This is a genomic window from Streptomyces sp. NPDC048191, from assembly GCF_040652655.1.
Lineage (GTDB): Bacteria > Actinomycetota > Actinomycetes > Streptomycetales > Streptomycetaceae > Streptomyces.
The window spans coordinates 1-54,826 of sequence record NZ_JBEZMO010000023.1; the positions used below are offsets into that span (position 1 = coordinate 1).

Annotated in this window: 55 protein-coding genes, 1 tRNA gene and 1 riboswitch (1 of these 57 cut by a window edge); of the genes, 23 read left to right on the forward strand and 33 right to left on the reverse strand. The window is 71.8% G+C overall.

Going from position 1 to position 54,826, the window contains the following annotated elements:
* Positions 1 to 63: 63 nt before the first annotated feature.
* From AB0D93_RS29840 to AB0D93_RS29850, 3 genes are read right to left on the reverse strand one after another with little or no spacing between them, the layout of a single operon-like run.
* Positions 64 to 1,068, reverse strand: a complete 1,005-nt coding sequence (locus tag AB0D93_RS29840) for a Gfo/Idh/MocA family oxidoreductase (protein WP_362125738.1) — start codon at positions 1,066 to 1,068, stop codon at positions 64 to 66.
* Between the two features lie 44 nt (positions 1,069 to 1,112).
* Positions 1,113 to 1,889: an SDR family oxidoreductase gene (locus AB0D93_RS29845; protein ID WP_362125741.1), complete on the reverse strand. Its 777-nt coding sequence runs from the start codon at positions 1,887 to 1,889 to the stop codon at positions 1,113 to 1,115.
* Positions 1,890 to 1,909: 20 nt separating this feature from the next.
* The gene (locus tag AB0D93_RS29850) at positions 1,910 to 3,076 is read right to left on the reverse strand and encodes a phytanoyl-CoA dioxygenase family protein (protein WP_362125744.1); all 1,167 of its coding nucleotides are present in this window, start codon (positions 3,074 to 3,076) and stop codon (positions 1,910 to 1,912) included.
* Positions 3,077 to 3,224: 148 nt separating this feature from the next.
* Between AB0D93_RS29850 and AB0D93_RS29855 the strand changes: the two genes are divergently transcribed.
* Together AB0D93_RS29855 and AB0D93_RS29860 are read left to right on the forward strand one after the other, a co-directional pair.
* Positions 3,225 to 4,256 (forward strand): LacI family DNA-binding transcriptional regulator, encoded by a 1,032-nt coding sequence (locus AB0D93_RS29855; RefSeq protein ID WP_362125747.1) that lies wholly within the window; start codon positions 3,225 to 3,227, stop codon positions 4,254 to 4,256.
* Positions 4,257 to 4,265: 9 nt separating this feature from the next.
* Positions 4,266 to 4,904, forward strand: coding sequence for a poly-gamma-glutamate hydrolase family protein (locus AB0D93_RS29860; protein WP_362125750.1), 639 nt, complete (start codon positions 4,266 to 4,268; stop codon positions 4,902 to 4,904).
* Between the two features lie 30 nt (positions 4,905 to 4,934).
* Here AB0D93_RS29860 and AB0D93_RS29865 read toward each other — a convergent pair whose 3' ends face one another.
* The gene (locus AB0D93_RS29865) at positions 4,935 to 6,095 is read right to left on the reverse strand and encodes a Gfo/Idh/MocA family oxidoreductase (RefSeq protein WP_362125753.1); all 1,161 of its coding nucleotides are present in this window, start codon (positions 6,093 to 6,095) and stop codon (positions 4,935 to 4,937) included.
* Positions 6,096 to 6,213: 118 nt separating this feature from the next.
* Between AB0D93_RS29865 and AB0D93_RS29870 the strand changes: the two genes are divergently transcribed.
* Entirely contained in the window at positions 6,214 to 7,206 is a 993-nt protein-coding gene (locus AB0D93_RS29870) for a LacI family DNA-binding transcriptional regulator (RefSeq protein WP_362125756.1), read from the forward strand.
* Positions 7,207 to 7,219: 13 nt separating this feature from the next.
* Here the strand turns inward: AB0D93_RS29870 and AB0D93_RS29875 are convergent, their stop codons facing one another.
* Positions 7,220 to 7,564: a cupin domain-containing protein gene (locus AB0D93_RS29875; RefSeq protein WP_362125759.1), complete on the reverse strand. Its 345-nt coding sequence runs from the start codon at positions 7,562 to 7,564 to the stop codon at positions 7,220 to 7,222.
* Between the two features lie 130 nt (positions 7,565 to 7,694).
* Between AB0D93_RS29875 and AB0D93_RS29880 the strand changes: the two genes are divergently transcribed.
* Entirely contained in the window at positions 7,695 to 8,210 is a 516-nt protein-coding gene (locus AB0D93_RS29880; RefSeq protein WP_362125762.1) for a hypothetical protein, read from the forward strand.
* A 16-nt stretch (positions 8,211 to 8,226) separates the two neighbouring features.
* Here the strand turns inward: AB0D93_RS29880 and AB0D93_RS29885 are convergent, their stop codons facing one another.
* Entirely contained in the window at positions 8,227 to 8,805 is a 579-nt protein-coding gene (locus AB0D93_RS29885) for a helix-turn-helix domain-containing protein (protein WP_362125766.1), read from the reverse strand.
* 194 nt (positions 8,806 to 8,999) lie between these two features.
* On the opposite strand from AB0D93_RS29885, the gene AB0D93_RS29890 reads away from it, so the two are divergent.
* From AB0D93_RS29890 to AB0D93_RS29900, 3 genes are all read left to right on the forward strand, one after another.
* Entirely contained in the window at positions 9,000 to 10,427 is a 1,428-nt protein-coding gene (locus AB0D93_RS29890; protein ID WP_362125769.1) for an MFS transporter, read from the forward strand.
* A 45-nt stretch (positions 10,428 to 10,472) separates the two neighbouring features.
* Positions 10,473 to 10,546: transfer RNA gene (locus tag AB0D93_RS29895), tRNA-Pro, on the forward strand.
* 260 nt (positions 10,547 to 10,806) lie between these two features.
* Entirely contained in the window at positions 10,807 to 12,594 is a 1,788-nt protein-coding gene (locus AB0D93_RS29900) for a GMC oxidoreductase (RefSeq protein ID WP_362125772.1), read from the forward strand.
* Positions 12,595 to 12,672: 78 nt separating this feature from the next.
* On the opposite strand, the gene AB0D93_RS29905 is transcribed toward AB0D93_RS29900, so the two are convergent.
* Entirely contained in the window at positions 12,673 to 13,584 is a 912-nt protein-coding gene (locus AB0D93_RS29905; protein WP_362125775.1) for an MBL fold metallo-hydrolase, read from the reverse strand.
* 297 nt (positions 13,585 to 13,881) lie between these two features.
* Between AB0D93_RS29905 and AB0D93_RS29910 the strand changes: the two genes are divergently transcribed.
* Complete coding sequence (locus tag AB0D93_RS29910; RefSeq protein ID WP_362125778.1) at positions 13,882 to 14,673, forward strand: AfsR/SARP family transcriptional regulator; 792 nt, start codon at positions 13,882 to 13,884, stop codon at positions 14,671 to 14,673.
* Positions 14,674 to 14,826: 153 nt separating this feature from the next.
* Complete coding sequence (locus AB0D93_RS29915; RefSeq protein ID WP_362125782.1) at positions 14,827 to 15,408, forward strand: NAD(P)H-dependent oxidoreductase; 582 nt, start codon at positions 14,827 to 14,829, stop codon at positions 15,406 to 15,408.
* 71 nt (positions 15,409 to 15,479) lie between these two features.
* Here the strand turns inward: AB0D93_RS29915 and AB0D93_RS29920 are convergent, their stop codons facing one another.
* The 9 genes from AB0D93_RS29920 to AB0D93_RS29960 all read right to left on the reverse strand — a co-directional run bounded on the left by AB0D93_RS29920 (position 15,480) and on the right by AB0D93_RS29960 (position 24,806).
* Positions 15,480 to 17,186 (reverse strand): tryptophan 7-halogenase, encoded by a 1,707-nt coding sequence (locus AB0D93_RS29920; RefSeq protein WP_362125785.1) that lies wholly within the window; start codon positions 17,184 to 17,186, stop codon positions 15,480 to 15,482.
* Positions 17,187 to 17,294: 108 nt separating this feature from the next.
* A complete protein-coding gene (locus AB0D93_RS29925) occupies positions 17,295 to 18,602 on the reverse strand; it encodes a cation:proton antiporter (protein ID WP_362125788.1) in 1,308 nt (435 codons plus the stop codon).
* A 17-nt stretch (positions 18,603 to 18,619) separates the two neighbouring features.
* Positions 18,620 to 19,537 carry an aromatase/cyclase gene (locus AB0D93_RS29930; RefSeq protein WP_362125791.1) on the reverse strand — a complete coding sequence of 306 codons (918 nt, stop codon included), beginning with the start codon at positions 19,535 to 19,537 and terminating at the stop codon, positions 18,620 to 18,622.
* Between the two features lie 14 nt (positions 19,538 to 19,551).
* Complete coding sequence (locus AB0D93_RS29935) at positions 19,552 to 19,806, reverse strand: acyl carrier protein (RefSeq protein ID WP_362125793.1); 255 nt, start codon at positions 19,804 to 19,806, stop codon at positions 19,552 to 19,554.
* Positions 19,807 to 19,808: 2 nt separating this feature from the next.
* The gene (locus AB0D93_RS29940) at positions 19,809 to 21,026 is read right to left on the reverse strand and encodes a ketosynthase chain-length factor (protein WP_362125797.1); all 1,218 of its coding nucleotides are present in this window, start codon (positions 21,024 to 21,026) and stop codon (positions 19,809 to 19,811) included.
* Positions 21,023 to 22,291, reverse strand: coding sequence for a beta-ketoacyl-[acyl-carrier-protein] synthase family protein (locus tag AB0D93_RS29945; RefSeq protein WP_362125800.1), 1,269 nt, complete (start codon positions 22,289 to 22,291; stop codon positions 21,023 to 21,025). Before AB0D93_RS29945 ends, AB0D93_RS29940 begins: the two co-directional genes overlap by 4 nt.
* The gene (locus tag AB0D93_RS29950) at positions 22,288 to 22,803 is read right to left on the reverse strand and encodes a lipocalin-like domain-containing protein (RefSeq protein ID WP_362125803.1); all 516 of its coding nucleotides are present in this window, start codon (positions 22,801 to 22,803) and stop codon (positions 22,288 to 22,290) included. Before AB0D93_RS29950 ends, AB0D93_RS29945 begins: the two co-directional genes overlap by 4 nt.
* Before the next feature lie 18 nt (positions 22,804 to 22,821).
* A complete protein-coding gene (locus AB0D93_RS29955; RefSeq protein ID WP_362125805.1) occupies positions 22,822 to 23,982 on the reverse strand; it encodes an alpha/beta hydrolase in 1,161 nt (386 codons plus the stop codon).
* Positions 23,983 to 24,014: 32 nt separating this feature from the next.
* Entirely contained in the window at positions 24,015 to 24,806 is a 792-nt protein-coding gene (locus tag AB0D93_RS29960) for an SDR family NAD(P)-dependent oxidoreductase (protein ID WP_362125808.1), read from the reverse strand.
* Between the two features lie 237 nt (positions 24,807 to 25,043).
* Between AB0D93_RS29960 and AB0D93_RS29965 the strand changes: the two genes are divergently transcribed.
* Positions 25,044 to 25,469, forward strand: a complete 426-nt coding sequence (locus tag AB0D93_RS29965; protein ID WP_362125811.1) for a nuclear transport factor 2 family protein — start codon at positions 25,044 to 25,046, stop codon at positions 25,467 to 25,469.
* 78 nt (positions 25,470 to 25,547) lie between these two features.
* On the opposite strand, the gene AB0D93_RS29970 is transcribed toward AB0D93_RS29965, so the two are convergent.
* Positions 25,548 to 26,429 carry an NAD(P)H-binding protein gene (locus AB0D93_RS29970; protein ID WP_362125814.1) on the reverse strand — a complete coding sequence of 294 codons (882 nt, stop codon included), beginning with the start codon at positions 26,427 to 26,429 and terminating at the stop codon, positions 25,548 to 25,550.
* A gap of 119 nt (positions 26,430 to 26,548) precedes the next feature.
* Here AB0D93_RS29970 and AB0D93_RS29975 point away from each other — a divergent pair, with 119 nt between their 5' ends.
* Positions 26,549 to 27,127, forward strand: coding sequence for a helix-turn-helix domain-containing protein (locus AB0D93_RS29975; protein ID WP_362125817.1), 579 nt, complete (start codon positions 26,549 to 26,551; stop codon positions 27,125 to 27,127).
* Between the two features lie 29 nt (positions 27,128 to 27,156).
* Here AB0D93_RS29975 and AB0D93_RS29980 read toward each other — a convergent pair whose 3' ends face one another.
* The 9 genes from AB0D93_RS29980 to AB0D93_RS30020 form a co-directional block, all read right to left on the reverse strand.
* A complete protein-coding gene (locus AB0D93_RS29980; protein ID WP_362125820.1) occupies positions 27,157 to 28,587 on the reverse strand; it encodes an FAD-binding oxidoreductase in 1,431 nt (476 codons plus the stop codon).
* A gap of 84 nt (positions 28,588 to 28,671) precedes the next feature.
* Positions 28,672 to 30,204 carry a long-chain fatty acid--CoA ligase gene (locus tag AB0D93_RS29985; RefSeq protein WP_362125823.1) on the reverse strand — a complete coding sequence of 511 codons (1,533 nt, stop codon included), beginning with the start codon at positions 30,202 to 30,204 and terminating at the stop codon, positions 28,672 to 28,674.
* Positions 30,201 to 31,427: a 5-aminolevulinate synthase gene (gene hemA, locus AB0D93_RS29990; RefSeq protein WP_362125826.1), complete on the reverse strand. Its 1,227-nt coding sequence runs from the start codon at positions 31,425 to 31,427 to the stop codon at positions 30,201 to 30,203. The genes AB0D93_RS29985 and hemA overlap by 4 nt, the downstream gene beginning before the upstream one ends.
* Positions 31,428 to 31,436: 9 nt before the next feature.
* Complete coding sequence (locus AB0D93_RS29995; protein WP_362125829.1) at positions 31,437 to 33,002, reverse strand: AMP-binding protein; 1,566 nt, start codon at positions 33,000 to 33,002, stop codon at positions 31,437 to 31,439.
* 69 nt (positions 33,003 to 33,071) lie between these two features.
* The gene (locus AB0D93_RS30000) at positions 33,072 to 34,319 is read right to left on the reverse strand and encodes a cytochrome P450 (protein WP_362125832.1); all 1,248 of its coding nucleotides are present in this window, start codon (positions 34,317 to 34,319) and stop codon (positions 33,072 to 33,074) included.
* Positions 34,320 to 34,368: 49 nt separating this feature from the next.
* Complete coding sequence (locus AB0D93_RS30005; protein WP_362125835.1) at positions 34,369 to 35,604, reverse strand: NAD(P)/FAD-dependent oxidoreductase; 1,236 nt, start codon at positions 35,602 to 35,604, stop codon at positions 34,369 to 34,371.
* 35 nt (positions 35,605 to 35,639) lie between these two features.
* On the reverse strand, positions 35,640 to 36,044 hold the full coding sequence (locus AB0D93_RS30010; protein WP_362125838.1) for an SCP2 sterol-binding domain-containing protein: 405 nt from the start codon (positions 36,042 to 36,044) through the stop codon (positions 35,640 to 35,642).
* Positions 36,041 to 37,306, reverse strand: a complete 1,266-nt coding sequence (locus AB0D93_RS30015; protein WP_362125841.1) for a cytochrome P450 — start codon at positions 37,304 to 37,306, stop codon at positions 36,041 to 36,043. The genes AB0D93_RS30010 and AB0D93_RS30015 overlap by 4 nt, the downstream gene beginning before the upstream one ends.
* A gap of 14 nt (positions 37,307 to 37,320) precedes the next feature.
* Entirely contained in the window at positions 37,321 to 38,376 is a 1,056-nt protein-coding gene (locus AB0D93_RS30020; RefSeq protein ID WP_362125844.1) for a methyltransferase, read from the reverse strand.
* A 260-nt stretch (positions 38,377 to 38,636) separates the two neighbouring features.
* Between AB0D93_RS30020 and AB0D93_RS30025 the strand changes: the two genes are divergently transcribed.
* Both AB0D93_RS30025 and AB0D93_RS30030 read left to right on the forward strand, forming a co-directional pair.
* Positions 38,637 to 40,184: an acyl-CoA carboxylase subunit beta gene (locus AB0D93_RS30025; RefSeq protein ID WP_362125847.1), complete on the forward strand. Its 1,548-nt coding sequence runs from the start codon at positions 38,637 to 38,639 to the stop codon at positions 40,182 to 40,184.
* A 37-nt stretch (positions 40,185 to 40,221) separates the two neighbouring features.
* Positions 40,222 to 40,425: an acyl-CoA carboxylase subunit epsilon gene (locus AB0D93_RS30030; protein ID WP_362125850.1), complete on the forward strand. Its 204-nt coding sequence runs from the start codon at positions 40,222 to 40,224 to the stop codon at positions 40,423 to 40,425.
* Between the two features lie 13 nt (positions 40,426 to 40,438).
* On the opposite strand, the gene AB0D93_RS30035 is transcribed toward AB0D93_RS30030, so the two are convergent.
* The 7 genes from AB0D93_RS30035 to AB0D93_RS30065 form a co-directional block, all read right to left on the reverse strand.
* Positions 40,439 to 41,872 carry an amino acid permease gene (locus AB0D93_RS30035; protein ID WP_362125853.1) on the reverse strand — a complete coding sequence of 478 codons (1,434 nt, stop codon included), beginning with the start codon at positions 41,870 to 41,872 and terminating at the stop codon, positions 40,439 to 40,441.
* A 221-nt stretch (positions 41,873 to 42,093) separates the two neighbouring features.
* Entirely contained in the window at positions 42,094 to 42,798 is a 705-nt protein-coding gene (locus tag AB0D93_RS30040; RefSeq protein WP_362125856.1) for a GntR family transcriptional regulator, read from the reverse strand.
* 25 nt (positions 42,799 to 42,823) lie between these two features.
* Positions 42,824 to 43,825: a proline racemase family protein gene (locus tag AB0D93_RS30045; RefSeq protein ID WP_362125859.1), complete on the reverse strand. Its 1,002-nt coding sequence runs from the start codon at positions 43,823 to 43,825 to the stop codon at positions 42,824 to 42,826.
* 16 nt (positions 43,826 to 43,841) lie between these two features.
* Positions 43,842 to 44,738: a dihydrodipicolinate synthase family protein gene (locus AB0D93_RS30050; protein WP_362125862.1), complete on the reverse strand. Its 897-nt coding sequence runs from the start codon at positions 44,736 to 44,738 to the stop codon at positions 43,842 to 43,844.
* Positions 44,739 to 44,814: 76 nt separating this feature from the next.
* Entirely contained in the window at positions 44,815 to 46,206 is a 1,392-nt protein-coding gene (locus tag AB0D93_RS30055; protein WP_362125865.1) for an FAD-dependent oxidoreductase, read from the reverse strand.
* Positions 46,199 to 46,501, reverse strand: coding sequence for a (2Fe-2S)-binding protein (locus AB0D93_RS30060; RefSeq protein WP_362125868.1), 303 nt, complete (start codon positions 46,499 to 46,501; stop codon positions 46,199 to 46,201). The genes AB0D93_RS30055 and AB0D93_RS30060 overlap by 8 nt, the downstream gene beginning before the upstream one ends.
* Positions 46,498 to 47,667 (reverse strand): FAD-binding oxidoreductase, encoded by a 1,170-nt coding sequence (locus AB0D93_RS30065; protein WP_362125871.1) that lies wholly within the window; start codon positions 47,665 to 47,667, stop codon positions 46,498 to 46,500. The genes AB0D93_RS30060 and AB0D93_RS30065 overlap by 4 nt, the downstream gene beginning before the upstream one ends.
* A 164-nt stretch (positions 47,668 to 47,831) precedes the next feature.
* Between AB0D93_RS30065 and AB0D93_RS30070 the strand changes: the two genes are divergently transcribed.
* From AB0D93_RS30070 to AB0D93_RS30115, 10 genes are all read left to right on the forward strand, one after another.
* The gene (locus AB0D93_RS30070; RefSeq protein WP_362125874.1) at positions 47,832 to 47,954 is read left to right on the forward strand and encodes a putative leader peptide; all 123 of its coding nucleotides are present in this window, start codon (positions 47,832 to 47,834) and stop codon (positions 47,952 to 47,954) included.
* Positions 47,955 to 48,030: 76 nt separating this feature from the next.
* The gene (locus AB0D93_RS30075; RefSeq protein WP_362125877.1) at positions 48,031 to 48,918 is read left to right on the forward strand and encodes a glutathione S-transferase C-terminal domain-containing protein; all 888 of its coding nucleotides are present in this window, start codon (positions 48,031 to 48,033) and stop codon (positions 48,916 to 48,918) included.
* 77 nt (positions 48,919 to 48,995) lie between these two features.
* A riboswitch (SAM riboswitch) is annotated at positions 48,996 to 49,106 on the forward strand.
* A 33-nt stretch (positions 49,107 to 49,139) separates the two neighbouring features.
* Positions 49,140 to 49,289, forward strand: coding sequence for a hypothetical protein (locus AB0D93_RS30080; protein WP_362125880.1), 150 nt, complete (start codon positions 49,140 to 49,142; stop codon positions 49,287 to 49,289).
* A 171-nt stretch (positions 49,290 to 49,460) separates the two neighbouring features.
* Positions 49,461 to 50,447, forward strand: coding sequence for an amino acid ABC transporter permease (locus AB0D93_RS30085; RefSeq protein ID WP_362125883.1), 987 nt, complete (start codon positions 49,461 to 49,463; stop codon positions 50,445 to 50,447).
* Positions 50,444 to 51,235: an amino acid ABC transporter ATP-binding protein gene (locus AB0D93_RS30090; protein ID WP_362125886.1), complete on the forward strand. Its 792-nt coding sequence runs from the start codon at positions 50,444 to 50,446 to the stop codon at positions 51,233 to 51,235. The genes AB0D93_RS30085 and AB0D93_RS30090 overlap by 4 nt, the downstream gene beginning before the upstream one ends.
* A gap of 41 nt (positions 51,236 to 51,276) precedes the next feature.
* Positions 51,277 to 52,302: an ABC transporter substrate-binding protein gene (locus AB0D93_RS30095; protein ID WP_362125889.1), complete on the forward strand. Its 1,026-nt coding sequence runs from the start codon at positions 51,277 to 51,279 to the stop codon at positions 52,300 to 52,302.
* Between the two features lie 28 nt (positions 52,303 to 52,330).
* Positions 52,331 to 53,098 carry a GNAT family N-acetyltransferase gene (locus tag AB0D93_RS30100; protein ID WP_362125892.1) on the forward strand — a complete coding sequence of 256 codons (768 nt, stop codon included), beginning with the start codon at positions 52,331 to 52,333 and terminating at the stop codon, positions 53,096 to 53,098.
* 68 nt (positions 53,099 to 53,166) lie between these two features.
* Positions 53,167 to 53,277 (forward strand): putative leader peptide, encoded by a 111-nt coding sequence (locus AB0D93_RS30105; protein ID WP_362125895.1) that lies wholly within the window; start codon positions 53,167 to 53,169, stop codon positions 53,275 to 53,277.
* 109 nt (positions 53,278 to 53,386) lie between these two features.
* Positions 53,387 to 54,589, forward strand: a complete 1,203-nt coding sequence (locus AB0D93_RS30110; RefSeq protein WP_362125900.1) for an LLM class flavin-dependent oxidoreductase — start codon at positions 53,387 to 53,389, stop codon at positions 54,587 to 54,589.
* Positions 54,590 to 54,612: 23 nt separating this feature from the next.
* Positions 54,613 to 54,826 carry the start of an NtaA/DmoA family FMN-dependent monooxygenase gene (locus tag AB0D93_RS30115; RefSeq protein ID WP_362125903.1) on the forward strand. It continues 1,169 nt past the right edge of the window, so the window shows 214 of its 1,383 coding nt (coding positions 1-214); its start codon is at positions 54,613 to 54,615; its stop codon lies off the right edge, out of view.

Here is a 54,826-nt window from a genome sequence, read left to right on the forward strand (position 1 = left end):
CTGCGGTCGTCCTATTCCCCCGTTCTGCCGGTCTGGTTCCCCGCCTTCCCCCCCACCTCCGGTTCACGCCTGCCGGACCTCCGCGATCGTCACCGGCCGGTGCTCGTGCAGGGACAGGGTGCAGGCCTCGGCGATCCAGCCCGCCTCCAGCGCGTCCTCGACGGTGCAGGGGGAGGGGCGGGTGCCGGCCACGAGCTCGGTGAACGCGGTGAGTTCGGCCCGGTAGGCCTCGGTGAAGCGGTCCATGAAGAAGTCGTGCGGGGTGCCCGACGGGAAGGTCACCCCCGGTTCGACCGAGCGCAGCGGGAGCTGGTCGTCCAGCCCGGCCGCGATCGAGTCCGCGAAGCCGTGGAGCTCCATGCGGACGTCGTAACCCCGGGCGTTGTGGCGGGAGTTGGAGACGACCGCGATGGTGCCGTCGTCCAGCGTGAGGATCGCGCCGGTGGTGTCGGCGTCCCCCGCCTCCTTGATGTAGTCGGCGCCCCGGTTGCCGCCCACCGCGTAGACCTCGGTGACCTCACGGCCCGTCACCCAGCGGATGATGTCGAAGTCGTGCACGGAGCAGTCCCGGAAGATGCCACCGGACGCGGCGACGTACGCGGCCGGCGGCGGCGCCGGGTCCAGCGTCGTGCAGCGGACCGTGTGCAGCTTGCCCAGCTCGCCCGCCCGGACCGCGGCGCGCGCCGCGGTGAAGCCGGTGTCGAAGCGGCGGTTGAAGCCGATCTGGATCGGCACGTCGCTGTCGCGCACGGCCCTCAGCACCTCCACCCCCTCCGCCATGGTGCGGGCGACCGGCTTCTCGCAGAAGACCGGGACACCGGCCTCCACACCGGCGCGGATCAGCGCCGGATGGGCGTCGGTGGCCGCCGCGACGACCAGGCCGTCCACCCCGGCGGCCAGCAGCGCCTCCGCGGAGTCCGCGACCTCGGCGCCGAACCGCTCGGCGGCCGCCTTGGCGGCGTCCGCGAACGGGTCGGCGACGACGAGCGACGTGACGGCGTCCAGTCCGAAGAGGGTCTCGGCGTGGAAGGCGCCGATGCGGCCGAGGCCGAGGATTCCGATACGCATGGGTGGTACAACTCCTAAGGTCATGTGAGCGGGGGAGGGGGAGGTCAGTCGAGGGCGCCCAGCACGTTCTGGTCCCAGTCGATCACCGACCCGGTCACCACACCGGAGCGGTCGGACAGCAGGAACACCACGAAGTCGGCGATCTCGTCCGGTTGGCCCAGCTTGCCCATCGGCAGCTTCGCCGCGGCCTGCTCCCGCCAGTCGTCGCCGGCGCCGTGGAAGGCGCGCTGCGTGGCGTCCTCGCCCTCCGTCGCCGTCCAGCCGATGTTCAGGCCGTTGATCCGGATCCGGTCCCAGCGGTGGGCGTGCGCCGCGTTGCGGGTCAGGCCCACGAGGCCCGCCTTGGCGGCGACGTACGGCGCCAGGAACGGCTGGCCGCCGTGCGCCGACGAGGTGATGACGTTGACGATCGTGCCGGGCGCCTTGCGGGCCACCATGTCGGCGACCGCCGCCTGCATCGCGAAGAAGGGCCCCTTGAGGTTGATCGCGATGTGCGCGTCGAACAGCTCCGGGGTCGTGTCCAGCAGCGTGCCCCGTGAGGTCAGCCCCGCCGAGTTCACCAGGCAGTCGATCCGGCCGTGGGTCTCCACCACCTCGGCCACCGCCGCCCTCGCCTGCTCGGCGTCCGCCAGATCGGCGCGCACGAACATCGCCCCGCCCCCGGCGGACGCCAGCTCGGCGACCAGCGCCTCACCCGGTTCCGTACGGCGGCCGGTGACCGCCACCACGGCGCCCTCCCGCACGGCGGCCCGCGCGATCGCGGCGCCCACCCCCTGGCTCCCGCCGTTGACCAGGACGATCTTGTCGTCGAGAAGTCCCATGACCCGCCCCTGTCCCTTCCTCAGCTCTCTCGCCGTTCGGTACCGGCTCGCAGCTCCGCGCGGAGCCGCTCCGGGGTCCACTCCTCGCGCACCGCCCGGCGCAGCAGGTCCGCCTGGGACGGCGGGGCCAGACCGTCGACCGGTGGGTCGCTGTCGAGGTTGGTCGGGAAGGGGTAGCCCTCGGCGCTCGCCGCGATCACGTTCGCCAGCCACTCCTCGCCGGCGCCCTCGGCCGCGCGCCGCAGCAGCACCGGGAAGACCGCGTTCGCCACGGCCTCCCGGTCCACCGTCTCCATCGCGCGCCCGAAGGCGGAGGAGACCTGGAGGAGATTGGCCGTGCGCCGCAGGTCCGCCGTGCGGTTGGTGCCCGCGGCGTGGAAGAGCGCGGGATTGAAGAAGGCCGCGTCCCCTTTGGCGAGCGGGAGCTGCACGTGGTGCGCCTCGAAGTGGGCCTGGAACCGGGGCAGCCGCCAGGCCAGATAGCCCGGCTCGTACAGCTGCGAGTACGGCAGATAGAGCGTCGGGCCCGACTCCACCGGCATGTCGCAGTGGGCGACCGCGCCCTGGAGGGTGAGCACCGGGGACAGCCGGTGCACATGAGCGGGGTAGGCGGCCGCGGCCGCGTCGCTCAGGAAGCCGAGGTGGTAGTCCCGGTGCGCGGTCTGGCCGGCGCCGCCCGGGTTGACCACGTTGACCTGCGAGGTCACCTGGTAGCCGGGGCCCAGCCAGGCCGAGGAGACCAGGGCGAGGACGTCGCTCGCGTAGTAGTCGGCGAACGCCTCCGGGTCGTACAGGGCGGTCTTCTCCAGCGCGTTCCACACCCGGTCGTTGGCGCCCGGCTTCGCGAAGTGGTCGCCCGCGGTGGCCCCGGAGGAGCGCTGCTCGGCGATCAGCGCCTCGAACACGGCCGTCACCCGGTCGACGACGGACGGGTCCGGGCAGGCGCCCTTGATCACGACGACCCCGGGGCCGTCGGCGAACGCCCGCACCAGCTCGGCCCGCAGGGCGTCCCGGTCCCCGGCGCCGCGCAGTCGCTCACCCTCGTACACCAGGACGTTCTCCGCCACCGCGGCGGCGTGCGGATAGTCGGCGAGATGAGTCGTCCGGTCGGTCAGGGCGCGGAAGGCGTCGAGATCGCAGTCCCGCTGGGACAGCCAGGCACGGTCTGACACGGAGGCGACGGACATCGGTGTCCTTTCGGTCACGGCCTGGCGGCCTCAGGCCCTCGATCGCGGCTTTCGGCCACGGCGACGGTGCGGTCCTGCCATTCTTGTCAGGACAAATACTTCGAACAACCAGCAGCCGGCCATCAAAAACCCCTCAAGGAGACGGCCCATGGGCCACCCGTTCCCGATCCGGGAGATCGCACGTCAGGCGGGTCTCAGCGAGGCCACCGTGGACCGCGTCCTGAACGGCAGGGGAGGGGTGCGCGAGAGCACCGCGCAGGAGGTGCACCGGGCCATCGCCGACCTTGACCGGCAGCGCACCCAGGTCCGGCTGGTCGGCCGTACCTTCATGGTCGACGTCGTGGTGCAGGCGCCCGAGCGGTTCAGCACCGCCGTGCGGGCCGCCCTGGAGGCCGAACTGCCGCACCTGCACCCGGCCGTGGTCCGCTGCCGTTTCCACTTCCGCGAGACGGGCCCGGCCGCCGAGCAGGTCAGGGCGCTGGACCGGATCGCGCGCCGCGGCTCCCAGGGGGTGATCCTCAAGGCGCCGGACGTCCCCGAGGTCACCGCCGCCGTGGGCCGGCTCACCGCGGCCGGCATCCCGGTCGTCACCCTCGTCACCGACCTGCCGGCCAGCGGCCGGCTCGGCTACGCCGGCAGCGACAACCGGGCCGCCGGCGCCACCGCCGCCTATCTGACGGGCCAGTGGCTCGGCGACCGGCCCGGCAACGTCCTCACCAGCCTCAGCAGCGGCTTCTTCCGCAACGAGGAGGAGCGCGAGATGGGTTTCCGCAGCGTGATGCGCGCCCGCCATCCCGAGCGGTCACTGGTGGAGATCGCCGGGGGACAGGGCCTGGACGCCACCCAGTACGACCTGGTGCGCGCCGCTCTGGAGCGGGAACCGGAGATCCGGGCCGTGTACTCCATCGGCGGCGGCAACGACGCCACCCTGCGCGCCTTCGCCGACCTCGGCCGCGCGTGCGCGGTGTTCATCGCCCACGACCTCGACCACGACAACACCCGGCTGCTGCGCGAGCACCGGCTCTCCGCGGTGCTCCACCACGACCTTCGGCACGATCTGCGCGAGGCCTGTCACGCGGTGATGCGTTTCCACGGCGCGCTGCCGCCCGCCGGACCGCTGCTGCCGTCGGCGATCCAGGTCGTCACGCCGTACAACATGCCGGCACGGACGGGTGGTTGAGGGGAAGCGATGACACGCACGGAACAGGTGGAGATCGAGGGCGTTGCGATGGTCGCGACCCTCGTACCCGGCGACGGCGTCGGACTGCTGGCGCTGCACGGCAGCAACGAAGGGGGCACGGCCCGGCTCGCCGAGACGGTGGCCCGCCGCTGCGGCGCCACGAGCCTGGTCTTCACCCAGCCCGGGACGCGACGGCCCGTGCACATCCCGTCCCCGCGCATGGCGGCCGACCACTGCGTGCTGCTGCGGGAGTTCCTGTCCCACGTCGCCCTCACGGTCTCCCTGCACGGCCACATGCGGCCCGAGACACCGCACAGCGTCTTCCTGGGCGGCCGCAACCGCGACGCGGCCCAGGTCCTCGCCGAGGCGTTCGCCGCCGGCGCACCGCGGTTCCCGGCCGTCGTCGACCTGGCGGCGATCCCGTCCGGCCTGCGCGGCGTGCACCCCCGGAACCCGGTCAACCTGACCCGCCTCGGCGGAGTCCAGGTGGAGCTGCCGCTCCTGGCCCGCACGAGCGGGGGGACGGATCGGCCGCCGGCGCAGGTGGTCGACGCGCTGGCGGCGGGCGTGGCGGCGCTGGGCAGGGCGGCATCCCTCAGGGGCGCGGGTTACGGCGCGACCGGCCACGGCGAGGCCGCGGACGCGTGACGGCATACCGTGGCGCTCCCCGCCGCGCGCTCACCCCGTCCCGACGTCCACCCACCGCCCCTCCCGGGCGGCCAGCGTCATCGCGTCCAGCGCGGCAGCGCTCCGTACCGCGTCGGCAAGGGTCGCGCCGTACGGCACCCCCTCGGCAACGGACCGCACGAACCGGTACGCCTCGATGACCTTCAGGTCGTCGTAGCCCATCGCGTTCGCCGCGCCCGGCTGGAACGCGGCGAACTCACCGGCGCCAGGGCCGACGTACACCGTGCTCACCGGCTGGTCCTGGTACGTCGTACCCCGGCTGACCGCCAGCTCGTTCATGCGCCGGAAGTCCCAGAAGACGGCGCCCTTCGTGCCGTGCACCTCGAAGCCGTAGTTGTTCTGCTCGCCGACCGCGACCCGGCACGCCTCCAGGACGCCACGGGCGCCGGAGGCGAAGCGCAGCAGGCAGTTGACGTAGTCCTCGTTCTCCACCGGACCGGGTTCGCCGCCGGAGGCGAGGGCGTGGCCGGCGGTGGCGCCGGACGGGCGGGCGCGCTCCGGGAGGAAGATCGCGGTGTCGGCGGTGAGCGAGGCGATGTCGCCGAGCAGGAAGCGGGCCAGGTCGGCACCGTGCGACGCGAGGTCGCCGAGGACCCCGCTGCCGCCGCGTGCCCGCTCGTAGCGCCAGGTCAGGGCGCCGTCCGGGTGGGCCGCGTAGTCGCTGAACAGCCGGATGCGGGCGTGCGTCACCGTGCCGATCTCGCCGGAGGCGATCAGCTCGCGGGCGGCCTCGACGGCGGGCGCGTTGCGGTAGTTGAAGCCGACCGCGCCCTGCACGCCGGCCTCGGCGACCGCGTCGGCGACCGCGCGGGCGTCCTCGGCGGTCAGCCCGACCGGCTTCTCGATCCAGATGTGCTTGCCCGCCTCGGCCATCGCCACGCCGATCTCCCGGTGCAGGAAGTTCGGGGCGGTGATGCTGACGGCCCGGACCCGGGGGTCGGCGGCCACCTCCCGCCAGTCGCGGGTCGCGGAGGCGAAGCCGAAGCGCTCGGCGGCCTCCTCGGCCCGGCCCGGCACCTCCTCGGCGACGGCGATCAGCCGGGGGCGCAGGGGAAGCCGCGGATAGTGGTGCGGCAGACGCGCGTACGCCTGGGTGTGCACCCGGCCCATCCAGCCGAACCCGACGACGGCGACGCCCAGCTCATCCACCATGACAGCCCTCCTGGGCCCCTTGGACCGGTCCATGCTCTGTCCAGGCCACCTTTGTGCTGACATGGCCAGCGTGTCAACCCTTTGACAGACCGGCACGGCGCATGGAACGGTCCATGTCATGAGACCGCCGACGATCCGTGACGTGGCCGAACGGGCCGGGGTGTCCAAGTCACTGGTCTCCCTGGTGCTGCGCGGCTCGGGACCGGTCAGCCCCGGGAAGCGGGACGCGGTGTTGCGGGCCGCGCGCGAGCTGGGCTACCGGCCCAACGCGGCCGCCCGCAGCCTGAGCGAACAGCGCACCCGGACGGTCGGCGTCCTCCTGGACGACCTGCGCAACCCCTGGTTCGTCGACCTCCTCGACGGCCTCAACTCCCCGCTGCACGCCGCCGGTCTGCGCATGCTGCTCGCCGACGCGCGGCTGAACCGGCGCATGGGGCACGATCTCGCCGAGCCCTTCCTGGACCTCGGCGTCGACGGGCTGGTGATCGTCGGTACGGTCCCCGACGCGGGCGGGCTCGGCGCGCTCGCGCGGCGGATGCCGGTCGTCGTGGCGGGCGCCCGTGAGTCCCGGCCGGAGGGTGTGGACGTCGTCGCCGGGGACGACGAGCGGGGGGCCCGGCTCGCCACCGAGCATCTTCTGGGCCTCGGCCACCGCCGGATCGCCCACCTCGCGGGCCACGGCGCGGTCGGCGCGCTGCGGCGGCGCGGCTTCGAGGCGGCGATGCGGGCACACGGCGCCGAGCCGGTCGTCGAGCCGGGCGACCTGACCGAGGAGGGGGGCTACCGGGGGACCGTACGCCTGCTCAGCCGCCCCGAACGGCCGACGGCGCTCTTCGCCGTCAACGACATGGCATGCGTGGGCGCCCTCTCGGCGGCCGGGCAACTGGGCCTGCGGGTGCCGGGCGACCTCTCGGTCGTCGGCTACGACAACACGAGCATCTCCCGGCTGCGGCACGTCTGGCTGACCACCGTCGACACCGCCCCGTACGAGATCGGCCGGCGCGCCGCCCGCTGTCTGCTAAGCCGGTTCGAACGGCCGGGCGGCGAGGGGAGCGTCCACCTCGCCGCGCCGACGCTGGAGATCCGGGGGACGACGGCGCCGCCCTCCTGACGGGACCGCCGCCTCACAGGCTGATCGCGTACGCCTTGCGCAGGGTCTCGTGCACCGTCCACGTCGTACGGTCGCCCGCGCGCAGCACCGCCATGTCGCCCGGCCCCACCGTCAGCGTCGGCCCGCCCTCGACCTCGATCGTCGCCGAACCGCTGATCACCACGAACAGTTCGTCCGCCTCCGTGTCGGTGACCACGCCCGGGGTGATCTGCCAGATCCCGCGGATCTGCCGGCCGTCCGGCGACTCCCAGACCACCTTCCCGGTGACCTCCGGGTTCCCGGAGACGATCTGCTCGGGGTCGAGGGGCTCGGGTTCGAGGTCGGCGCCCGGTATGTGGAGCGCGAAGCTGTGCGTCATGCGGCGAGCCTAGCCAGCGCCCCACGCGGGCCGCGGCCGACAGTGTGTGGGACATCGGGGCTGGTGGGAGGACACTTCGTCGCTCCGCGCGGACTGGCGGGCAGGCGGGACACGGGTGATCGTGGGAAACATGGCCGACTCCACGGCGGTCGGCGCGGCACCGCCCCGGCGGCACAGCATGCGCGAGGCCGTCCTCTTCGGCGGGGTCTACGGGGCCGTGCTCGCCAGTTCCCTGGTGGCGGCGCTCACCCGGTACGGGCACACCTCCGCCGAGGGCCGTGGTTATGACGCCGCGTGGGTCCTGGTGACGGCGCTCGCCTCCGCGCTCGCCCACGGCTACGCCCACTGCATCGCCGAGCGCGGACCGCACCGCCGCTGGGACGCGGTGCGCTCGCTGCGGGACGAGTGGCCGCTGGTGACGGCCGTCCTGCCCACCGTCCTCCTGCTCGCGGGCGCGTGGTGGGGATGGTGGCCGGCGAAGGGGGTGGAGTACGCGGCGTTCGTCCTCAACATCCTGATCCTCTTCGTGCTCGGCCTGCTCACCGCCCGCTGGGCGGCCCGGAGCTGGCCGACGGCCGTCCTGATGGGGGCCGGGGACGCCGTGCTCGGCCTGATCGTGGTGGTGGCCAACGCGCTCATCAAGTAGGCGGCGCCCCCGGCTCTCAGCGGCCGGTGCGGACCCCGTCCAGCGCGATCGCGAGCACCCGGTCGCGCTGGGCGTCGTCGTCGAACGCCGTCGCCGTGATCCCGGCGACCATCCGCAGCAGATCGACGAAGTCCATGTCCGTGCGGGCCGCACCCGCCCGCTGGGCGCGCTCCAGCAGCGGGCCACCGGCGGCGTACATCGAGTCGCGGCAGGACTGGAAGATCTCCGACTCGTCGTTCAGCGCCTCGCGGACCGCCCGCTTGGTGACCATGTAGCCGGCGAACCGGTCCAGCCAGGCCGTCAGCGCCTCCCACGGCGGCAGGCCGGCGAACTCCTCGGCCGCCTGGCACAGGGCGTTGACCTCGTCGGCGTAGACGCTCTCGAAGAGGTCGCGGCGGGTGGGGAAGTTGCGGTAGAGGGTGCCGATGCCGACGCCCGCCCGGCGGGCGATGTCCTCCAGCGAGGCGTCCGAGCCGTGCTCCGCGAACGCCTCGCGGGCGGCCGCGAGCAGGGCGTCGTAGTTGCGGGCGGCGTCCTTGCGGTGCGGCCGGCGGGCCGCCACGATCTCGCCGACGGGGAACGGCGTGGCCGTCACTGCTGCCTCCCAGGGGGATTCGCTGAATCGGAGGTGTGCATCCGGTTCGGTTGAACTGGAGGGGTGCCTCCGCTAGAGTGGAGGAGTACCTCCACTTTAGCAGTGCGGGGGCGACCGTGTCGTGGGCAGACGTGCCCGACCGCAGTGCCCCCCTGCGTCCGTCCCGCAGCGCTCCCACTCGGAGAGGCTCCTTCATGCCCCGCAAGTCCACCCGCCTCACCTTCGCGGTCCTCGCGACCGGTGCGGGCGTGTTCTCCATGCTGCAGTCGCTGATCGCGCCGGCCCTGCCGACCGTCCAGCACGCCCTGCACACCTCCCAATCGACCGCGACCTGGGTGATGACGGCGTACCTGCTGTCCGCCTCGGTCTTCACCCCGATCCTCGGCCGGGTCGGCGACCTCGTCGGCAAGAAACGCACTCTCGTCGCCGTGCTGGCCGCTGTTCTCGCGGGCTGTCTCCTCGCCGCGCTCGCCCCGGACATCGGTGTCCTCATCGTGGCCCGGGTCGTCCAGGGCGTCGGCGGCGCCCTGTTCCCGCTCTCCTTCGGCATCATCCGGGACGAGTTCGCGCCCGCCGAGGTGAGCGGCAGCATCAGCAACCTCTCGGCGGTCATCGCCGCGGGCGGCGGGGTCGGCATGGTCGCCGCCGGGCCGATCGTCTCCGCGCTCGACTACCGCTGGCTCTTCTGGATCCCCGTGGCGATCGTCGCCGCGACGGTCCTGATCGCCGTGGCCTATGTCCCCGAGTCCCCCAAGAGGGCCCAGGGGAAAGTCAGTTGGTATGGCGCCGGACTGCTCTCCGCCTGGCTGGTGGCCCTGCTGCTGCCGCTGAGCCAGGCCGGGCGGTGGGGCTGGGGCTCGCCGAAGGTGCTCGGTCTGTTCGCCGCCGCCGTCGTGCTGTTCGCCCTGTGGCTCACGGCCGAGGCCCGCTCCCGCTCCCCGCTGATCGACCTGCGTGTGATGCGGCTGCCCGCGGTGTGGACGACCAACGCGGCCGCGCTGTTCTTCGGCGCGGGCATGTACGCGATCTGGTCCTTCCTGCCGGGCTTCGTCCAGACGCCGTCGGCGGCCGGTTACGGCTTCGGCGCGAGCGTCACCGCCTCCGGCCTGCTCATGCTGCCGATGCTGCTCGCGATGTTCCTCTCCGGCGTCCTCTCCGGCCGCCTGGAGCCCCGTGTCGGCGCCAAGGCCCTCCTCACCACCGGTGCCGCGCTCGGCGCGGCGGCCTGCGGATTCCTCACCCTCTGGCACGACGCGCGGTGGGAGGTAGCCGTGGTCGCCGGTCTGTTCGGCCTGGGCATCGGCCTGGCCTTCGCCTCCATGGCCAACCTCGTCGTCGGCAGCGTCCCGCCGGAGCAGACCGGCGCCGCGACCGGCATGAACGCCAACATCCGCACCATCGGCGGCTCCATCGGCGCCGCGCTCACCAGCGTCCTGGTCACCGGGCGCCTCCAGCCCTCCGGCCTGCCCTACGCCTCCGGCTACACCCACGGCTGGGCACTGCTCGCCGTCCTGTGCCTGGCCGCGGCCGGCGCCGCCCTCCTCGTCCCGGTCCGCCGCCCGGACCGTACGACGACCCACGCCACCACCGGGGCGACACGGGCACCCGCCCAGGTGCGGTAGGGTTGACCTGCGTGATCACACGGGACACCCCGGGTGGGACCGCACCGGGACGTGGCGCAGCTTGGTAGCGCACTTGACTGGGGGTCAAGGGGTCGCAGGTTCAAATCCTGTCGTCCCGACTTGGAAAAGTCGCAGGTCAGAGGGCCGTTTGAGAGAAATCTCGAACGGCCCTCCGCCCGTTCCCGGGACCAGTCGCGCACGTGCCGCTGCCACGACCGGGCAGCAGCGGGTTCCCCTCCCGGGCGACACCGCCCATCCGGACGGCCGGGCTCACGCCGCCCGTGAATACCGCATTGGCACTCCGTTGGCACCGGTCGTAGCGTGGAAACAGGCCGGCTGACCGTCCGTACACGATTGCGTGTTGCGAGGGAGGCCCCCTGTGTTCACGATTCGCCTGGTGACGGGGACGTACGCACCGGATCAGACCGTGGTGCTGCGGACGTCGGCCGACGACTGGCTCTTCGATCGTGGTGGCGACTACACCGACGGGGCGTGGACGTACGAGCTGGACGAGCAGCTGTACCAGGACGGGCTGCAGTTCAAGTTCGTCCTCAAACCCAACCGGTGGATGCAGGAACCGAATCTGTCCCTGAGTCCCGACGAACTCCACGGTGAGCGAGAGTACACCGAGGCGGAGGTCACCTTCCCGGCTGCCGATGAGGTGATCACCGAGCACGGAGTGGTACCTCAGCGCTTCTTCGCGCGCTCCCTGGACCCGGAGCACGTCTACGACGTCATCGTCGTCGGCTCCGGGATGGGCGGCGGGGTCCTGGCGAGCAGCCTGGCCGACAAGGGCCGGGACGTGCTGGTGCTGGAGAAGGGTTCCTACCTGTTCCCGACCCACGTGGGGAATCTCCCGCGCAGGCTGCGACTGGGGCGGTTCGACAAGCACGTCTGGTCGCTGTGGCAGGACTTCGGACTGCGCAACTACGTGAACGCCGCAGGCTCGGAGTTCGACGGAGCCCAGGCGTTCAACCTCGGCGGACGGTCCCTCTTCTGGGGAGGGCTGATTCCCGACCAGTCGCCGTGGGAACTGGCCTCGTGGCCCGCGGCCGTGCGACAGGACCTGCTCGAGTCACGCTTCGCCGCGGCGGTGAAGCACATCAACGCCGTCCCCCCGCAGGTCACCGACTACCAGAACGAAGCCCGCACCGCACTTGGCGACATGGTCGCCGGCTACGAGGCCCTGGACGCCCCGGTGGCGGTCCAGTACATCGGCCCGACTCATCTCGCCCTGCCCACCGGGTTCTTCTCCACGGCCGACCTGCTCATGGAGGACCGGCTGGTCGACGATCCCAGCTGGGCGGACCGCCGCCCGCCCACGGTCAACCTCAACCAGGCCGTGTGCCAGGTACTTGTGGACGCGGGCGATCCCCGACGAGTCACCGGCGTACGGTGCTACGACCTGCTGGCGCAGCAGAGGCGTGAGTACCGGGCTGAGACCGTGGTGCTCGCTGCCGGGACCATGGAGTCGGCGAAGATCGCGCTGCAGTCCCAACTCACCGACGACAACCGGAAGATCGGCCGGGGGCTGACCGACCACACCATCCGCTACCGAGCCTTCACGCTGCCGCCCGACGGCTGGCTCAGTTCGACCACCGACTCCGCGAAGCTACTGCTGCGCCGCCCTGACGCCGATCCCGGCAACCACGCCTTCGACATCGTGGTGGAGCTGGGTGCGGACTTCAACCAAGGCCGCTACGTCGACCCCGCCAACCTCGCCCGCGAGCGGCAGGTGCGCAAGGACTGGATGCTCTGCGAGATCGTTTTCATGTACTACGCCGATCTCCAGGACGACAACCACCTGACGGTCACCGGTGACCCGGAGGACCCCGTCACCGTGACGGTTCACCGCGCCTGGCCGTCAGACCCGGATCTCGCCGAGGCCGACGACATCGCGGTCCGTGTCCTCACCGACCTCGAGGCCGAGCCGGTACTCGGAGAGAACGGACTCGGCCTCCAGGACGCCAGACTCGGCGGCGTCGCCCACGAGGTCGGCACGCTGCGCATGTCCGACCGGGGCGACGGTGTGGTCGACGAGAACCTCAGGTTCCTCGGGTACGACAACCTCTACGCCTGCGACAACTCCGTCTTCCCGGCCTCCCCCGCCGCCAACCCGAGCCTGACCCTCGTCGCCCTTGCCCTCCGCCTGGCGGACCACCTCTAGCCGTCCGAGCGGCGGCCCCCGCTCTGCACGGCGCTCGTACGGCGGCCGGCCGGTGAAGCGGCGCCGGACGTGCGCGGTTCAGGCACGGCACTCCGGGAGGCCGCCGTGCAGGTCCACCATCTCCGCGAACAACTGGTCCACGCCGGCCGGCTCGTGTCCGGTGCCGTCGCGCAGTTCGTCGTAGGCCCGGTGCAGGTTCGGTGCGAGCCGTTCGCTGTCGAGAAGGTCGCCGAACGGCCCCAGGTCCGCCTGTCGTGCGGCTTCCAGCGGCGGCAGGCCCCGGGCGAGGCCGGCCCGGGCGAGTTCCGTCAGCCAGTCCAGATAGCGCTCCGTCGCGTCGAGCAACTCCGGCCCGCCGACCGGGCCGTGACCCGGTACGACGGTCACCGGGTCCAGCTTCCGCAGGGCCGTCACCGCGGACCGGAGGCCGCGCACCGACCCGGTGAGTACGAACGGCGTCACACCGGACATGACGAGGTCGCCGGCGAACAGCACGCGCTCGCGGGGCAGCCAGACAGCCGTGTCGCAGCCGCTGTGGGCGGGGCCGAAGGAGTGCAGTTCCGCCTCGCGGGCACCGAGCCGCAGCGTCACCGGTCCGTCGAAGGTCAGCTGCGGCAGCACCACCTCCACGCCGCCCCAGTCGACGTTCGGCCACAGACCGGTCAGGTGCAGTCCGGTCCGCTCGGCCTCCTCCCTGGTCTTCTCGTGCCCCATCACGAGCGCCTCGGGGAAGACGGTGTTCCCGAAGGTGTGGTCGCCGTGCGCATGGGTGCTGACGATCAGCCTCGGCGGGGCGCCGGCGACGTCCATGGCGTGCGCCCGCAGCAGGCCGGCCCGTGCCACGGTGGCCGCCGTGTCGACGAGCACGCACCCGTCCTCGGAGACGATCAGACCCGCGTTGTTCAGACACCAGCCACCATCGGGCTGCAGAAAGGCATGAACTCCTGCGGTAATCGCTTTCATTTGCGGTTCGCCGGTGAAAGAGCGCATGTGCGGGACCCTTGCAGTCGCCGCTCGACTATCACTCGAAGCGGCTTCTGGAATTGATCCTTCCTGGGCGGCCCGATAGATATCCGCATACAGTCCCTAAAGCACACGTAATGCAGCGGTAAAATATCCTTTACCTGGATGGGAGGGTTGTATTCCGGCAAATAGGAACGGGCAATTCCGGCACGAAGCTTGTAGTCTCGCACCATGCGACGCGCCGGGTGGCGGGTTTTCAACGGGGTACGTGGTCCGGTAGCGTCCGTGGCTGAGTGGGCAGCGTGCCGAACGGGGAGATCATAGATGATCGGCGATCGTGTACGGATCAAATTACTCGGACCCCTCGAGATCAACTGCCAATCCGAATCCGGACGAGAAGCGACCGACTCGCTTTTCCAGGTGACCGCAATCAAACTCCGACAAGTACTGGCGATGCTCGCCGTGAATGCGAACGCGATGGTGAGCACGGAACAGCTCATCGACGAGCTGTGGCCCTACGGCCCGCCGCGCACGGTGAAGACCATCGTGCAGACCTACGTCTACCAGTTGCGCAAGCTCTTCTGCACCAACTTCCAGGCTGCACAGGAGTCGTCCGTCCTGGTCACTCGGCCCGGCGGCTACCTGCTGGCCGTCCCCCGCGAGAATGTCGACGTCTTCGAGTTCCAGCAGCTGGTGGAAAGCGGCCGGAAAGCCCTGGACCAGGGGCGGGCCGGATGCGCGGCGGAACTCCTGCGGGAGGCCCTGACGGTGTGGCGCGGACCGCTGCCGGCCGATATCGTCCATGGCCCCTCCTTGCACGGCCTCTCCGCGTACCTGGAGGAACAGCGACTGGAGGCCGTGTCGCTGCGCATCGAGGCGGACATGGCGAACAACCGGCACCGGGAAATCGTCGGTGAACTCCGATCACTGGTGGCCACCCATCACCTGCACGAGCCGTTTCACGTCCGGCTCATGCAGGCATTGCACCGTTCCGGGCGGCGCGGTGAGGCACTCAGTGTGTATCACCAACTGCGTCGCATTCTCGACGACGAGCTGGGACTTGAGCCCTCGCCCGAGGCGAAGAAACTCCACCACGAGATCATCGCCAGTCGATAGCGTCATTTCCTGCGAGAGTGCCACGCCGGAAATCCCTGGCCATATTCGGGCCTCGAGGCCGCCGAGCAGCGCGTCTTGAGCGGGCTTCGAGTTCTTTGGTGACACTGGATAGGCATGACATCCGCTGTTCCACTGACGTCACGGGAAGAGAAAATGGCGAAGGAACTCCGTCTGGCGATGCTGGTGGCCTGCTCGTCATCGAGCCGTACGGGTGCCATGATCGCGGACTGGCTCTGCGACATCGCATCCGACGTGAGCGGTTTTGATCTGGACCGGCTCGACCTCGCGGAGTGGGAGCTGCCGCCCGTTCCCACCCTCGCGCCCGCTCCCGATGTCGAGGAGCGCGTGCGGCGACTGCGGGGACGGCTCGACGACGCGGACGCCTTCGTCATCGTCACGCCCGAGTACAACCACAGCTTCCCCGCCCTGCTGAAGATCGTCATCGACTGGAACCACAAGCAGTGGCAGGCGAAGCCGGTGACGTTCGCGTCCTACGGGGGACGCTCCGGCGGCATCCGCGCCGCCGAGCAGCTGCGCCAGGTGTTCGCGGAGCTCCACGCGGTCTCGCTGCGGGACGGCATGAGCTTCCACGGCCCCCGGGACCGCTTCGACGCGGACGGACGCCCGGAGGACGTGGCGGGTACGCGCACCGCGGCCAAGGTGATGCTGAACCAGCTGTTCTGGTGGGCACGCGCGCTGGCGGACGCCCGCCGGAAGAACCCCTACACCCTGTGAACACAGGAGCCGGCGGCCGGGCGGGACGTCCCCGCCCGGCCGCCGGCTCCTTCCTGCGTCGGCAGGCCCGGTCAGGAGGCGTCCGCGAGCAGCGGGTCGGCCAGCAGGCCCTGCATCCCCCCGGCGATCTCGTCGGCCTGAGCGAGCGTCAGCAGGACGTCGCCGCGGAACAGCCCGTCGGCCTGCCAGTCAGCGGGGCGCAGGCCGACGGCGTACGGGTTGACCGGCACCTCGGGGTCCGGGCGCTCGGCCAGGTTGCGGGCGGCCCGGTGGAAGACGCCCACGGCCATGGCCTCGGTCACGGCGACATTGCGCGCGAGGGCCGACCTCAGCTCCTCGTCGCTGTAGTCGTGGATCAGCGCGGTGGCGCTCTCCCGGACCGCCTTCGCCGCGTTGTGGGCCCTGGCCGGGCCCGTCGGCCGCACCCGCTCCAGCTGGTTCCAGTCCCGGAAGATCTGCTGCACCCGCTCGTTGAGCGCGTACAGCTTCTCGATGTCCCCGTTCACTGTCTTCAGGAACTCGTAGTCGAGGAACCGGTTCTGGACGAACAGCAGGACCACCCCGTAGTGGTTCAGCATTCGGTCCCAGCTCAGCTTCGGCACCATCACGGCGGGATTGCCGAAGGCCGGATAGTGGTCCTCCACCTTCGACAGCACATGGGCGAAGGTCTTCAGGTGGAAGTCGTTGTAGAACTCCAGCCGTTCGGTGATGTCCTCGCCGGCGAGATCCCGGGTGACCAGGTCCGTGGTGGCGGAGTTGCCGTAGCCGATCATGTCGGAGCCGGGGGAGTAGAAGGCGTCGGCGAAGGCACCGGCCTCGCCGACCAGGCTCCATCGGTCGGGCGAGTAGACGCGCTCCACCCCGAAGGCGAAGTCCCGTACGCTCAGGAAGTCCGCCACGTCATGCACGCGTCCGGCCACGGCCTCGGCCAGCTGCGGTTCGTGACGGCGCAACCAGTCGAGCGCCCGGTCGAAGTCGTTGATCTCCTCGTACGGGTGCAGGCGCGGGTCGGCGCAGATGCCGATGCTGATGTGGTCCGAGCCCAGCGGGATCAGCCAGACCCAGTAGCCGTCCCCCATGAGATGGTTCGTGCTGAACTGGCGTATGTTCGCCCGGCGCATCCGGGACAGCCAGGCCGGGTTGTCCGCTCCCCACTGCTCCAGGTCGATGCCGCCGGCGAGGCGGAACCAGGACGCGTTGATGGTGTGGGCGACCTCCCGGCCGATGCCGAGGTGGCGCTTGATGACACCGGCCCGGCCCGCGGCGTCGACCAGCCAGCGGGACCGCAGCTCGCGCTCCTCGCCGTCCTGGGCGAAGCTGACGCGGTGCGCGGACTCCGGCCGCAGCTCCACGCCCCGCACGTCGCAGCCCTGCCGCAGGTCGACGCCCAGCGCGAGCGCCACCCGGGTCAGCTCGTTCTCGAAACGGCCGCGGTCGATCTGGTAGTTGACGTGCACCGGGAAGTCCAGCGATCCCAGCTCGATCCGGTGCGTCAGGTCGCTGTTGTCACCCGACGGCTGGAAGAACCGCAGCCCGTTCTTCTGCAGGTGGAACTTCTCCAGGTGCTCCTTCATGCCGATGACCTCGGCGAAGTAGTGCGCGCCGGTGGGGACGGTCGACTCACCGACCTTGAACGCCGCCTCCGGCGCCAGTCCCTTGCGCTTGTCGAGCACGACGATGTCCGTTTCCGGGCGCGCGTTCTTGAGCTGGATCGCGAGCGTGAGGCCGGCGAGCCCGCCCCCCAGGATCACGACGTCGCGGTTGCGCTGGTCTGGCATGAGTCCTCCCGCTGATGGGCACGTGGACGGAAACGCTGTGGTCGGGGCGGCGCCGGGCCGCTCGACTCACCGTGGAAGGGGCCGCGTTCACGGCCCCGGGGGTGGTGCTCAGTCGGCCCGGCCGGCTTCGGTGAGCCGCAGCGAGACCTCCTCGCGCGGCCAGGTCCATCCGGTCTCCGGCGGGCGGTACCGGATGAACACGCCCGCCGCAGCCGTGGTCACCAGCGCCATGAGCACCATGACCGTGTACATGCGGCCGTCCAGGACACCCATGCCGACGCCCACGTTGATCACGATCAGCTCGGTGAGCCCCCGCATGTTCATCAGCACCCCGAGCGTGCCGGCGTCGCGCCACTCCAGACCGCTCAGCCGGCCCGGAATGCTCGCTCCGAGCAGCTTGCCCGCACAGGCGACCGCGGTGACCGCGGCGAACTCGGCCAGGTCGGCCGCGCCGAGCGAGCGGACGTCCACCGAGAGCCCGACCTGGATGAAGAACACCGGGAGCAGCAGCAGGCTGACCTGCTCCATCGGCCCGCGCACCTGCCGGGTGAGCGGTTGCACGGGCTCACGTGGCATGACACAGCCGAAGACGAAGGCGCCGAAGACGGCGTGTATCCCCATCCACGAGGTCGCGGCGGCCGACAGGAACACCCCCGCGCCGATCGGCGCCAGCAGGGTCAGGCGCCCGCCGCTCTCCCGGCCCCAGCGCCCGACGAGCGCGCGCAGCGCCGGGCGCACCAGGAGCCACATGGCGAGGGCGTAGAGGAGCAGTTGGCCGGCCATCTTCAGCAGTCCGCCGGGCCCGGACACCTGGACGGTCGCGACCACCACGGCGAGCAGCAGCCAGGACAGGGCGTCACAGGCCGCCGCGCCGGCCAGGGCCAGCTCGCCGACCCGTGTGCCGCTCATCCGGGTGTCGACCAGGAAGCGGGCCAGCACCGGGAAGGCGGTGATGGAGATCGCCGTGCCGAGATAGAGGACGAAGGCGACCCGCCCCACGTGGTGGCCCCCGACGTGGTCGTGCCGCGTGTACAGGGCCAGCGCCAGGGCTGCCCCGCCGAGGAACGGCACCACCATGGACGACAGGGACACCGAGACGATCGTCGTGCGCAGCCGCCCGCGCAGGATGTCGCGGTTGAACTCCCAGCCGATCAGGAACATGAACAGCAGGATCCCGAGCTGCGAGACCACCGACAGGAACGGGCGCGCGTCCAGCGGGAACAGGCGCGTGCTCAGATGCCCGGGCAGCAGCCCCAGCAGGCTGGGCCCGAGGGCGACACCCGCCAGCAGTTCGGCCACCACCGGCGGCTGCCGCACCCATTTGGCGACCTTCATCAGCACCGAGCCGACGAGAAGGATCACCGCGATGTCTGCGAGTACGACCGTCGTCGTCGACTCCAGCTGTTGAGCACTCACACGTTCCCCCGCTCTCGTCAGTGAAGGCTCTCGCCGGCGAACCTGCCGGCCATGGCGAGGGTCGCCCGCCCGTTGCCGCCGAGCGCGGCACGCAGATGACTGCGCGCCTGCGCCAGGGTGGAGGCGTGGCCCAGCACCTCGCGGGCCGCCTCGGGATCGATCGCCACCGTGTGCGTGGCCGTCACCTCGACACCGCGGCCGGCGGGGGTGAACGTCCAGCGTCCGCTGTGGCCGAGCAGCATGCGCGGTGGCAGGAGCTGCTTGTAGGCGATCAGCGACGGCGCCGTGCACACCCGTATCGAGCGGGTGGTGTGGGCCGTACCGTCCGCGGTGACGGTGTCCATCTCCATGTGCTGGATCCCCGCCGCGTCCTCGGACAGGTCCACCCGGGCCACATGCGGCAGCCGCTCGGGCCACAGGTCGCTGCGGCGGACGAACGCGTAGACGTCGTCGAGCGGCCCGTCCACCACGACGGTGTCGGAGAAGGTGTCGATCACCTGGTCCACGGGATGGCCGAGTTCGGTGATCCGGCCCAGCGCCGCCAGTTCCTCCAGGCTGTTGCGGTCCACCGCGGCGCGGATGCCCGCCATGGCCTCCTCGTCGGCCACCGAGAACGTGTGGTCGAGACGCACCTCGGTCCTGCCGTCCGGCAACGGCTGGAACGACCACGCTCCGGACATGGCGGTGATCGGCGGATGGGTGCGTTCCTGGCGGAAGCCGATCCGCCGGGCGAGCGGATCGAGCTCCCGCCGCGACACCCAGGTGTGCACGTCACCACCGACGACCGCCCACAGCTGGAACCGCTCGTCACGCTCGGTCCGGTGGACGTGCCGGACATGCACGGACGGTCCGAAGACCACCGGCCACAGGGTCACATCGGCGACGACGCGGTAGATGTCGTCCGCCGGCGCCGCCACCAGGCGGGTGTGTGTCATCGAGACCTGCATGGCTAGGCCGCTGTCCGCTCGTTGACCAGCTTCAGCAGCTCCGCCGGGGTCCCGACCTCGGTGATCAGGTCGTCCGGGATGACCACGCCGTGGTCCAGCTTGAGCCGGGCCGCGGTCTCGATGAGGGCCAGCGAGTCGTATCCGAGGTCGTCGAAGGCGAGGTCCGCGAAGTCCTCGGGCGGCGCGTCCGCGTCCTCGCCGCCCGCGCACGCGATCAGGATGCCGCGCAGCTCCTCGATGCTCATGGTCCTGCTCATGGTCAACTCCCGTTCCGGAAACTGCGGATGACGACGGCCGCGTTGAACCCCCAGCGGCCTCGAGCGAGTACGAGCGCGGTGCCGACCGGCGCTTCCCGGGGTTCGCCGAGGACGACGTCGATGCCGTACTCGGCGGGTACCGTGCCGGTGGTGAAGGTCGGCGGTATCACCTGGTCCTGGATGCTCATCAGGGCGGACACGACGTCCAGCACTCCGCCGCCGGAGAACAGCCGGCCGGTGAGCGCCTTGGGGGCCGTCACCGGGACACCACGCACCCCGAAGACGTCGCGCAGTGCCTCGGCCTCGGTGCGGTCCAGCTCGGGCACGCCCGCCGCGTCCGCGAAGACCACGTCCACCTCGCCGGGGGCGGTCCCGGCGTCGGCCAGGGCGAGTTCGGCGGCACGCCGCAGCCCGGGCGGCCGCCCGGAGTCCGGGGCCGGGTCGAACGTGGCGGCGTACCCGGCGAGTTCGCCGTACACACGGGCGCCCCGGTCGGCCGCCGAACGGGCGTCCTCCAGGATGCAGAGGGCGCCACCCTCCCCCGGGATGTAACCGCTCGCCCCGGTGTCGAAGGGCCGGTAGGCGGTGTCCGGGTCCGGGTCGGCGCTGACCCGCCCGCTGGACAGGTGGGAGACCCAGCCCCAGGGGTCGAAGGCGGAGTCGACACCGCCGGTCACCACGAGCGGCACACCCGCGCGGATGCTGCGCCGGGCCTGGCCGAGCGCGTCCAGCCCGCCGGCCTGTTCGGCCACCAGTGCGCAGCTCGGGCCACGCATCCCGTGCCGGATGGAGATCTGGCCGGTGTTCACGGCGTAGAACCAGGCGAACGACTCATACGCGCTGACATGCTGCGGGCCCTGCGACCACAGCTTGCGGAACTCCCGGTGGGTGAACTCGAATCCGCCGGAGGCGTTGGCCGTGACGACGCCCATGTCGTAGTCGGTCATCGCGGCCGTGTCCAGATCCGCGTCCTCGATGGCACTCTGGGCGGCGACCAGGGCGAGCCGGGTCGACACGTCGGTCTGCGGCAGGAGCCTGCTGGGCAGGTGCTCGGCCGGGTCGATGTCGCGCACCAGGGCGGCCAGCCGCGCGGGTTGCCCCGAGGTGTCGAACCGGTCCAGCTCGCCGATGCCGCTGCGGCCCGTCAGCGTCGCCGCCCAGAACTCCTTGACGCCGACACCGTTGGGTGCCACCACACCCAGCCCGGTGATCACGCTCATGCGGCCACCTGCTTCGGCCGGGTGAGGACCATCGCGCTCTGGAAGCCGCCGAAGCCGCTGCCGACGGTCAGCACCGTGTCGGTGCGGTGCTCCCGGGCCGTCACCGGCACATAGTCGAGATCGCATTCGGGGTCCTTGACCTGGTGGTTCGCCGTCGGCGGCACGACCTGGCGGTCGATGGCGAGCAGGGACGCGGCGATCTCCACCGAGCCGATGGCGCCCAGCGAGTGCCCGACCATCGACTTGATCGAGCTGACCGGTGTGCGGTAGGCGTGCTCGCCGAGGCTCCGCTTGAACGCCGCGGTCTCGTGCCGGTCGTTCTGCTTGGTGCCCGAGCCGTGTGCGTTGACGTAGTCCACGTCCGAGGGGTCCAGCCTGGCCTGGTCGAGCGCCGCGCGGATCGCCTCGGTCATCTCCCGGCCGTCGGACTTGAGGCCGGTCATGTGGTACGCGTTGCAGCGGGTGGCATAGCCGCCCACCTCGGCGTAGACGGGTGCGCCCCGGCGGCGGGCGGCTGTCAGCTCCTCCAGGACGAACATGGCCGCGCCCTCGGCCAGTACGAAGCCGTTGCGGGTGCCGTCGAAGGGCCGGGAGGCGTGCTCCGGGTCGTCGTTGTACGTGGTGGTGGCCTTGATGGCGTCGAAGCTGGCCACCACGATTGGCGTGATCGGGGTGTCCGCGGCGCCCGCGACCATCACGTCGGCACTGCCCTCACGGATCAGTGAGACGGCGTGTCCGACGGAGTCGAGCCCGGAGGTGCAGCCGTTGGACACCATCGCGACCGGCCCCTCCGCACCCACCGCCCAGGCGATCTCGGCCGGCATGACGCTGGGGATCATGTAGTCGAACATGTGCGGGGACAGGTGCTCCGGCGACATCACCCACTGCCTGCCGGAATCCGACAGCACCAGGTACTCCTGCTCCAGGCTGGTCGCCGCGGCGACCGCGCTGCCCAGGCTCACCCCGACCCGGTGGGGTGCCACCGCCTCCAGGTCGATTCCGCTGTCGGCCACCGCCTCGCGGGCGCAGACCACCGCGAACCGGGTCGCCCGGTCCATCCGCCGGATCTCGCGCGGGCTCAGGCCCTCGGCCGCGGCGTCGAAGTCCACTTCGGCCGCGACCTGCGACCGGTACGGCGAGGGGTCGAAGAAGGAGATCCGGCGGGTCGCCGTGCGCCCCTCGGACAGCAGCGTCCAGAAGGAGTCCTTGCCCAGCCCGCCGGGCGCCCGGACGCCCATTCCGGTAATGGCCACCCGGCGATTCACGAAGCACCACCGGCTATGTCGATGCCGTTCATCTGCGTGACTTTCCTGTCGGTAGGTGTGGGGTCGGCGCGTCGCCACTGCAGGACGAGGGAGCGCGGCGCTCCGCCGAGGCGTTCGCGCAGGGTCAGCCGGCCGTCGTCCAGCCGGGCCTCCCGGACCTGCTCGGTGTTGACGATGCGGGGGTGCGAGCTGACCAGGACCTCGTGGACCACCCGGTCGCCCGCCACTCGCCAGCGCCCCGAGTAGCCCATGTATCCCGCCGGCGTCCCCGAGGCGTCGGCGTCCGGGTGGCCGGTGCGCATCAGCGCGGCCGACATGTACCCGCGGCCGTCGTAGATCAGCAGGCCTTCGGCGTGCTCGCCGCACGGGCCGGGGCGGGTGGAGCCGTCCTCGGCGAGAAAGAAATGGGAGACCAGGTGCCAGGAACCGACGAGGCGTTCCTCGGACAGGTCTTCCGGCGCTGTGCCGTGGACCGCTGTTCCTTCTTCTGAAGTGCCTTGTTCCGGCAGCAATGCGTGTCCCTCGGATGACTAGGCCGGCCGGAGCTGATCGGCCACCCAGTCGGCCGCGTCGATGCTCCACAGGTTGACCAGATTGGGGCAGATATGAGCCTCGTTCTCGTGCACCACGAGCCGGTGCTTTCCGCCCCAGGCCCGGTCCAGCTCCTCCAGAGCCGTCACCGGGAATATGTCGTCCTTTTCGCCGTGGACGCTCAGTACCGGGGCGCCGGCGGGCACGGTCAGGTCTATCTCCAGCGCGTCGAAACGCGCTTGCATGTCCACCGGCCCGCCACAGGCGAGGACGAAACGGAAATCGTCCTTCAAGCGGCGTGGAAGTCCGTCGAAGGGCGCGACGCGCGGGCCGCCGGAGAGGTTCACCAGACAGGTGAAGAGCGAGCCCAGGTGCTGGGCCATGCGCAAGGTGAAGTACCCGCCGAAACTGATGCCGAAAAAGGCCAGCCGGTCGTCGGCGATCCGGGGATCCCGGCGCAGCACCGCCACCAGTTCCGCCACGACCGATTCCATCTGGACCAGCAGCGGGACCTGCCCGACGTGGATGCCCTGGCCGGGGCCGTCGAACAGCAGCGCCGCGATGCCGCGTTCGAGGTAGGGCTCGGCGAGCGCCAGCACCTCCACCTCGGTCATCGAATCCAGGCCGTTGGACAGGACGACGCAGGGCACCGGCTGCGATCCCGCGCGCCGCGACGGCGGCAGGAAGAGCCAGTACGGCACCCGGCACGGGGTTTGCCCGGCGCCGGTTCCGACCGTCAACTCACCTCTCGTGACGTCCAGTTCACTGTCCTTCAGGCTGCGCAGAAAGTGCTCGCGCACCTGCGAGCGCAGCCGGAGCTTGCGCTGCCGGTCGCCGAAGTCCATGAACTCGGCCCAGTGGTAGCACACCGCCGCACCGCGCTCCGCCCGGATGCGCCCGGCGGTGGTGGACGAGTCGCGGGCCAGTGCGCCGTACCGCTCCCCGTGGGCGATCCAGCGGTTCTGCCACTCGTCCCAGAAGCGCGGCGATCCCACGTCGCCGCTGTCCTCGGGGAAGTCCCGCAGTACCGTCGCGATGTCCCCCCAGTGCGTCTGCGGCGCGTACCGCGAGTTCAGGAACATCAGGCGCGGAAGATAGTAGATGCACTCCGACATCAGCGAGCCCGAGGTGCGGGCCGTCGGCGGCGCTGTGCGCGGCATGGCGGAAGCCACCCTTCGTGAAGGCGAGGATCTCAGTAGTTGCCGAGCCCGCCGCAGACGTTGAGGGCCTGAGCGGTGACGGCGGCCGCACCGGGGCCGATCAGGTACCCGACCATGGCCGCCACCTCGCTCGGTTCCACATAGCGGCCGATCGGCACGCGCGCCGTGATGCGGGCGTGGGCCTCGGCCTCGTCGACCCCCCAGATCCCCGCGTAGTGCTCGCGCACCTGCTCGGCCATCGGCGTCTCGACGAAACCGGGGCAGACCGCGTTCACGGTGATCCCCGTCTTGGCGAGTTCGAGCCCCAGCGCCTTGGTGAAGCCGACCACCCCGTGCTTGGAGGCGGAGTACGGGGCGGCGTGGACGACGCCCTGCTTGCCTCCGGTCGAGGCGATGTTGATGATCCGGCCGTGACCGAGACCGAGCATGCCGCCGGTGGTCAGGGCTTCCTTGGTCATCCTGAAGACGCTGGTGAGGTTGGTGTCGATGACCTCGCACCACAGCTCGTCGGAGATCTCCGCGGTCTGTCCGCCGCCCGGGCGGCCGGCGTTGTTCACCAGGATGTCGAGGGGCCCGAAACGGTCGACGGCCCGCCGTACCAGCTCGTGGATCTGCGTCGCGGACCGCACGTCGCAGCCGTAACCGTCGACGGTGTGCCCCTGTTCCTGCATTTCCTTCACCGTCGCCGCCACGTCGTCGTGGTTGCGGGAACAGAGAAATACCGCGATATCGCGTCCGGCCAGCATCCTGGCGATTTCCAAGCCGATTCCGCGGGTGGCACCAGTGACAAGGGCAACCGGCTGTGAGCGTTCGGCCGTGGTCATCCGTATCCCCCTGCTGTCGTCGTGGTCGCCGCTTTTGCCGATGTCGTCGTGGTGATCGGGCGGCGAACGAGGAGATGTGTCATCGACGCGATCAACGTAACCAGGACACCTAGAAGCTTCCTCAAGGCACACTGAGCGGCCGGTCCGCGAAGTCCGTGCCGCGGCGCGGCACTCGACCGAAGTTCTAGGGGCGTGCCGGAAACTTGCGCGCTGTCGCCTGAAACCTGGGAGAGTGCCATGACCACAGTTCCCGCCCGGCTCGATCTGGGCACCGCTTATCCTCGTGTTCAGCAGTTCTACGCGGCGCAGATGCAGCTGCTGGACGGGCGTGACATCTCCGGCTACGCCGGCACCTTCACGGAGGACGCCGAATTCGCGCACACCCCGGGACGTCCGCCGGCCCGGACCCGGGACGGCATCATCGCGGACCTGACGGACTTTCACCGGCGGTTCGAGGACGACCCGATGCAGCGGCGGCACCACGTCAACATGATCGATCTGCGGCAACTGGAGGACGGCGCCCTGCGCTCGACCGCCTACTGCCTGGTCGTCAAGGTCCGGCCGCGGCAGGACCCGGTCTTCGTCAGCTGTGTCATGCACGACGTGCTCGTGGAGGCCGACGGTGTGTTCCTGACCCGTTCGCGCCACGTCAGCTACGACTGATCGGCGCGAACACGCCGTGGGGGGCGTTCGACCGGTGCGGCCCGGTCGAACGCCCCCACGGCTGTGGTGGTGCGTGGTTCAGGAGAGGACGGCCGGCTTGAGCACCTCCTCGCACCACTGGCGGAACGTGGTGGGGGTGGTGGCCTCCGGGGTGCGCGGCTCGACGCCGTAGATGTCGCGCTGCTCGACCTCGGTCGCCATGTCGACCAGGCCCTGGGCCCAGGCCGGGCTGATCCCGTTCTGCGTCAGCGAGGCCAGGTAGCCCTCGCTCGGGACCTGCTGGAAGCGGATCGGCCGGTCCAGCACCTCGGACATGATCCGCGCCATGTCGTTGGGTGACAGGTCCTCGGGGCCGAGCACCGGGACGCCGGCCTGTCCGGTCCAGGAGTCGTCCAGCAGCAGCCGGGCCGCGACGGTGGCGATGTCGCGGGTGGCACAGGTCGGGAGCTTGTGGTCGGGGGAGATGGTCATGAAGAACATGCCCCGGTGCTTGATGGCTCCCGCCTGCAGGAGCGTGTTCTCCATGAATCCCGGCATCCGCAGGGCGCGGTAGGCGACGCCGGTGCTCTCGATCAGTTCGTCCATGGCCAGCGCCGCCGACACCTGGCCGGCGTTCTTGGCCACGCCGCGGCCCAGGGTCGAGATGCCGACGACGCGCTTGACGCCCTGGCTCCTGATCGCCTCACAGGCCGGCCGGGTGAAGTCCAGGATGTAGCCGTCGACGCTGTCGGCCCGCACGTTCGGGGGCACGAGCCAGAAGACGGTGTCGGCGCCGGCGAATGCCTCGTTCACCACGGCGGGGTCGGAGTGCGTTCCCTGTACGACCTCCACGCGCTCGCGCACATGCGCCGGGAGCTTGCCGGGATCGCGGGCGATCACCCGGATCGGCCGGTCGCCCTCCAGCACTTTCTCCAGGACCTGATGGCCGATCTGGCCGGTGGGAGCGGTGATGACGAGCATGAGGACCTCCAGGCGGGGCCGGCAACAACAGGAAGCGGAACTCCACTTCCGTCTTGTGGGCTCGACGATAGTGAATTAAGGTTCCGGTTGTCAATCGACCCCGACGCGATTGCCGAGCGATGTCTGAAACCGAACGACCGCTGCGCGCGGACGCCCGTCGCAACCGCGCGCGCATCATGGCCTCCGCGCGGGAGCTCTTCGCCAGTCGCGGCCGCGAGGCCCAGATGGAGGAGATCGCCGCCCACTGCGGTCTGGGCATGGGCACCCTCTACCGCCACTTCCCGAGCAAGCAGGCGCTGCTGACCGCCATGGTCCGCGAGCGCTACGAGGGGATGGCCGACCTGGCGCGTGCCGCCGAGCAGGTCACCGACCCCGGTGAGGCCTTCGAGACGGTCCTGCGCAGCTACCTGGAGGCCGCGGACGGCGACGCCAGCTTCCAGCTGGCGCTCATGGGCGCGGGCGACATCCAGTGGGAGGGCCTGGAGCGGCAGAAGGCCGAGTTCGGCGAGATCGTCACCCGCATCATCGACCGCGCCGTCGCCGCCGGGGCCGTCCGCAGCGACCTCACCTACGCCGACTTCCCGCTGCTCACCCGCGGCGTGATGGCCACCATGTACTTCCGCCCCGTGGGCAGCGCCGGCTGGCGCCGCCACCTCGAGCTGGCGCTCGACGGGGTCAGGGGCGACGCCAGGGCGTAACAGGCCCGCCGGGTCCGGCGGGCGGTGGGTCAGCGGATGTTGTGGTTGATGCGGAACCGGTTCGCCGGGTCGTAGGCGTGCTTGAGGCTCAGCAGCCGCTTCCAGTCGCTGTCGGTGTACGCGCTGCGCACCGCTTCCACGGAGGTGTCCACGGTGCCGAGGAAGGTCGGAACCGTGCGGCCGGTGAGCACCGGGGCGAGGTTGTCCAGGATCGTCCGCTGCGCCTGCTCGATCGAGCCGGCCGCGTCCGGCTGGGGCACCGTGTTGCTCAGGAACACCAGGTACTGCGCGTCCCGGTTCCCGATGGCGCTCGGTGCCGCCGGAGGCCGCGCGAACGCGCCGCCCATGTGCCGGATCTCCGCCACGCCCGACGGCAGGGTGGCGCCGAAGCCCACCGCGCCCAGCACCACCTCGACGCCGGCGGCGTCCAGCGTGCCGATGAGACCGCTCTCCACGAGGTTCGCGACGGGCTTGGTCGGCACGTTGAAGATGCTGTCCATCCGGGCGATCGGGACGTCGGTGACCGAGTCCGAGACCGGGTTCAGGGCCCGCAGCGGGGCGATCTCCGCGGCGCCGTCGGCCGACGAGCCGACATGGACGACCTCGATCCGCAGCACCTGGCTGGTGGGCGTGCGGATGAACGAGGCCACGGAGGTGATCCGGTCCGAGGCGGTCCTCGTCCACTCGACGTACGCCCGGTACGCCTGCGCGGACGCCGCCGCGGGGAACACCAGGCCGCCGCCGTACACCGTCGCGGCCGGCAGCAGGTCGATGTCGAAGGAGGTGACGGCACCGAAGTTGCTGCCTCCGCCGCGCACCGCCCAGAACAGGTCGGCCTCCCGCTGCGGGGTCAGGCACCGCAGCCGCCCGTCCGGGGTGACCAGTTCGATCCTGCGCACCCGGTCGGAGGCGAACCCGTAGGTGCGGCCGATGACCGGCACCCCGCCGCCCGTCGCGTAGCCGGTGGCCCCGACGTCCGAGGTGGAACCGACCGGCGGGAGCAGACCCGCCGGGGCCGCGACGGCGAGTACGTCGCTCCACTTCGCGCCGCCGGATATCCGCGCGGTCCGCGCGGCCGTGTCGATGCCGACCCCGTTCATCTCGCGCATGTTGATCAGCAGGGCACCGTCGGCGGGGACACAGATGCCGTGTCCGGTCGCCTGCACCGCGATCGGCCAGCCGAGGCCGCCGCCGATGCGCACCGCCGTCGCCACGTCCTGCGGGGCCTGTGCGAGCACGATGGCCTTCGGGCTCTGCTGGAACAGCGTGTTGAATCCGGCGCGTTCGGCGTCGTAGTCCGGATCGCCCGGGAACAGCACCTTCCCGCCGAGCGCGGTGCGCAGGTCGTCGGCGGTGAAGGGGCCGCGAGCCGCGGTGGCGACGCCCGCGCCCGGACCGGCACCCACCGCGAGCGCCGCCACGCCCATCCCGACGGCCTTCAGAGCCGTTCGTCTGCTCACCTGTTCGCTCACTGCACGTCCCTCCCCACGTCACACGGTTCCCGCTCGGGAACGGCCGCAACTGTGGCAGAGGCGGCTCAAGGATCAGTCGATTCCGGCACCGCCGCGCACCGCGTCCGGGCCGAAGCGCGCGGCCAGTTCCCGCTTGAGGACCTTTCCGCTCGCGCCGACGGGGAACGCCTCGACGAACTCGACCCGGCGCGGGTACTTGTACGCGGCCAGCCGTTCCCTGGCCCACGCGGAGATCTCCGCGCCGAGCGCCGGCCCGGCCGCCGTCCCCGGGACCGTACGGACCACCGCGCACACCTCCTCCCCGTACCGGGGGTCGGGCACGCCGATCACCGCGGCCTGGGCCACCGCCGGGTGACGCAGCAGCACTTCCTCGACCTCGCGCGGATAGACGTTGTATCCGCCGCGCAGCACCATGTCCTTCTTGCGGTCGACGATGGTGAGACAGCCGTCCTTGTCCTTGACGCCGAGGTCGCCGGAGCGGAACCAGCCGTCCACCACGGCCGCCGCGGTCGCCTCCGGGCGCCCGAGGTAACCCGCCATCACATTGTGTCCGCGGACGACGACCTCGCCGACCTCGCCCGCCGGCAGGAGCTCGACGCGTTCCTCCAGGTCCGCCCGCGCGATCTCCGCCCGCACGCCCCACACCGGGAAACCCACCGTCCCCGGCCGGCGGGGCAGCCCCGGCTGGTTGTACGCGATCACCGGTGAGGTCTCGGTCATCCCGTACCCTTCGTAGATCGGGCAGCCGAACTCCCGCTCGAAGTCCTCGAGGACCTTGACCGGGAGCGCGGAACCGCCCGAGTAGGCCCGCCGCAGGGCGGAGCCGGGCGGGCCGCCGTTCTCCAGCAGGGCGAGGTACATCGTGGGTACGCCCATGAAGACGGTGCAGCGGTGCTCCGTCATCAGCCCGACGGCCCGCGCCGCGTCGAACGCGGGCATCAGCACCAGGGTCGCGCCGGCCCGGAAGCACACGCCCATGCCGCAGATCTGACCGAACGTGTGCGACAACGGCAGGGCCCCGAGCAGCACGTCGTCCGCGTCGAAGGCGAACGGGGAGACCATGCTGACCGTGATGTTCAGGACCAGCCCCAGATGGGTCAGCAGCGCACCCTTCGGCCGCCCCGTGGTGCCCGAGGTGTAGAGCACCACGGCGATGTCGTCGGGCGCGCGCGGCACCCAGTCCGCGACCGGGACCGCCCGCCGGGCGCGGGCGGCGAGACGCCGCGCCGCCAGCAGCGGGACACCCGCCCGTGCGGCCGCCTCGGCACCCTCGCCCGGCAGCGTGTCGTCGCAGACCAGGAGTCCGGCCCCGCAGTCCCGCAGCACGTACTCGATCTCGTCGGCCTTCAGCAGCGTGTGCACCGGCACCACGGTGGCGCCCAGTGCCAGCGCGCCGTAGTACGCCATGGGGAAGTGCGGTGAGTTGGGTAGCAGCAGGGCCACCGTGTCACCGCACCCGACCCCGTCCTCGGCCAGGACGGCCGCGAACCGCCGTGCCCGGAGCCAGAGTTGGTCGTACGTCAGCACGTCCTCCCCGCAGACGAGCGCGGGGTGGCCCGGACGCCGTGCCGCCGACTCGGCGAGCACGGCCGCCAGGGAGATCACGGCTTGCCGGGGACGGCCGTGGGCAGCCCGAGTTCCTGCCAGATGCCGTCCAGGGCGCCGGCGAACTTCTCGATGTCCTGCGTCGTGTGGGTGGCCGACGGCGCGACCCGCAGGATCTCCTCGCCCTCCCGCACGCTCGGCGCGTTGATCGGCTGGACGTAGATCCCGTGCCGCTCCATCAGCAGCGCGGAGGCCCTGCGGCACCGCCGGTCGTCGCCGACGAAGACGGACACGATGTGCGAGTCCGCCGAGATGAACGGGATCCCGCGCTCGGTGAGCAGCCGGTGCAACAGCTGCGCGTTCTCGGCGAGCCGGGCCCGCTCGTACTCCGAGGAGCGCAGATGCTGGACGGCGGCCAGCGCACCGGCCGCGGTCGACGGCGGCAGCGAGGTGGTGAAGATGAACGAGCGGGAGAAACCGCGCACCGCGTCGATCAAGACGGCCGGGCCGGCGACGTAGCCGCCCGCGGTGCCGAACCCCTTCGCCAGCGTGCCCATGACGACGGTGAACTCCCCGTCCAGGCCCTCCCGCGCCGCGATGCCCGCGCCCTGCGGACCGTACATGCCGACCGCGTGGACCTCGTCGACATAGGTGGTGGCCCGGTACCGGGCGGCGAGAGCGGCCACCTCGGCGAGCGGGGCCACGTCACCGGACATCGAGTACACCGACTCCAGGACGATCAGCTTCGGCCGGTCCGGATCCGCGGCGGCGAGCAGCTCCGCCAGGTGCGCGGTGTCGTTGTGCCGGAAGATCTTCTTCTCCGCGCGGCTGTGCCGCAGGCCGTCGATGATCGAGGCGTGGTTGAGCTCGTCGGACAGGACGAGCGTCCCCGGCGCCCGGCCGGCCAGCACCGACAGCGCACCGTCGTTGGCGGTGTAGCCGGACGGGAAGACGACCGCGGCCTCCTTGCCGTGCAGCGCCGCGAGTTCCTTCTCCAGCAGTACGTGGTAGTGGTTCGTGCCGCCGATGTTGCGGGAGCCGCCCGAGCCGGCGCCGAAGGCGTCCACCGCGTCCTTGACCGCCTCCAGGACGACGGGGTGCTGCCCCATGCCGAGGTAGTCGTTGCTGCACCAGACGCTGATCTCCTGCTCGCCGGCGCCGCCGCCCCGCCGGGCGATGGCGCTCGGGAACAGCCCGGCGCGCCTGCCTATCTCCAGGAACTCCCTCTTGCGGTCGGCGAATCCGGCCATCTCACGGGTGAAGTGCTCGAGGTGTGCGTTCATGTTCGTGGGTCACCTTCCAGACGCGGTGCCGGCCGGCGCGCCGGTCTCCCGGCGCAGCCGTGCCTTGTCCGGCTTGCCGGACGCACTCAGCGGCATCGTGTCGAGCAGCAGGACTTCTTCGGGTGCGTGCAGTGCGGACAGGGCCGTCCTGACCTGGTCGCGGACTTCGGCGGGCGTGACACGCGCGCCCTCGCGGAGCACGACCGCCGCGTGGACGTGCTCGATCCGGTAGCCGTCCCGGATGCCGTAGACCGCCGCCTGGGCCACTTGGGGCATCCGGAGGATCTCCCGCTCGACGACGGCCGGGTGGACCTTGATGCCCTCGGTCTTGATGACGTCGGCGATCCGGTCGAGCAGGTGCAGCCGCCCCTGCTCGTCCAGGTGGCCGAGGTCTCCTGTGCGGTACCAGCCACCGCGCAGCGCCTGGGCCGTGCGCGCTGGGTCCTGCCAGTAACCGTCCATCAGATGCGGCGAGTTCACGCACACCTCGCCGGTCTCGCCCACGGCCACCTCCTCGTCGGTGCCCGGGACGCAGACCTTGATCCGCACCCCTGGGAACGGCCGGCCCACGGTGGCCGCCAGTTCGGGGTCCAGATGGTCGCGCGGGCCGAGGAAGGTGATCCGGCCGCTCTCGCTGGCCCCGTACCCCTGGACCAGCACCGGCCCGAACGCCTCGGCCGCCTCGGCGATCCGGGTGGGCGAGGCGGGAGAGCCGCCGTAGATCAGCTGACGCAGCGAGGACAGGTCGGCCTTGGTGACGCGGTACCGGTCGACCAGCTCGTACACCTGCGGGGTGGCCAGGTACATGCGGGTGATGCGGTGTTCCGCGACGGCCCGCAGCGTTTCCTCCGGACGCATCTGCTCGTGCAGGACCACGCGGCCGCCGGAGGCGAGGACCGCGTCGGCCATCGGGCCGACGGTGTGGCTCAGCGGGGTCGTGACCAGGATCCTGACCTCTTCGTCCGGCGTGGCGGAGGCCGACGCCGCCCCGACCCGGCTCGTCCAGGCGCGGGCGGACAGCAGGATCCCCTTGGGCCGGCCGGTGCTGCCACTGGTCAGGCCGATGACGGCGGCCGCCTCCGGGGACCACGCGGCGGCGGGCCCGGGGTCGCCCGGTGCGGGCAGGTCCGCGGTCCGGATCACCGTGACGCGGCCGCGGGCCCGCTCGGCGAGGATCCTCGCCCGGTCCTCGTTCTCGGGGTCGGTGAGCAGGGCGGCGGCGCCGGTGTCGAGCAGGATCCGCAGCTGCTCGTCCGTGGACAGCACCGGGACGGTCGAACCGGCGTTGGTGGAGCGCAGGTAGCAGACGGCGGCGCCGATCAGGTGGGCCGCGTACCGCGCCGAGAGCATGTCGGGGCTGTTCGGCGCCACCAGGACGCCCAGCACGCTCCCCGGGCCGGCCTTCGCGTCCCGCAGGGCGTGTGCCGTGGCGGTGACCGAGCCGGCCAGTTCGCCGGCGCCGATCGCCCGTCCGCGCCAGTGCACGGCGGTACGGTCGGGGTCCGCGGCCAGGACCGACATGATCCTGGCGGCGTAACCGTCGTGCTCCGACCACCAGGGGTCAGAAACGGCCATCTTCTCCTTCTTTCGGCTGGGAAGGTCGGACTTTCGGCTGGGAGGGTCGGACGCGATGCGGACGGGGCCTCATGCCGCACCGGAGCTGAGCGTGAGCGGGAGTTCCGCCAGACCCCGGATCGTGTTGTTCAGGTGCCAGCGCGGCGGACCGCTCGTCTCGATGGACGCGGCCAGCCGGGTCAGGGCCCGGAGCATGACGTCAGCCTCCAGGTAGGCGACGATCCGCCCGACGCAGGCGTGGATGCCGGCCCCGAACCCGAGGTGTCCGCCCGACTTCCGGGTGATGTCGAACTCGTCGGGGCGGTCCCAGCGGCGCGGATCCCGGTTGGCGGCACCGAACAGCAGCAGGATCTTCTCCCCGGCGGGCAGTTCCACCCCGTCCAGCACCGTGTCCTTCGCGACGACCCGGAAGAACATCCGGGTCGGCGACTCCAGGCGTACGGCCTCGTCGAACGCGGGCCGGATCAGGTCGGGCCGGGTGCGCAGCGCGGCGTACTGCTGCGGGTGCGTGGCGAGCAGCCACAGCACCGAACCCAGGCCCCGCACCGTGGTGTCGATGCCGGCGGCCAGCAACGACCGTACGAGGACGGCCCCTTCGTCGAGGCCGTACCCCTCGCGCGCGGCGAGCCGGTGGATCTGCGCACCCCAGCCGTCCGGGCTCAGCCGGTCGGGGTAACAGTGCCGCACCACCCACGGCAGGGTCGCCTCGCCGCCCGGTACGGACTTGTGGAACAGCTCGTTGGGCGGTCCGAACGCGTTGAACGCGAAGTCCGCGAAGGGCAGCAGGTGCTCCGCGCGCCCCTGCCGGGGCAGCCCGACCGCGTCGGCGAACAGCCGCAGCGGCAGCTCCTGCGCCAGCCGGCCGATCCCGTCGAACTCGCCGGCGTCGACTAGCCGCGCCACCATGGACTCGGCCTGCGCGGTCCACGACTCGGTCTTCGCCCGGATCGCGCCGGGGGAGAGCACCGAGCCGACCACGCGCCGGGCACGGGTGTGCTCGGGCTGGTCCTGTTCCAGCAGCAGGCTGGGGGTGCGCCAGCCCGTCCCCTTGCCGGCGCCGGCCATCCCGGCGTCCGCCTGCGAAGGGGCGGGCTGCCGGCGCAGGTCCGCGAGCCCGACCCCCGCCGCGGAACCGAAGGTCTCGTGGTCGAGCACGGCGGCGCGCACCGTGCTGAAGCGCGCCGACGCCCACACGCCGTGGCGTTCCAGCCACACCACCGGGCCGGCCTCGCGCAGCCGCTCGTACGCCGGATACGGATCGGTCAGGACGTCGAGCGAGAAGGGATCGATGTCACTGACCGGCACAGTCTGGTTCATCGTCGACCTCAGCCAACCTCTCGTGTACGGCGGGGCAGTCGGCCCGCGCCTACTGCAGCCGCCAGCCCTCGACCGCCTTGGCCAGGCCGGAGACGAGGACGATGAAGTCCTCCCGGGCCTTGCGCTGCTCCTCGGGGTCGATCAGGTCGCGCGCCTTCTCGAAGTACTCCTCGACCTCTTTGTTCTGGTCGTAGAAGAACCGCACGAAGTCGACCACCACGTCGAGGACCGCGTGGTACTCCTTCTCGTAGCTCTGCAGCAGCTCGGGCTCGGACTCCGGCTTGTCGAGGATCCGGTGCACGGCGTGCGCCGCCAGCGAGCCGCCCTTGAGGGCCAGCATCACGCCGGTGGAGAAGAGCGGGTCGATGAACGCGGCGGCGTCGCCGACCTGCAGGAAGCCCGGCCCGCTCATCCGCTCGCAGGTGTACGACCAGTCCTTGGCCGTGCGCACCTGGGCCACCTCGACGGCCCCCGAGAGCAGTCGCCGGATCTGCTCGGTCTCGCCGATCTGCCGGTAGAGCATGTCCGCGGGCGACAGGTCCGAGGTGGCGAACTTCTCGCTGGGCGCGACGTATCCGACGCTGCAGGTGTGGTCGCTGAACGGGATCATCCACAGCCAGCCCGGCGGGCAGGCCTCGACCACGATGTTGCCGGCGTCCTCCCCGGCCAGACGGCTGCCGCCCTGGTAGTACGTCCAGACGGCCAGGTTCTTCAGGTCCTGGTGCCAGTCGACGGTGTCGAAGCGCCTGCCCATGAACTTGGCCTGGCCGGAGGCGTCGACGACCAGCGGGGCGTGCGCCTCGACGACCTCGTCGGAGTGGGCCGGGCTGTACCGCACGCCGGTGCACCGGTCGCCGTCGAAGATCGCCTCGCGGACGTACGCCTCCTCGATGACCGTGGTGCCGAGCCGCCGGGAGTGGGTCAGCAGCATGTTGTCGAACTCCGCCCGCTTGACCTCGTAGGCGTAGGGGCGCGGGGCCGACTCGTCGACCGGGGCGCTGGTCGCTATCTCGTCGAAGCGGATGGTCCAGGGTTCGGGGCTCGGTCCCCAGATCAGCGTCACACCGTTCTTGCGCTGCGCGCCCAGCTCCTCCAGGGCCTTGGCCGCGCCGAGTTCCCTGATGACCGGCATGACACCGGGAATGAGCGACTCCCCGATGTGGTAGCGCGGGAACTTCTCCTTCTCCAGCAGGAGCACCCGGCGCCCCCACATGGACAGCAGGCCCGAGGCCGCGGCGCCGCTGGGGCCTCCGCCCACGACGATGACGTCGTACTGACTCCGCATTGGTCGTCCTCCTGTTGGCTTCGGTGGCTCGTGCGTCATCGTGTGGTCCGGGACCACAGGTCGGCGGTGAACTCGTGGTAGCGCCCCGACTGCAGCACCACCATCAGCTCCAGCAGCTTCGCCTTGTCCCCGGTGACCGCGAACTGCCCGGTCACGAAGGCCGTGGCGGCGTGCAGGTCCCCGGCCTGGAAGTCGGCCAGGTCCTGGTAGGCGGCCGTGATGGCGAGGTCGCTGTCCGCGAGCCGGCCACGGCCGGCCCCCATGACGACCCCGTGGCCGATCAGGACGTAGTAGTCCACGGCGCCCTCGGGGGTGCCGGTCGCGTGGAACTGCAGCCGGACGTTCACATGCGGGAGGGCCTGCTGGTCTCCCGGCTTCAGCTGCTCCAGTTCCGCCAGGTACGGCTCGGACAGGAAGCGGAGCCCGGTGTCGGTGGTCACCGTGCCTCCCCGGGGGTGGATCCCGTCCGGATGTGCAGGGCTTCGAGCCCGGGCAGGGTCACCCGCGGCTGCGGGCGCGGCGGTTCGGTGATCTCCAGGTGCGGGAACCGCTGGAGCAGCGTGCTGAAGACCGTCTCCGCCTGCAGGCGTGCGAGCCGCCAGCCAGGACAGCCGTGGATGCCGGCGCCGAAGGAGATCGACATGCCCTCGTCGCGGGTCACGTCGAACACGTCCGGGTTCGTGAAGCGCGCCGGGTCGCGGTTGGCCGCGGCGATCAGCATCATCATCCGCGAGCCCTCCGGGATCTCCACGCCGCCGATCTCCAGGGGTTCGCCGACCGTCCTCGGGAGCATGTGGACGGGCGGATCGAACCGCAGCACCTCTTCGATCGCGCCCCTCAGCAGGCCGGGGTCGGCGCGCACCAGGTCCGCCTGGTCGGGATGGTCGATGAACAGCCGGATGCCGTTGTTCAGGAAGTGCGTGGCGGTCTCGGAACCGGCCGCGATGAGCATGTGGCAGATCCCGGCGAGTTCCAGGTCGTCCAGCGGATCCTCGTCCTCGGCGACGATCAGCGCTGAGAGCAGGTCGTCGCCCGGCCGGCGCCGCTTGTGCCGCACGAGCGCGCCGAAGTAGTCGTCGAGGAACGCCGCCCCCTCGTCGGCCACCCGCAGTTCCAGGGCCGTCATGCCCAGTTCGAAGGTCCGCTGGAAGTTCCGGATCGGCTCCCGCAGCAGCGGCGCCTCCTCCTGCGGGACGCCGACGAGCCCGGCGACGACGCTGATCGGAAGCAGATAGCAGAAGTCGTTGCAGATGTCGCCGCCGCCGGCCTCGGCGAAGGGCTCGATGAGTTCGTCGACCTTCCGCACGATGAACGCCTGATGCGCCATCACCCGCCTGGCGGTGAAGGCCTGGTTGATGATCCGGCGCAGCCTGGTGTGCTCGGGCGGATCGGCCCACAGCATGCTGGTGGCCAGCTTGCGCAGCGCCGCGTGCTGCTCCCACTCGCCGTTGAACCGGCCGGACAGGAAGGTGTACACGTCCTTGCCGACCCGCTTGTCGCGCAACGCCTCGAAGACGTCGTCGTAGCGGCTGAGCACCCAGATCCCGAGGGGGCTGCGGTGCACGGGCACGGCTTCGCGCAGGCGGTGGTAGCGCGCGTACGGGTCCGTCCTGCCCTCGGGCGAGAAGAGGATCTCCGCCAGCGCCGTGTTGGCGGCGTGCTCGGCGCCGCCGTCGGGCGGCGCCGTCGTCCGGGTACTCACGTCGGCCTCCTCGGTCACCGGGGGACGGAAGCCTCGACCACGTGCAGCAGAGGCTTGACCTCGCTGACGCCGTCGACCCGCAGACCGGCCCGCTCGACCAGGCCGGTGATGCCGCTCCTGGTGTGCCGCCTGCCGTTGGTGTTCAGCAGGAACAGCAGGTCGATGCCGGTCGCGTAGCGGATCTCCGGGCTGTCGTCGACCAGGTTCGTCGCGATCAGGATCCGGCTGTCGGGACGGCCCGCCGCGACGGCGTTGCGCAGCGCGGTGACGGTCCGGTCGTCGTCCCATTCGAGGATGCTCTTGAAGAGGTAGACGTCCGCCTCCACCGGGATCTTCTTGAGGCAGTCGCCCTCCAGCACGCGGGCGCGGGCCGCCAGCGAGCCGTCGGGGCGGAGCCGGGGGTCCGGGTGGGCGACGGCTGCCGGCAGGTCGACCAGGGTTCCCCGCAGGTGCGGGTTCTTCTCCAGCAGGGTCGACAGGGTGTAGCCGCGGCCGCCGCCGACGTCCGCGAGGGTGCGGAAACCGCTGAGATCCAGCGCTTCCGCGAGGGCCGCGGAGGTGAGCCGGCTCAGCTCGGTCTGGGATTTGTTGAAGATCTCGGTCGACGCCGGCCACTCCTTGTGGAGGTACGCGAAGAATTCGGCGCCGTATTTCTCTTCGAAGAGGTCCTTGCCGGTGTTCCGTACGGCCTGTTCGAGGTGCGGCCACAATTCCCAGGCCCACGGCTCGGTGACCCAGAGCACCCAGTACTTCAGGCTCTGCGGGTCGTCCTCGCGCAGCAGCCGGGAGGTGGGCGTGTGCGCGTATCCGTCCTCCGCGCGGGCGAAGACGCCGTACTGCTCCAGCGCGAGGAGGAGCCGCCCGAGGACCCCGGCGTCCACCTTCAGGCTCGTCGCCAACTGCTCGACTGCGACGGGCTGTTCGCCGATCTCGTCGGCGACGCCGACAAGGACGGCCGCCCGCAGCGCCGCCGGAGCGGCCGCGGCGAGCGAGATTTCACGCAGGCTGGTGATCGCCGCGGTGCGCTTGTCCTCGCCATTACCGGACGGACTGCTTTTGACAATGCTCATCTGCATCCCTTTGAGGCCGCGATTTCCGATGGCGCAGCTTTCCGTTCCCGGCTCAGATGTTTGCGGCCTGCCCTAGAGGGGTCCTCAAATCTGGCTGTGCGGGACGGAACACGATGTGCCGCGCCCCGGACCGGAGCGGCATTCGAGCCGCCCTCAAGGTGCCCGGGATAGAGACGGACGGGTGAGCCATGCGCACGGCGGGGCGGCGGGCGGCAGCCGCCACCGGCCGCAGCGCCCCGCCCCGACCGACGAGGAGCCAGATGCTGACCGAGCGTGTCGAAGAACTCCGTCAGCTCCGCGGCCGGGTCCAGGCCGGCCCGAGCGAGAAGGCGACGCGGACCCAGCACGCCAAGGGGAAGCTGACGGCGCGTGAGCGGATCGCGCTGCTGCTGGACGAGGACTCGTTCCACGAGGTGGAGCCGCTGCGACGGCACCGGGCGAGCGGTTTCGGGCTGGAACGGCGAAGGCCGCACACCGACGGGGTGGTGACCGGCTGGGGGACCGTGCACGGGCGTACCGTCTTCGTCTACGCGCACGACTTCCGCATCTTCGGCGGGGCGCTGGGGGAGGCGCACGCCGAAAAGATCCACAAGATCATGGACATGGCCATCGCGGCCGGTGCCCCGCTGGTCTCCCTCAACGATGGCGCAGGCGCCCGCATCCAGGAGGGCGTGACCGCCCTGGCCGGCTACGGCGGCATCTTCACCCGCAACACCAAGGCCTCCGGGGTGATCCCGCAGATCTCCGTGATGCTGGGGCCCTGCGCGGGCGGCGCCGCCTACTCACCGGCGCTGACGGACTTCGTGTTCATGGTCCGGGGCACCTCGCAGATGTTCATCACCGGCCCCGACGTCGTCCGGGCCGTGACCGGGGAACAGGTCTCCCACGACGGCCTGGGCGGCGCGGACGTGCACGCCGAGGTGTCGGGGGTGTGCCACTTCGCCTACGACGACGAGCGCACCTGTCTGGAAGAGGTCCGCTATCTGCTGTCCCTCCTGCCGCAGAACAACCGGGAGACCCCGCCCGCCCACTCCACCGGGGACCCCGCCGACCGGCGCTGCGCGGAGCTGCTCGACCTGGTCCCGGAGGACGGCAACCGCGCCTACGACATGCGGGCCGTGCTGGAGGCGATCGTGGACGAGGGCGAGTACCTGGAGGTCCACGAGCGCTGGGCGACCAATGTGATCGTGGCGCTGGCCCGGCTGGACGGCCAGGTCGTCGGGCTCGTCGCCAGCCAGCCGCGGTCGCTGGCCGGGGTGCTGGACATCAGCGCCTCGGAGAAGGCGGCCCGCTTCGTGCAGATGTGCGACGCCTTCAACATCCCCCTGGTCACCCTGCTGGACGTACCCGGGTTCCTGCCGGGCGTGGACCAGGAGCACGGCGGGATCATCCGGCACGGCGCCAAGCTGCTGTACGCGTACTGCAACGCCACCGTGCCGCGCGTCCAGGTGATCCTGCGCAAGGCGTACGGCGGTGCCTACATCGTCATGGACTCCCGCTCGGTCGGCACCGACCTGTCGTACGCGTGGCCGGCCAACGAGATCGCGGTGATGGGCGCCGAGGGGGCCGCGGGTGTGATCTTCCGGCGCCGGATCGCGGAGGCGGAGGACCCCGAGGCCATGCGTCAGAAGATGGTCAAGGAGTACAAGACCGAGCTGATGCACCCCTACTACGCGGCCGAGCGCGGACTGGTCGACGACGTCATCGACCCCGCCGACACCCGCCGCGTGCTGATCCGCTCCCTGCGCATGCTGCGGACCAAGCACGCCGCCCTGCCCGCCCGCAAGCACGGCAACCCGCCCCAGTGATCCGGCAGCCCCGTCCCCGGGGCGGAAGGAGGACCCCATGACCACCGTCGTCGCGGAACAGACCCTGGTGCGCGTCGAGCGCGGCCGGCTCGCCGAGGACGAACTCGCCGCCCTCGTCGCCGTCCTGCTCTCGCGTGCCGGCGCGGCCGGACAGGACCCGGCGGCCGTCCGGGTCGTCCCGTACTGGAACCGCCCCGAGCGCAACGCCCCGTACCACTCGCCCGTGAGCTGGCAGCGCTGACGGCCCCGGCCGGCTATGCCGCGCGGCGCTGCCGAAGGGCCGCCATCACCGCGTGGACCAGGATCCCGGCGAACAGGAAGAGCGCGCCCTGGTACACCGCCGCGTAGCCGGCGCCGGCCATCAGCCAGACGGAGAAGGCGGCCGCGACCGCGGTGATCACCGAGTCCCGCACCAGCCGGGCCCGGTCCACCCGCTCGCCCCGGCCGGAGATCAGATGGAAGAGCTGCGCCGCCGCCGCGAGCAGGTACGGCACGGTCGCGGTGAACGTGGTGACCAGGACCAGGACGTCGAAGACCTTCGCCGAGCCCGACAGGTAGTTGTACGCGGTCAGCAGGGAGGACAGCACGACCGTGACACCGACGCCGACCGTCGGCACACCCCGGCGGCGGCGTGCGAAGGCGGCCGGGAACAGGCCGTCCTTGGCCGCCGCGTACGGGGTCTGGGCGCTCAGCAGGGTCCAGCCGTTGAGGCATCCGGTCATGGACACCAGCGCCGCCAGCGCCACCGCCGTACCGCCCCAGCTGCCGCCGAACATCGCGTTCACCGCGTCGGAGAAGGGGGCCGTGGAGGCGACCAGCCGGCTGTGCGCGACCGTGCCGAAGACGGAAAGCGTGCCCAGCAGGTAGACCAGTGCGGCGCCCGCGGTGCCGATGACGGTGGCGCGCCCCACGTTGCGGCGGGCGTCCTTGACCTCGCCGGCGCTCACGGCGGCGGACTCCACCCCGAGGTAGGAGAAGAGCAGCAGGGCGGCGGAGGCGGAGACGGCACCGATCGCGCCGTGACCGCCGGCGTTGAACGGCCCGAGCCGGGACGGGTCGAAGAAGAACAGGCCGCCGACCGCGACGAGCAGCAGCGGCACGAACTTCAACACCGTGGAGACCAGTTGGACGGCGCCCACGTACCGGGTGCCGGCGAAGTTGGCGAGGGCCGGCAGCCACTGCAGGAGCAGGGCGGCCAGACACGCGCTCCACTTGTGGCCGCCGACCGGGACCAGCACGTCCAGATAGCCGACGGCGGCGACGGCGAGTGCGGCGTTCGACACCCAGGTGGTGATCCAGTACGCCCAGGCGGCGAGGAAGCCGGCGAAGTCGCCGAAGGCCTCGCGGGCGTACACGTACGGACCACCTGTGCGGGGGTCGCGCGCGGCGAGCCGGCCGAAGACCAGGGCCAGGGCGATGGCGCCGACGGTCAGGACGCCGAAGGCGACCAGGCTGACCGTGCCGTACGGGGCGATGGAGGCCGGGAGCAGGAAGATGCCCCCGCCGATGATGTTGCCCATGACCAGCGCGGTCGCGACCGGCAGGCCGAAACGGCGGGCGTGCTTGCCGGCGGCGCCGTGGGCGTCCGTGACGGCGGCGGGGGAGGAGCCGGGAAGGTCTCCGGCGGGAACCGTGGGGTCCGCGGAGGGGGCCGGAGCCGGCTGCGGGGCGGTTCCGGTGACGTGCATGGGTGGTGCGCCTCTCATCGAACTGATGTCCCAGGATCGCCGGGACTCGCCCATGGTCCGGTACGTCCCCGCCCGCCGCAAAATCGCCGTTTCTTGTGGCGTCGGGGCCGGTCGTTCGTGAAAAAAGTGAGCCGTTGTGGTGCTCTCGCCGCCGGATATTCGGTCCCGTCCGTCGGAGGTCGGAGGTCGGAGGTCGGAGGTCGGACGTCGGGCGTCGGCCGTCAGGCCGGTTCCGTGCCCTGCGCCCACAGGCTGCGCACATGTCCCAGATGCCGGGTCATGATCGCGTGGACGGCCTTCTCGTCCCGTTCCAGCAGAGCGTCGAGGAGTTCCAGGTGCTCCTCGGCCGAGGCGAGCAGCCGGCCGGCCTGCACAAGGGCCGTCAGTCCGTAGAGGCGGGAGCGGCCGCGCAGGTCGGCGACGACCTCGACCAGGTGGGCGTTGCCCGCCAGGGCCAGCAGGCCGAGGTGGAAGCGGGTGTCCGCCTCGACGTAGGCGATCAGGTCGCCCGCCGCCGCCGCGGTGACGATCTCCCGGGCCGCCGGTCGCAGCGCCTCCAGTGAGACACGGTCGGCGGTGCGGGCCAGTGCGGCCACGGTCGGGATCTCGACGAGGGCGCGGATGTGCGTGTACTCGTCCAGCTGGGCGTCGGAGACGACGGTGACCCGGAAGCCCTTGTTCGGCACGGTGTCGACCAGGCCCTCCTTGGCCAGGTCCAGCATCGCCTCCCGCACCGGCGTCGCCGAGACACCGAAGCGGGCGGCGAGCGAGGGCGCGGAGTAGACCTCGCCCGGCCGCAGCTCGCCCGCGATCAGCGCGGCGCGCAGCGCGTCGGCGACCCGCTCGCGGTAGCTGCTGCGCCGGCCGCCGAGCCGGGGGAGCGCGGGCATCTCCGTACCGCGCGGATTCTGTGCCATGTCACGCATCACCGGGATGAGTGTAGAGGACGCCCTACAGGACGAAGCCTTCCGGGAAGGGGTCGGTGGGGTCCAGGAGGTACTGCGCGGTGCCGGTGATCCAGGCGCGGCCGGTGAAGCTGGGCAGCACGGCCGGCCGGCCCCCGACCTCCGTCATGCCGAGCAGCCGTCCGGTGAACCGGGTCCCGATGAAGGACTCGTTCACGAACTCGGTGTGCAGGGGCAGTTCACCGCGCGCGTGCAGCTGCGCCATGCGCGCGCTGGTGCCCGTGCCGCACGGGGAGCGGTCGAACCAGCCGGGGTGGATGACCATCGCGTGCCGCGAGTGCCGTGCGGTGGCGCCGGGCGCGAGGAGGTGGACGTGATGGCAGCCGCGGATGGAGGGGTCCTCGGGGTGCACCGGCTCCGCCTCGGAGTTGACCGCCTCCATCAGGGACAGGCCGGCCGCCAGGATGTCGTCCTTGCGGGCCCGGTCGAAGGGCAGACCGAAGGCGTCGAGCGGGAGGATCGCGTAGAAGTTGCCGCCGTAGGCGAGGTCGTAGGTGACCGTACGGCCGTCGGGCAGGGTGATCTTCCGGTCCAGGGCGACGGCGAACGACGGCACGTTCCTCAGGGTCACGTTCCGGGCGGCGCCGTTCTCCACGGCCACCTCGGCGACCACGGGCCCCGCGGGGGTGTCGAGCCGGATGGTGGTCACCGGCTCCACGACGTCCACCATGCCGGTCTCCACCAGCACGGTCGCCACCCCGACGGTGCCGTGCCCGCACATCGGCAGATAGCCGGAGACCTCGATGTAGATGACGCCCCAGTCGCAGTCGGGGCGGCTCGGCGGCTGCAGGATCGCGCCGCTCATCGCGGAGTGGCCGCGCGGCTCGTTCATCAGCAACCGCTTGATGTGGTCGCGGTGTTCCCGGAAGTACAGCCGCCGCTCGTTCATCGTCGCACCCGGTACGATGCCGATCCCGCCGGTGATCACCCGGGTCGGCATGCCCTCGGTGTGCGAGTCCACGGCGTGCAGGACGAGTGTGCTGCGCATGTCCGCCTCCCCGTGCCTATGCCAGACCCGCGGCTACGGCCTTCTCGGTGGCCGCCCTGACCGCCGCCTCCTGCTCGGGCGGCAGGGGGACGCGCGGCGGGCGCACCGGGCCGCCGTACCGGCCGACGACGTCCATGGACAGCTTGATCGCCTGCACGAACTCCACCCGGGAGTCCCAGCGCAGCAGCGGGTGCAGCTGCCGGTACAGGGGGAGCGCGGCGGTGAGGTCGCCCGCCAGCGCGGCGCGGTACAGCTGCACAGAGGCCCCGGGGAGCGCGTTCGGGTAGCCCGCCACCCAGCCCTTGGCGCCCGCCACCGCGAGCTCCAGCAGTACGTCGTCGGCGCCGATCAACAGGTCCAGTTCCGGGGCGAGTTCGGCGATGCGGTACGCCCGGCGCACATCGCCGGAGAACTCCTTGACGCCACGGATGTGACCCTCGCCGTGCAGCCGGGCGAGGAGTTCGGGCACCAGGTCGACCTTGGTGTCGATCGGGTTGTTGTACGCCACCACCGGCAGGCCCGCCCGGGCGACCTCGGCGTAGTGGGCGAGGACCGAGCGCTCGTCGGCGCGGTAGGCGTTGGGCGGCAGCAGCATCACCGAAGCGCAGCCGGCCTCGCCCGCCTGCTCGGCCCAGCGCCGCGCCTCGGCCGAGCCGTACGCGGCGACGCCCGGCATGACGCGCTCGCCGCCGACCGCCGCCACGGCCGTCTCCACCACCCGGGCCCGCTCCTCGGGGGTGAGCACCTGGTACTCGCCGAGCGAGCCGTTCGGTACGACGCCGTCGCAGCCGTGTCCGACCAGCCAGGCGCAGTGCTCGGCGTAGCGGTCGTAGTCGATCGAGAGGTCGGCGCGCAGCGGGAGGGCGGTGGCGACGAGGACGCCGTGCCAGGGGCGGTGCGGTGACTGGGTCATTGCGGGGATCCCCTATCGATGAGGTGTGACATATTACTGCGGCGGTGACCTGGAACCAGGTCTCCGTCCGTCCGGTTCAGTCCTCCGGCAGCCCGGCCAGGACGCCGAGCGGCACCGGCCGGGCGAAGGGACGACGGCCCGGCGTGAACGGGCATCCGGTCAGACCGGCGACCGCCGGCGCGCACATCCGGCCCTGGCACCAGCCCATCCCGGCCCGGGTGAGCAGCTTCGCGGTGCGCAGATCACCCGCGCCGAGCGTGCCCGCGGCCGTACGCACCGGGCCGGCGGTGACCTCCTCGCACCGGCACACCACCGTGTCGTCCGTGATCCGGTCCGCCCAGCCCGGGGGTGGCGCGTACACCGTCTCCAGGGCCGCGAAGAACGCCCGTTGCCGGGTCCTCGTCCGGGCGGCCGCCGCCCAGGTGTGCGGGTCGGGGGCGGTGCCGCGCAGGCGGGCGGCGATCGAGCGGCCGGCGATGTGTCCCTCGGCGAGCGCGAGGGCCGCCCCGCCGATCCCGGTGCTCTCCCCGGCGGCCCACACCCCGGGGACGTCGGTGCGCTGCTCGTCGTCGACCCGTACGTCCGTGCCGGTCAGTGTGCAGCCGAGGGTCTCGGCGAGGTCGGTGTGCGGCAGCATGCCGTGTCCGACGGCGAGGGTGTCACAGGGGATGCGGCGCGCGCTGCCGGGCCTGATCCGCCCGTCCCGCCCCAGCGCCGCGACGGTGACCGCCTCCAGCCGGTCGGTGCCGTGCGCCTCCAGCACGGTGTGCCGGGCCAGCGCCCGTACCCGGTGCCGCAGCAACTGCCCCGCGTACCAGGCGCCTTCGGTGAGCTTGCCGGGCTCCGCCGCCGCGAGGGCCGGGGCGCGGCGCAGTACGGCCGCGGGGTCGGCGGACTCCACCAGCGCGGCCACCCGCGCCCCGGCCGCGGCGAGCCCCGTGGCCACCGGCAGCAGCAGTGGTCCGGTGCCGGCGACCACGACCGTACGGCCGGGCAGCACCAGGCCGCCCTTGAGCATGGCCTGCGCGCCGCCCGCCGTGACCACACCGGGCAGCGTCCATCCGGGAAAGGGCAGCACGCGTTCGTAACCGCCGGTGGCGAGCAGCAGGGCGTCGGCGCGGACGGTGACTCCCTCCTCCTGCGTCGGACCGCGCAGGGCGTGCACGGCGAACGAGCCCGACTCCCGCTGCACGCACCAGACATGGTGATCCGTCAGGTGAGTGACGCGGCCGGCCGTGCGGTGCCGGTCGAGGCCGTCCCGCAGTCGCTCCCAGGTGTGCCACTGGTGGTGCAGGACCTCGGGGCGGCGGGCGCCGAGGGCCCGGGCGGGCTGCCGGTAGAACTGGCCGCCCGCCTGCTCGGCCGCGTCGACGAGGGTGACCCGGACACCCCGGGCGGCCGCCGCCAGCGCCCCGGCGAGGCCCGCCGGTCCCGCTCCGACGACGGCGAGGTGCGCTCGCTCAGTCATGCTCCCGTCCCGTCCCCTCCTGTGTGCGGATGACATCGCCCGGACGGACCGGGACCAGACAAGCCCGTTGGTTCACCCGGTCGTTGACGGTCACCAGACAGTCGAAGCACACGCCGATCCCGCAGAACACCCCGCGCGGCCGGCCCGCCCCCCGGGTACTGCGCCAGGCCGTCACACCGGCCGCCCACAGGGCCGCCGCGACCGTCTGCCCGGGCAGCGCGGGCAGGGGCCGGCCGTCGAAGGTGACGGTGAAGGCCTCGCCCGGACGGGCCCGGGCCGACTCCAGGGGATTCACGGGGTCTCGCCTCCGTCGGTGTCGTATCCCTCGAACCGCTGCGGACGGAACGGTGCCAGATCCAGCCCCGGTGTCTTCCCGGTGAGCGCCTGCGCGATCAACTGCCCGGTGCCGGCGGCCAGTCCGACGCCCGCGCCCTCGTGCCCGCAGGCGTGGAACAGCCCCGGCGCGCGGGGGTCCGGGCCGATCGCCGGGAGGTGGTCGGGCAGATACGGCCGGAAGCCCGCGTACGTCCGCAGCGCGCGCACCCGCTCCAGGAAGGGGAACAGCCCGACCGCCCCGGCCGCGAGCGCCCGTACGGCCGCGAGGGACAAGGAGCGGTCGAAGCCGACCCGTTCCCGGCTCGCACCGATCAGCACCGGACCGGCGGCCGTGCCCTCCACCACCGGTGAGGTGCGCAAGGAGGCCGAGTCGCTCGCGACGTCGGCGACATAGTCGGCGGCGTACACCTTGTGCCGGACCATCCGCGGCAGCGGCTCGGTGACCAGGACGAAGCCGCGCCGCGGGCGCACCGGCAGCCGGACTCCGGCGAGCGCCGCGAGCTCGCCGCCCCAGGTGCCGGCGGCGTTCACCACCGCCGGTGCGTGCAGCTCGCCCCGGTCGGTGCGGACGCCGGCCAACGCGCCGCCGGCCGTGCGCAGCACCCCGGTCACGGTCCACCCCGTGTGCAGGCGCGCGCCACAGGCGCGGAGCAGGTGGGCGGCGGCGAGGGCGGGCATGACCTGGGCGTCCTGCGGATAGTGCACCCCGCCCGCCAGGCCGGTCGCCAAGTGCGGTTCGAGGCAGGGGAGTCGGTCGGCGGTGACCGGCTCGGCCACGACCCCAGCAGCCCGCTGGACCCGGGCGAACGCGTGCAGGGCGCTGAGCGTCTCGGGCGTGGCGGCGACCACCAGGCCGCCCTTGGGCTCGTACTCGACGGCCGTGCCCAGCTCGTCGCCCAGCCGCGCCCACAACCGGGCCGACAGCAGGGCGAGATCGAGTTCGGGGCCCGGTTCCTTGTCGGAGACCAGCAGGTTGCCCTCTCCGGCGCCCGTGGTGCCGCCGGCCACCGGGCCCCGGTCCACCACCCGCACGTCCAGGCCGGCCCGCGCGGCGTACAGCGCGCAGGCGGCGCCGACCACGCCGGCTCCGACCACCACGACATCGCAGGTCAGTCGCTTTGCCACGGCAGTACTATGTCACATGGTGCTGACTCTGAGGAGACCTCGTACGGCTCACACCTCGAGACCGGCCCCCGCTGTGCGCATCGCGGGCGTGGACGCCCCCTTGACGCCGCCGGCCGCCGGATCGACACTCCGGGGTGGGAATCCTAGTGAACAGGTAGGGAACGATGACGCGCCTCGACACGGTCACCGGCCACGCGGGCCGTACGCCGTTGCGCGCACCCCTGCTCACCTCCCGTCGGCACATCGACCTGCTGCGCGTCTGCAGCGCGATCAGCCTCCACCGCTGAGCCGGGGCCACCGCGCCCACCGGCCGGTGCCGCCCGCCGGCGCGTACGTCCGCACGCCCACCACCCGGGGAGACGCATGTCCATCGCTCCGTTCGCCGCCGTCCCGTCCGTCCACCGCCGCACCCCCGTCTTCCGCGACCGGATCGGCCGGGACGCGCGCAGCGGCCACTACGCCGTGCCGCACCGCTACCGGCTCCACCTGTCGACCGCCTGCCCCGACGGACTGCGCCTCGCCGTCGGGCACAGCCTGCTCGGCCTGGACGACGGCTGTCCGGTCACCCTCCTGCCCGCCGTCCCGGACTGTCCCGGCGGCGGCCACTCCGCGCTGCGCCCGCTGTACGAGGCGAGCGCCCACCACTACACCGGCCCCGCCCTCGCGCCCGTGCTCAGCGACGACTGGTCCGGACGCGTCGTCAGCACCCAGGCCCGCGACATCCTGCGCGACCTCGACCGCTTCCCGCACGAGGGCCACGCCGCCCTGTACCCGTGCGGCCTGGAGTCCGTGATCGAGGCCGTCGAGCGGATGTGCGACGAGGGCATCGAGGAGGCCGCGCAGCGCGCCGGAAGGGCCGGTACCGACCCGTCCGACCGGGCCGCCGCCCTCGACGTGCTCCTCGACACGCTGGGCCGGCTGGAGAACCGGCTCGCCGGAGAGGAGTACCTGGCCGACGACCGGCTCACCGCGGCCGACGTCGAACTGTGGGTGACCCTGGTCCAGTTGGACACCGTGCACCGCTGTCACCTCGACGCCTCCGCCGTGCATCGCATCGCCGGCCACCGCGCGCTGTGGGCCTACGCCCGCCGCCTGGCCGCCCATCCCGCGTTCGGCCCGCACCTCGACCTCGACGGCATCTCTCGCCGCCACCACGGCCGCTGCCGTGGGCTGGAGGCCGCCGGAGCCGCCGTCCAGATCCTGGACTGGACCGGCATCGCCACGGCATCCGAGGATGCTCCTCGCAGGTGAGAGCGGGCGGTTGGCGTCCACCACGCGGACGGCCGTTGACATTCGAACGGACAACTGCCTTACTTGCGGCTCAGAACGGTCATGAGCGTCAGCGCCAAGCCCTGGCTCGCTGACCGGCAACCCTCGCACCGCGGTGGGGTGCCCCAGGTGACGACCGGACCGGAACGAGTTTTCGGTAAGCGCGAGGGCCCCGCGGGGCCGGAACAGTGACAGGTGACGCCATGTACGCAGCTCCCCGGACGGCCGCGAGCCGCCCCCAGGGCTGCGTACGGTCGTACGCCGGGCTCCTCGTCGCCGACCGTGCCGTCGATCTGCTCCGCGTCAACAGCGCACTGTGTACCGTGCCGGGCCCTGCCCGCCGCCGCGGCTGACGACCCTTTCCAGCCGCTCGCGTTCCCGACGCACACCTCTCCCGTGGTGTGCCGCCGCCCGCCCAGCCCCCGGTCCCGCGCGCTGCCGTGCGCCGCCTCGTGCCGTAGTGCCGCGGTGGCCCGCACCCGCGCGCCGCGACCAGGGGTGTCCGACTCAAGCCGGAGCCCGCCATGAGTGAACTCCAAGGCGCCGCCGTCCCCCTCGCCGTGGACGAGGCGCCACCCGCCGACGTACCGTCAAAACCTCTGAAGGCGCAGCGCGTTCAGCCCCTGCGTCGGCCCGGCCGGTGGATCGCCACCGCCGTCGTCCTCGTCCTCGTCGCACAGATCGTGCACGGACTGGCCACGAACCCCTTCTACCAGTGGGACCGCTTCCGCTACTGGTTCCTGCGTCCCACCGTCCTCGACGGGCTCCTCGTCACCCTCGAAGTCGCCGCGCTCAGCGCCGTTCTGGGCCTCCTCGGCGGCGTCCTGCTGGCCCTCGCCCGGCAGTCCGGCAGCCCGGTGCTGCGCGCCGTCAGCTGGACCTACACCTGGCTGTTCCGCTCGGTGCCGCTGATCGTCGTCCTGATCTTCCTCTACAACTTCTCGGCCCTGTACCGGACATTGAGCCTCGGCGTCCCCTTCGGCCCCGCCTTCGTCACCTTCGACGAGTCGAGACTCGCCACCGACATGACCGTCGCCGTGGCCGGGCTCAGCCTCAACGAGGCGGCGTACGCGGCGGAGGTCGTACGCGGCGGCATCCTCTCCGTCGACCAGGGCCAGCACGAGGCGGCGGCCGCGCTGGGCCTGCCCAGGGGCTACCAGTTCACCCGCATCGTCCTCCCGCAGGCCCTCAGGTCCATCACGCCGAACTACGTCAACCAGCTCATCGGCCTGATCAAGAGCACCTCGCTGGTGTTCTACGTCTCGCTGCTCGACCTCTTCGGGTCGGTGCAGACCATGGGCAGCACCTATCCCGGCGACATCGTGCCGCTGCTGCTGGTCGCCACCGTCTGGTACCTGGTCCTCACCAGCGCCGTGTCCGTCGTCCAGTTCTACGTCGAGCGGTACTTCGCCCGGGGCGCCACCCGCGCGCTGCCGCCGACCCCGCTGCAGAAGGCGCGCGCGGGCCTCGCGGAGTTCCGGGCCCGGCTGCGCAGGGAGGCCGCCGTATGACCGTCACCGACACCCTCCGGACCACCCCGGCCGCGCTGGAGGTGCACGACGTCCACAAGTGGTACGGCACCCATCGCGTGCTCGACGGCATCGACCTGACCGTGCGCCCCGGCGAGGTCACCGTCGTCATCGGGCCCTCCGGCTCCGGCAAGTCCACGCTGCTGCGGGTCGTCAACCACCTGGAGAAACCCGAGACCGGCCACGTCAGCGTCGGCGGCGAGCCGATCGGCGTCAAGCGGGGCAGCGGCGGCCGGCTGAAGGAGCTGAGCGAGCGAGCCATCCTGGCCCAGCGCAGCCGGATCGGCTTCGTCTTCCAGAACTTCAATCTCTTCCCGCACCTGACCGTCCTCGACAACGTCGCCGCCGCGCCCGTGGCCACCGGGAAGCTGGCCAGGCCCGAGGCGCAGGAACTGGCGCGCGAGCTGCTCACCCGGGTCGGCCTCGGCGACCGTACCGGCGCCTATCCGCGCCAGCTGTCCGGCGGGCAGCAGCAGCGCGTCGCCATCGCCCGTGCCCTGGCCCTGCGGCCCGGCATCATCCTCTTCGACGAACCGACCTCCGCGCTCGACCCCGAAACGGTCGGCGAGGTGCTCTCCGTCATCAAGGACCTCGCCACCAGCGGCACCACCCTGGTCATCGTCACCCACGAGATCGGCTTCGCCCGCGAGGTCGCCGACCGGATCGTCTTCCTCGACGCCGGCCGCATCGTGGAACAGGGCCCGCCGGAAGAGGTGCTGGACCGGCCCCGGCACGAACGGACCCGCGACTTCCTCGCCAAGGTCCTCTGAACCCCCGTGACCCCCGTAGTCCCCGAACGACAAGGACAGCCATGCACAGCCACCTCTCCCGACGCGGCCTGACACGCGGCATCATCGCGGCGACCACCGTCGCCACCCTCGCCACCGGGCTCGCCGCCTGCGGTGGCAACAGCGACGCGGCCACCACCACCGGCAGCGCCAAGGCCGGCGAGGTCGTCGTCGGACAGGCCTCCAACGGCGCCGCCAGGCCGACCACCATCAAGGTGTCCGAGGTGAAGTCCATCAGCGCCGAACTGCCCGCCTCCCTCCGCAGGAGCGGCAGACTCGTGATCGGCGAGGGCGCCCTGCCGTCCGGCTTCCCGCCGCTGGCTTACGTGGGCAGCGACCAGAAGACCCTCACCGGCTCCGAACCCGACCTCGGCCGGCTGGTCGCCGCCGTCCTCGGCCTCAAGCCCGAGCTGAGGAACTTCACCTGGGAGAACCTCTTCGTCGGCGTCGACAGCGGCAAGGTCGACGTCGCCTTCTCCAACGTCACCGACACCGAGGAGCGCAAGAAGAAGTACGAGTTCGCCTCCTACCGGCAGGACAACCTCGCCTGGGAGGTGCCGAAGAAGAGCACGTGGAACTTCGACGGCGACTACGAGAACCTCGCGGGCAGGACCGTGTCCGTCAGCTCCGGGACCAACCAGGAGCGGATCCTCCTGGAGTGGAAGGCCAAGCTGGCCAAGGAGGGCAAGAAGCTCACCATCAAGTACTTCCAGGACCACAACAGCACCTATCTGGCCCTCGCCAGCGGCAGGATCGACGCCTACTTCGGCCCCAACCCCGGCATCGCGTACCACATCACCCAGGTCGCGAACACGCCGAACGCGACCCGCAACGCGGGCAAGTACTCCGGCGCGGGCCAGTCCCTCCAGGGCCTGATCGCCGCGACCGCGAAGAAGGACAGCGGTCTGGCCAAGCCGCTCGCCGACGCCATCAACCACCTGATCCAGCACGGTCAGTACGCCCAGTGGCTCAAGGCCTACAACCTCTCCAACGAGGCCGTGGCCAAGTCCGAGGTCAACCCGCCCGGCCTCCCGCTGAACAACTCCTGACCGGCCGAGCCGAGAGGACTTCGCCTCCGTGCCCCAGCTGACCGGCCTCCGCGGAGGCGGAGCCCCACCCGGTACCCATGTGCTCGACAACGCCGTCTGGGCCGCCCTGACCGGTCCGCACGCCCACCTGGCCGAACGCGTCGGCCGTGCCGCCCGCTACCAGGACGGCGTCTACGCCGTCGCCGCTCTCGCCGACCCGGCGGATCCGGCCGCCTGGAACGACCTGCGCGCGCTCGTCGGCCCCGGAACCACCGTACGCGTCAAGCCCGTCGCGCGGGTGCCCGACGGGTGGACGGTCGAAGACGGCGGGGAGGGCGTGCAGTTGGTCGGCACCGCGCTGCGTGCCGAACCCGCGCCGGAAGCCGTACGGCTCGGGCCCGCCGACGTCCCCGAGATCCTCGGCCTCGTCGCCCGGACCCGGCCCGGCCCGTTCCTCAACCGGACCGTCGAGATGGGCACCTACCTCGGCATCCGGCACGAGGGGCGGCTCGTCGCGATGGCGGGCGAGCGCTTGCGACTGCCGGGCTGGACGGAGATCAGCGCCGTCTGCACCGACCCCGGACACCGCGGCCGGGGGCTGGCCACCCGGCTGGTCCGCGCGGTGGCGTGGGGCATCCGGGCGCGCGGGGACACCCCCTTCCTGCACGCCGCCGCGGACAACGCCGCGGCGATCCGCCTCTACGAGTCGATCGGGTTCACCCCGCGCCGCCGCTCCCGCATCGTGCGGGTGCGCGGCGCGGGAGGCGAGAAGCGGATCCGCGGCACGGGAACAACCGCGGCCGGCGGCGCGTTGTGAGTCATGACGAGATCCGCGAGGCGGCCGCTCATCCGGCCCGCCCCGCCCGACGGACGGAGGTGACGGCCGTGCCCCGCGTACTCCCGCCGTGCGCCTCGCGCACGTACCGCTCCGTCCGGCTGACGTCCCGGCCGCACATAGATCTCCAGCGCGTGTCCGCCGCGCTCTGTCGCCACTGACGTTTCCGCCCGGCCGCGAGGCCCGGGCCTCGCTCCTGCCGCGCTCGCCCTCGCCGACGCCCGCCCCGCGAGCCGGTGTTCTCCCACGGACATCAAGGAAGGCACCGACGTGTCCTCAACTCCCCCTTCCCCTCTGCACCTCGCCGTCGCCCTGGACGGCACCGGCTGGCACCCCGCATCCTGGCGCGAGCCGGTCGCCCGGCCCCGGGAGCTGTTCACCGCCGCCTACTGGGCCGATCTGGTCGCCGAGGCCGAACGCGGCCTCATCGACTTCGTCACCCTCGAGGACGGCCTCGGCCCGCAGTCCTCGCAGCTCCTCGACCCCGACGAGCGCACCGACCAGGTGCGCGGCCGGCTCGACGCGGTCCTCATCGCCTCCCGGGTCGCCCCGCTCACCCGGCACATAGGCCTGGTGCCGACGGTGGTGGCCACGCACACGGAGCCGTTCCACATCTCCAAGGCGATCGCCACCCTCGACTACGTGAGCACCGGCCGCGCGGGTCTGCGCGTGCAGATCAGCGCCCGGCCGGACGAGGCCGCCCACTTCGGCCGCCGTACCATCGCCCGGATCGACTCCTACGACAGCCCGGCCGCACAGGACGTGGTCACCGAACTGTTCGACGAGGCAGCCGACTACGTGGAAGTGGTGCGCCGGCTCTGGGACAGCTGGGAGGACGACGCCGAGATCCGGGACACGGCGACGGGCCGCTTCATCGACCGGGACAAACTGCACTACATCGACTTCGAGGGCCGCCACTTCAGCGTCAAGGGCCCCTCGATCACGCCCCGCCCGCCCCAGGGCCAGCCGCTGGTCACGGCCCTGGCCCACCAGACCGTCCCGTACCGGCTGGTCGCCCGGCAGGCCGACGTCGGCTACGTCACGCCGCACGACGTGGACCAGGCCCGCGCGATCGTCGCCGAGATCCGCGCCGAGCAGCAGGCGGCGGGCCGTGCCGCCGAGCCCCTGCACCTCTTCGGCGACCTCGTCGTGTTCCTCGACGACAGCCCGGCCGAGGCCGCGGCCCGGCGGGAGCGGCTGGACACGCTCGCGGGGGAGCCGTACACCTCCGACGCCCGGATCTTCACCGGCACGGCCGTCCAACTCGCCGACGTGCTGGAGGATTTGGCGGCCGGCGGACTGACCGGCTTCCGGCTGCGGCCCGCCGTCACCGGGCACGACCTGCCTCGTATCAGCCGCGACCTGGTGCCCGAGCTCCAGCGCCGCGGCCGCTTCCGGGACGCCTACGAGGCAGGCACCCTGCGCGGCCTGCTCGGCCTCGCCCGCCCCGCCAACCGCCACGCCGCAGCCTGAGCCGGAGAGGACGACCGCACCCCATGAGCAAGCCGCAGAAGCAGATCCACCTGGCCGCCCACTTCCCCGGTGTCAACAACACCACCGTGTGGAGCGACCCGGCCGCCGGCAGCCACATCGAGTTCAGCTCCTTCGTGCACTTCGCGCGGACCGCCGAACGCGCCAAGTTCGACTTCCTGTTCCTCGCCGAGGGGCTCAGGCTGCGTGAACAGGGCGGAAAGATCTACGACCTGGACG

Excerpts from the sequence above, each read along its gene's own strand:
- AB0D93_RS29910 (WP_362125778.1), top strand. The coding sequence starts at position 13,882 with ATGATCGGCGATCGTGTACGGATCAAATTACTCGGACCCCTCGAGATC.
- AB0D93_RS30080 (WP_362125880.1), top strand. The coding sequence starts at position 49,140 with ATGTACGCAGCTCCCCGGACGGCCGCGAGCCGCCCCCAGGGCTGCGTA.
- AB0D93_RS30030 (WP_362125850.1), top strand. The coding sequence starts at position 40,222 with ATGACCACCGTCGTCGCGGAACAGACCCTGGTGCGCGTCGAGCGCGGC.
- AB0D93_RS29935 (WP_362125793.1), bottom strand. The coding sequence starts at position 19,806 with ATGAGCAGGACCATGAGCATCGAGGAGCTGCGCGGCATCCTGATCGCG.
- AB0D93_RS29960 (WP_362125808.1), bottom strand. The coding sequence starts at position 24,806 with ATGACCACGGCCGAACGCTCACAGCCGGTTGCCCTTGTCACTGGTGCC.
- AB0D93_RS29930 (WP_362125791.1), bottom strand. The coding sequence starts at position 19,537 with ATGACACACACCCGCCTGGTGGCGGCGCCGGCGGACGACATCTACCGC.
- AB0D93_RS30045 (WP_362125859.1), bottom strand. The coding sequence starts at position 43,825 with ATGCGCAGCACACTCGTCCTGCACGCCGTGGACTCGCACACCGAGGGC.
- AB0D93_RS30005 (WP_362125835.1), bottom strand. The coding sequence starts at position 35,604 with ATGCGGAGTCAGTACGACGTCATCGTCGTGGGCGGAGGCCCCAGCGGC.
- AB0D93_RS29865 (WP_362125753.1), bottom strand. The coding sequence starts at position 6,095 with ATGGTGGATGAGCTGGGCGTCGCCGTCGTCGGGTTCGGCTGGATGGGC.
- AB0D93_RS29855 (WP_362125747.1), top strand. The coding sequence starts at position 3,225 with ATGGGCCACCCGTTCCCGATCCGGGAGATCGCACGTCAGGCGGGTCTC.
- AB0D93_RS29870 (WP_362125756.1), top strand. The coding sequence starts at position 6,214 with ATGAGACCGCCGACGATCCGTGACGTGGCCGAACGGGCCGGGGTGTCC.
- AB0D93_RS29890 (WP_362125769.1), top strand. The coding sequence starts at position 9,000 with ATGCCCCGCAAGTCCACCCGCCTCACCTTCGCGGTCCTCGCGACCGGT.
- AB0D93_RS30070 (WP_362125874.1), top strand. The coding sequence starts at position 47,832 with ATGACGCGCCTCGACACGGTCACCGGCCACGCGGGCCGTACGCCGTTG.
- AB0D93_RS29905 (WP_362125775.1), bottom strand. The coding sequence starts at position 13,584 with ATGCGCTCTTTCACCGGCGAACCGCAAATGAAAGCGATTACCGCAGGA.
- AB0D93_RS29915 (WP_362125782.1), top strand. The coding sequence starts at position 14,827 with ATGGCGAAGGAACTCCGTCTGGCGATGCTGGTGGCCTGCTCGTCATCG.
- AB0D93_RS30075 (WP_362125877.1), top strand. The coding sequence starts at position 48,031 with ATGTCCATCGCTCCGTTCGCCGCCGTCCCGTCCGTCCACCGCCGCACC.
- AB0D93_RS30035 (WP_362125853.1), bottom strand. The coding sequence starts at position 41,872 with ATGCACGTCACCGGAACCGCCCCGCAGCCGGCTCCGGCCCCCTCCGCG.
- AB0D93_RS29920 (WP_362125785.1), bottom strand. The coding sequence starts at position 17,186 with ATGCCAGACCAGCGCAACCGCGACGTCGTGATCCTGGGGGGCGGGCTC.
- AB0D93_RS29955 (WP_362125805.1), bottom strand. The coding sequence starts at position 23,982 with ATGCCGCGCACAGCGCCGCCGACGGCCCGCACCTCGGGCTCGCTGATG.
- AB0D93_RS29975 (WP_362125817.1), top strand. The coding sequence starts at position 26,549 with ATGTCTGAAACCGAACGACCGCTGCGCGCGGACGCCCGTCGCAACCGC.
- AB0D93_RS29970 (WP_362125814.1), bottom strand. The coding sequence starts at position 26,429 with ATGCTCGTCATCACCGCTCCCACCGGCCAGATCGGCCATCAGGTCCTG.
- AB0D93_RS30020 (WP_362125844.1), bottom strand. The coding sequence starts at position 38,376 with ATGAGCATTGTCAAAAGCAGTCCGTCCGGTAATGGCGAGGACAAGCGC.
- AB0D93_RS29840 (WP_362125738.1), bottom strand. The coding sequence starts at position 1,068 with ATGCGTATCGGAATCCTCGGCCTCGGCCGCATCGGCGCCTTCCACGCC.
- AB0D93_RS30090 (WP_362125886.1), top strand. The coding sequence starts at position 50,444 with ATGACCGTCACCGACACCCTCCGGACCACCCCGGCCGCGCTGGAGGTG.
- AB0D93_RS29850 (WP_362125744.1), bottom strand. The coding sequence starts at position 3,076 with ATGTCCGTCGCCTCCGTGTCAGACCGTGCCTGGCTGTCCCAGCGGGAC.
- AB0D93_RS30000 (WP_362125832.1), bottom strand. The coding sequence starts at position 34,319 with ATGAACCAGACTGTGCCGGTCAGTGACATCGATCCCTTCTCGCTCGAC.
- AB0D93_RS29940 (WP_362125797.1), bottom strand. The coding sequence starts at position 21,026 with ATGAGCGTGATCACCGGGCTGGGTGTGGTGGCACCCAACGGTGTCGGC.
- AB0D93_RS29860 (WP_362125750.1), top strand. The coding sequence starts at position 4,266 with ATGACACGCACGGAACAGGTGGAGATCGAGGGCGTTGCGATGGTCGCG.
- AB0D93_RS30025 (WP_362125847.1), top strand. The coding sequence starts at position 38,637 with ATGCTGACCGAGCGTGTCGAAGAACTCCGTCAGCTCCGCGGCCGGGTC.
- AB0D93_RS29995 (WP_362125829.1), bottom strand. The coding sequence starts at position 33,002 with ATGGCCGTTTCTGACCCCTGGTGGTCGGAGCACGACGGTTACGCCGCC.
- AB0D93_RS30095 (WP_362125889.1), top strand. The coding sequence starts at position 51,277 with ATGCACAGCCACCTCTCCCGACGCGGCCTGACACGCGGCATCATCGCG.
- hemA (WP_362125826.1), bottom strand. The coding sequence starts at position 31,427 with ATGAACGCACACCTCGAGCACTTCACCCGTGAGATGGCCGGATTCGCC.
- AB0D93_RS29875 (WP_362125759.1), bottom strand. The coding sequence starts at position 7,564 with ATGACGCACAGCTTCGCGCTCCACATACCGGGCGCCGACCTCGAACCC.
- AB0D93_RS30050 (WP_362125862.1), bottom strand. The coding sequence starts at position 44,738 with ATGACCCAGTCACCGCACCGCCCCTGGCACGGCGTCCTCGTCGCCACC.
- AB0D93_RS30085 (WP_362125883.1), top strand. The coding sequence starts at position 49,461 with ATGAGTGAACTCCAAGGCGCCGCCGTCCCCCTCGCCGTGGACGAGGCG.
- AB0D93_RS30040 (WP_362125856.1), bottom strand. The coding sequence starts at position 42,798 with ATGCGTGACATGGCACAGAATCCGCGCGGTACGGAGATGCCCGCGCTC.
- AB0D93_RS29965 (WP_362125811.1), top strand. The coding sequence starts at position 25,044 with ATGACCACAGTTCCCGCCCGGCTCGATCTGGGCACCGCTTATCCTCGT.
- AB0D93_RS29880 (WP_362125762.1), top strand. The coding sequence starts at position 7,695 with ATGGCCGACTCCACGGCGGTCGGCGCGGCACCGCCCCGGCGGCACAGC.
- AB0D93_RS29845 (WP_362125741.1), bottom strand. The coding sequence starts at position 1,889 with ATGGGACTTCTCGACGACAAGATCGTCCTGGTCAACGGCGGGAGCCAG.
- AB0D93_RS30055 (WP_362125865.1), bottom strand. The coding sequence starts at position 46,206 with ATGACTGAGCGAGCGCACCTCGCCGTCGTCGGAGCGGGACCGGCGGGC.